The organism is Brevibacterium sp. Z349TD_9 (assembly GCF_056173565.1).
This window is the reverse complement of the sequence record NZ_CM149680.1, coordinates 114,569-169,673: the sequence shown is the minus strand read 5'-3', so window position 1 is coordinate 169,673 and position 55,105 is coordinate 114,569. Positions and strand designations below refer to the sequence as shown.

Annotated in this window: 57 protein-coding genes (2 of these 57 cut by a window edge); 24 read left to right on the top strand and 33 right to left on the bottom strand. The window is 68.2% G+C overall.

Features of this window, described 5'->3' with window-relative positions; genetic code table 11:
• Positions 1-798, bottom strand: partial view of an aromatic ring-hydroxylating oxygenase subunit alpha gene (locus AC0VYB_RS00755; protein WP_231882143.1) — the 5' portion only. The gene continues 453 nt to the left of window position 1, outside the view; 798 of the gene's 1,251 nt are visible here — the first part of the coding sequence; its start codon is at positions 796-798; its stop codon lies beyond the left edge, outside the window.
• 199 nt (positions 799-997) lie between these two features.
• Here AC0VYB_RS00755 and AC0VYB_RS00750 point away from each other — a divergent pair, with 199 nt between their 5' ends.
• Positions 998-1,930 carry a LysR family transcriptional regulator gene (locus AC0VYB_RS00750; protein WP_009380154.1) on the top strand — a complete coding sequence of 311 codons (933 nt, stop codon included), beginning with the start codon at positions 998-1,000 and terminating at the stop codon, positions 1,928-1,930.
• A gap of 553 nt (positions 1,931-2,483) precedes the next feature.
• Positions 2,484-3,698: a formaldehyde dehydrogenase, glutathione-independent gene (fdhA, locus tag AC0VYB_RS00745; protein WP_201671815.1), complete on the top strand. Its 1,215-nt coding sequence runs from the start codon at positions 2,484-2,486 to the stop codon at positions 3,696-3,698.
• 146 nt (positions 3,699-3,844) lie between these two features.
• Here fdhA and AC0VYB_RS00740 read toward each other — a convergent pair whose 3' ends face one another.
• From AC0VYB_RS00740 to AC0VYB_RS00710, 7 genes are read right to left on the bottom strand one after another with little or no spacing between them, the layout of a single operon-like run.
• A complete protein-coding gene (locus tag AC0VYB_RS00740) occupies positions 3,845-4,891 on the bottom strand; it encodes an LLM class flavin-dependent oxidoreductase (protein WP_201671816.1) in 1,047 nt (348 codons plus the stop codon).
• A gap of 42 nt (positions 4,892-4,933) precedes the next feature.
• The gene (locus tag AC0VYB_RS00735) at positions 4,934-5,143 is read right to left on the bottom strand and encodes a 4-oxalocrotonate tautomerase family protein (RefSeq protein WP_260984625.1); all 210 of its coding nucleotides are present in this window, start codon (positions 5,141-5,143) and stop codon (positions 4,934-4,936) included.
• Positions 5,140-6,621 carry an aldehyde dehydrogenase gene (locus AC0VYB_RS00730; protein ID WP_201671817.1) on the bottom strand — a complete coding sequence of 494 codons (1,482 nt, stop codon included), beginning with the start codon at positions 6,619-6,621 and terminating at the stop codon, positions 5,140-5,142. The genes AC0VYB_RS00735 and AC0VYB_RS00730 overlap by 4 nt, the downstream gene beginning before the upstream one ends.
• Positions 6,618-7,466, bottom strand: a complete 849-nt coding sequence (locus tag AC0VYB_RS00725; protein WP_201671818.1) for an alpha/beta fold hydrolase — start codon at positions 7,464-7,466, stop codon at positions 6,618-6,620. The genes AC0VYB_RS00730 and AC0VYB_RS00725 overlap by 4 nt, the downstream gene beginning before the upstream one ends.
• Before the next feature lie 12 nt (positions 7,467-7,478).
• Complete coding sequence (locus AC0VYB_RS00720; protein WP_201671819.1) at positions 7,479-8,030, bottom strand: amino acid synthesis family protein; 552 nt, start codon at positions 8,028-8,030, stop codon at positions 7,479-7,481.
• Entirely contained in the window at positions 8,027-8,707 is a 681-nt protein-coding gene (locus AC0VYB_RS00715; RefSeq protein ID WP_082834830.1) for an amino acid synthesis family protein, read from the bottom strand. Before AC0VYB_RS00715 ends, AC0VYB_RS00720 begins: the two co-directional genes overlap by 4 nt.
• Complete coding sequence (locus tag AC0VYB_RS00710; protein WP_063248716.1) at positions 8,704-9,396, bottom strand: GntR family transcriptional regulator; 693 nt, start codon at positions 9,394-9,396, stop codon at positions 8,704-8,706. The genes AC0VYB_RS00715 and AC0VYB_RS00710 overlap by 4 nt, the downstream gene beginning before the upstream one ends.
• Before the next feature lie 116 nt (positions 9,397-9,512).
• On the opposite strand from AC0VYB_RS00710, the gene AC0VYB_RS00705 reads away from it, so the two are divergent.
• Positions 9,513-10,487 (top strand): flavin reductase, encoded by a 975-nt coding sequence (locus AC0VYB_RS00705; protein WP_063248717.1) that lies wholly within the window; start codon positions 9,513-9,515, stop codon positions 10,485-10,487.
• Positions 10,488-10,564: 77 nt separating this feature from the next.
• Positions 10,565-12,250 carry a BCCT family transporter gene (locus AC0VYB_RS00700; protein WP_063248718.1) on the top strand — a complete coding sequence of 562 codons (1,686 nt, stop codon included), beginning with the start codon at positions 10,565-10,567 and terminating at the stop codon, positions 12,248-12,250.
• 84 nt (positions 12,251-12,334) lie between these two features.
• On the opposite strand, the gene AC0VYB_RS00695 is transcribed toward AC0VYB_RS00700, so the two are convergent.
• Entirely contained in the window at positions 12,335-13,543 is a 1,209-nt protein-coding gene (locus AC0VYB_RS00695) for a M20 metallopeptidase family protein (protein ID WP_063248719.1), read from the bottom strand.
• 166 nt (positions 13,544-13,709) lie between these two features.
• Between AC0VYB_RS00695 and AC0VYB_RS00690 the strand changes: the two genes are divergently transcribed.
• From AC0VYB_RS00690 to AC0VYB_RS00660, 7 genes are all read left to right on the top strand, one after another.
• Complete coding sequence (locus AC0VYB_RS00690) at positions 13,710-14,276, top strand: dihydrofolate reductase family protein (protein WP_082834831.1); 567 nt, start codon at positions 13,710-13,712, stop codon at positions 14,274-14,276.
• Between the two features lie 105 nt (positions 14,277-14,381).
• Positions 14,382-15,131 carry a SurA N-terminal domain-containing protein gene (locus AC0VYB_RS00685; RefSeq protein ID WP_063248720.1) on the top strand — a complete coding sequence of 250 codons (750 nt, stop codon included), beginning with the start codon at positions 14,382-14,384 and terminating at the stop codon, positions 15,129-15,131.
• A 272-nt stretch (positions 15,132-15,403) separates the two neighbouring features.
• Positions 15,404-16,777 (top strand): L-lactate MFS transporter, encoded by a 1,374-nt coding sequence (locus tag AC0VYB_RS00680; protein WP_063248721.1) that lies wholly within the window; start codon positions 15,404-15,406, stop codon positions 16,775-16,777.
• Positions 16,778-16,794: 17 nt separating this feature from the next.
• The gene (locus AC0VYB_RS00675; RefSeq protein ID WP_156491120.1) at positions 16,795-16,965 is read left to right on the top strand and encodes a hypothetical protein; all 171 of its coding nucleotides are present in this window, start codon (positions 16,795-16,797) and stop codon (positions 16,963-16,965) included.
• A 147-nt stretch (positions 16,966-17,112) separates the two neighbouring features.
• The gene (locus AC0VYB_RS00670) at positions 17,113-17,532 is read left to right on the top strand and encodes a MarR family winged helix-turn-helix transcriptional regulator (protein WP_063248722.1); all 420 of its coding nucleotides are present in this window, start codon (positions 17,113-17,115) and stop codon (positions 17,530-17,532) included.
• Between the two features lie 31 nt (positions 17,533-17,563).
• Positions 17,564-18,172 (top strand): DUF998 domain-containing protein, encoded by a 609-nt coding sequence (locus tag AC0VYB_RS00665; protein WP_063248723.1) that lies wholly within the window; start codon positions 17,564-17,566, stop codon positions 18,170-18,172.
• A 410-nt stretch (positions 18,173-18,582) separates the two neighbouring features.
• Positions 18,583-19,029, top strand: coding sequence for a TVP38/TMEM64 family protein (locus AC0VYB_RS00660; protein WP_227007151.1), 447 nt, complete (start codon positions 18,583-18,585; stop codon positions 19,027-19,029).
• A gap of 26 nt (positions 19,030-19,055) precedes the next feature.
• Here the strand turns inward: AC0VYB_RS00660 and AC0VYB_RS00655 are convergent, their stop codons facing one another.
• The 9 genes from AC0VYB_RS00655 to paaA form a co-directional block, all read right to left on the bottom strand.
• A complete protein-coding gene (locus tag AC0VYB_RS00655) occupies positions 19,056-19,835 on the bottom strand; it encodes an enoyl-CoA hydratase/isomerase family protein (RefSeq protein WP_162909134.1) in 780 nt (259 codons plus the stop codon).
• Positions 19,829-20,611 (bottom strand): 3-hydroxyacyl-CoA dehydrogenase family protein, encoded by a 783-nt coding sequence (locus tag AC0VYB_RS00650; protein WP_063248799.1) that lies wholly within the window; start codon positions 20,609-20,611, stop codon positions 19,829-19,831. The genes AC0VYB_RS00655 and AC0VYB_RS00650 overlap by 7 nt, the downstream gene beginning before the upstream one ends.
• Before the next feature lie 110 nt (positions 20,612-20,721).
• The gene (locus tag AC0VYB_RS00645; RefSeq protein ID WP_435382117.1) at positions 20,722-21,456 is read right to left on the bottom strand and encodes an enoyl-CoA hydratase/isomerase family protein; all 735 of its coding nucleotides are present in this window, start codon (positions 21,454-21,456) and stop codon (positions 20,722-20,724) included.
• 113 nt (positions 21,457-21,569) lie between these two features.
• Complete coding sequence (locus AC0VYB_RS00640) at positions 21,570-22,736, bottom strand: thiolase family protein (RefSeq protein WP_475384913.1); 1,167 nt, start codon at positions 22,734-22,736, stop codon at positions 21,570-21,572.
• Positions 22,737-22,834: 98 nt separating this feature from the next.
• Positions 22,835-23,965 carry a 1,2-phenylacetyl-CoA epoxidase subunit PaaE gene (gene paaE, locus AC0VYB_RS00635; protein ID WP_227007150.1) on the bottom strand — a complete coding sequence of 377 codons (1,131 nt, stop codon included), beginning with the start codon at positions 23,963-23,965 and terminating at the stop codon, positions 22,835-22,837.
• A complete protein-coding gene (gene paaD, locus AC0VYB_RS00630) occupies positions 23,889-24,488 on the bottom strand; it encodes a 1,2-phenylacetyl-CoA epoxidase subunit PaaD (RefSeq protein WP_475384912.1) in 600 nt (199 codons plus the stop codon). The genes paaE and paaD overlap by 77 nt, the downstream gene beginning before the upstream one ends.
• Positions 24,488-25,468 (bottom strand): 1,2-phenylacetyl-CoA epoxidase subunit PaaC, encoded by a 981-nt coding sequence (gene paaC / locus AC0VYB_RS00625; RefSeq protein WP_119297120.1) that lies wholly within the window; start codon positions 25,466-25,468, stop codon positions 24,488-24,490. Before paaC ends, paaD begins: the two co-directional genes overlap by 1 nt.
• A gap of 14 nt (positions 25,469-25,482) precedes the next feature.
• Positions 25,483-25,809, bottom strand: coding sequence for a 1,2-phenylacetyl-CoA epoxidase subunit PaaB (gene paaB / locus AC0VYB_RS00620; RefSeq protein ID WP_101624274.1), 327 nt, complete (start codon positions 25,807-25,809; stop codon positions 25,483-25,485).
• On the bottom strand, positions 25,806-26,804 hold the full coding sequence (paaA, locus tag AC0VYB_RS00615; RefSeq protein WP_475384911.1) for a 1,2-phenylacetyl-CoA epoxidase subunit PaaA: 999 nt from the start codon (positions 26,802-26,804) through the stop codon (positions 25,806-25,808). Before paaA ends, paaB begins: the two co-directional genes overlap by 4 nt.
• Before the next feature lie 825 nt (positions 26,805-27,629).
• On the opposite strand from paaA, the gene AC0VYB_RS00610 reads away from it, so the two are divergent.
• The 5 genes from AC0VYB_RS00610 (at position 27,630) to AC0VYB_RS00590 (ending at position 33,396) form a co-directional block, all read left to right on the top strand.
• Complete coding sequence (locus AC0VYB_RS00610; protein WP_162909133.1) at positions 27,630-29,111, top strand: stealth family protein; 1,482 nt, start codon at positions 27,630-27,632, stop codon at positions 29,109-29,111.
• 153 nt (positions 29,112-29,264) lie between these two features.
• Positions 29,265-29,795: a hydroxyphenylacetyl-CoA thioesterase PaaI gene (paaI, locus tag AC0VYB_RS00605; RefSeq protein ID WP_308443558.1), complete on the top strand. Its 531-nt coding sequence runs from the start codon at positions 29,265-29,267 to the stop codon at positions 29,793-29,795.
• 104 nt (positions 29,796-29,899) lie between these two features.
• Positions 29,900-31,195 carry a phenylacetate--CoA ligase PaaK gene (paaK, locus tag AC0VYB_RS00600; RefSeq protein ID WP_179952602.1) on the top strand — a complete coding sequence of 432 codons (1,296 nt, stop codon included), beginning with the start codon at positions 29,900-29,902 and terminating at the stop codon, positions 31,193-31,195.
• 56 nt (positions 31,196-31,251) lie between these two features.
• Positions 31,252-31,962 (top strand): TetR/AcrR family transcriptional regulator, encoded by a 711-nt coding sequence (locus AC0VYB_RS00595; protein WP_201671821.1) that lies wholly within the window; start codon positions 31,252-31,254, stop codon positions 31,960-31,962.
• Between the two features lie 75 nt (positions 31,963-32,037).
• On the top strand, positions 32,038-33,396 hold the full coding sequence (locus tag AC0VYB_RS00590; RefSeq protein ID WP_201671822.1) for an MFS transporter: 1,359 nt from the start codon (positions 32,038-32,040) through the stop codon (positions 33,394-33,396).
• Between the two features lie 100 nt (positions 33,397-33,496).
• On the opposite strand, the gene paaZ is transcribed toward AC0VYB_RS00590, so the two are convergent.
• Both paaZ and AC0VYB_RS00580 read right to left on the bottom strand, forming a co-directional pair.
• Complete coding sequence (gene paaZ, locus AC0VYB_RS00585; protein ID WP_475384910.1) at positions 33,497-35,530, bottom strand: phenylacetic acid degradation bifunctional protein PaaZ; 2,034 nt, start codon at positions 35,528-35,530, stop codon at positions 33,497-33,499.
• Positions 35,531-35,756: 226 nt separating this feature from the next.
• Entirely contained in the window at positions 35,757-36,287 is a 531-nt protein-coding gene (locus tag AC0VYB_RS00580; protein ID WP_201671824.1) for a P-loop nucleotide/nucleoside kinase family protein, read from the bottom strand.
• Positions 36,288-36,618: 331 nt separating this feature from the next.
• Here AC0VYB_RS00580 and AC0VYB_RS00575 point away from each other — a divergent pair, with 331 nt between their 5' ends.
• The 3 genes from AC0VYB_RS00575 (at position 36,619) to AC0VYB_RS00565 (ending at position 39,818) form a co-directional block, all read left to right on the top strand.
• Complete coding sequence (locus AC0VYB_RS00575) at positions 36,619-37,959, top strand: MFS transporter (protein ID WP_201671825.1); 1,341 nt, start codon at positions 36,619-36,621, stop codon at positions 37,957-37,959.
• Between the two features lie 123 nt (positions 37,960-38,082).
• Positions 38,083-38,808, top strand: coding sequence for a class I SAM-dependent DNA methyltransferase (locus tag AC0VYB_RS00570; RefSeq protein ID WP_063248733.1), 726 nt, complete (start codon positions 38,083-38,085; stop codon positions 38,806-38,808).
• On the top strand, positions 38,805-39,818 hold the full coding sequence (locus tag AC0VYB_RS00565; protein WP_063248734.1) for a serine/threonine dehydratase: 1,014 nt from the start codon (positions 38,805-38,807) through the stop codon (positions 39,816-39,818). Before AC0VYB_RS00570 ends, AC0VYB_RS00565 begins: the two co-directional genes overlap by 4 nt.
• Here the strand turns inward: AC0VYB_RS00565 and AC0VYB_RS00560 are convergent.
• The 5 genes from AC0VYB_RS00560 to AC0VYB_RS00540 form a co-directional block, all read right to left on the bottom strand.
• Positions 39,811-40,224: an NUDIX domain-containing protein gene (locus AC0VYB_RS00560; protein ID WP_201671826.1), complete on the bottom strand. Its 414-nt coding sequence runs from the start codon at positions 40,222-40,224 to the stop codon at positions 39,811-39,813. The two genes, AC0VYB_RS00565 and AC0VYB_RS00560, sit on opposite strands and share 8 nt — an antisense overlap.
• Positions 40,221-40,415 (bottom strand): hypothetical protein, encoded by a 195-nt coding sequence (locus AC0VYB_RS00555; RefSeq protein WP_172707635.1) that lies wholly within the window; start codon positions 40,413-40,415, stop codon positions 40,221-40,223. The genes AC0VYB_RS00560 and AC0VYB_RS00555 overlap by 4 nt, the downstream gene beginning before the upstream one ends.
• 101 nt (positions 40,416-40,516) lie before the next feature.
• Positions 40,517-40,699 carry a hypothetical protein gene (locus tag AC0VYB_RS00550; RefSeq protein ID WP_009379686.1) on the bottom strand — a complete coding sequence of 61 codons (183 nt, stop codon included), beginning with the start codon at positions 40,697-40,699 and terminating at the stop codon, positions 40,517-40,519.
• 182 nt (positions 40,700-40,881) lie between these two features.
• The gene (locus AC0VYB_RS00545; RefSeq protein WP_131248208.1) at positions 40,882-41,697 is read right to left on the bottom strand and encodes an ABC transporter ATP-binding protein; all 816 of its coding nucleotides are present in this window, start codon (positions 41,695-41,697) and stop codon (positions 40,882-40,884) included.
• A gap of 193 nt (positions 41,698-41,890) precedes the next feature.
• Complete coding sequence (locus tag AC0VYB_RS00540; protein ID WP_131248209.1) at positions 41,891-42,472, bottom strand: dihydrofolate reductase family protein; 582 nt, start codon at positions 42,470-42,472, stop codon at positions 41,891-41,893.
• 179 nt (positions 42,473-42,651) lie between these two features.
• On the opposite strand from AC0VYB_RS00540, the gene AC0VYB_RS00535 reads away from it, so the two are divergent.
• Positions 42,652-43,596 carry an IclR family transcriptional regulator gene (locus AC0VYB_RS00535; RefSeq protein WP_131248210.1) on the top strand — a complete coding sequence of 315 codons (945 nt, stop codon included), beginning with the start codon at positions 42,652-42,654 and terminating at the stop codon, positions 43,594-43,596.
• Between the two features lie 137 nt (positions 43,597-43,733).
• On the opposite strand, the gene AC0VYB_RS00530 is transcribed toward AC0VYB_RS00535, so the two are convergent.
• The gene (locus AC0VYB_RS00530) at positions 43,734-43,988 is read right to left on the bottom strand and encodes a glutaredoxin family protein (RefSeq protein ID WP_063248736.1); all 255 of its coding nucleotides are present in this window, start codon (positions 43,986-43,988) and stop codon (positions 43,734-43,736) included.
• Positions 43,989-44,203: 215 nt separating this feature from the next.
• Between AC0VYB_RS00530 and AC0VYB_RS00525 the strand changes: the two genes are divergently transcribed.
• Complete coding sequence (locus AC0VYB_RS00525; protein WP_231882139.1) at positions 44,204-44,776, top strand: TetR/AcrR family transcriptional regulator; 573 nt, start codon at positions 44,204-44,206, stop codon at positions 44,774-44,776.
• On the top strand, positions 44,773-46,155 hold the full coding sequence (locus AC0VYB_RS00520; RefSeq protein WP_063248738.1) for an MFS transporter: 1,383 nt from the start codon (positions 44,773-44,775) through the stop codon (positions 46,153-46,155). The genes AC0VYB_RS00525 and AC0VYB_RS00520 overlap by 4 nt, the downstream gene beginning before the upstream one ends.
• 153 nt (positions 46,156-46,308) lie before the next feature.
• Here the strand turns inward: AC0VYB_RS00520 and purU are convergent, their stop codons facing one another.
• From purU to AC0VYB_RS00495, 5 genes are read right to left on the bottom strand one after another with little or no spacing between them, the layout of a single operon-like run.
• The gene (gene purU / locus AC0VYB_RS00515) at positions 46,309-47,154 is read right to left on the bottom strand and encodes a formyltetrahydrofolate deformylase (RefSeq protein WP_009379701.1); all 846 of its coding nucleotides are present in this window, start codon (positions 47,152-47,154) and stop codon (positions 46,309-46,311) included.
• A gap of 2 nt (positions 47,155-47,156) precedes the next feature.
• Positions 47,157-47,894: a sarcosine oxidase subunit gamma gene (locus AC0VYB_RS00510; protein WP_313420311.1), complete on the bottom strand. Its 738-nt coding sequence runs from the start codon at positions 47,892-47,894 to the stop codon at positions 47,157-47,159.
• A 10-nt stretch (positions 47,895-47,904) separates the two neighbouring features.
• Positions 47,905-50,829 carry a glycine cleavage T C-terminal barrel domain-containing protein gene (locus AC0VYB_RS00505; protein ID WP_278372944.1) on the bottom strand — a complete coding sequence of 975 codons (2,925 nt, stop codon included), beginning with the start codon at positions 50,827-50,829 and terminating at the stop codon, positions 47,905-47,907.
• Positions 50,826-51,122 (bottom strand): sarcosine oxidase subunit delta, encoded by a 297-nt coding sequence (locus tag AC0VYB_RS00500; RefSeq protein ID WP_009379706.1) that lies wholly within the window; start codon positions 51,120-51,122, stop codon positions 50,826-50,828. The genes AC0VYB_RS00505 and AC0VYB_RS00500 overlap by 4 nt, the downstream gene beginning before the upstream one ends.
• 19 nt (positions 51,123-51,141) lie before the next feature.
• Entirely contained in the window at positions 51,142-52,359 is a 1,218-nt protein-coding gene (locus tag AC0VYB_RS00495) for a sarcosine oxidase subunit beta family protein (protein WP_063248741.1), read from the bottom strand.
• 163 nt (positions 52,360-52,522) lie between these two features.
• On the opposite strand from AC0VYB_RS00495, the gene AC0VYB_RS00490 reads away from it, so the two are divergent.
• Positions 52,523-53,185 (top strand): GntR family transcriptional regulator, encoded by a 663-nt coding sequence (locus AC0VYB_RS00490; protein WP_063248805.1) that lies wholly within the window; start codon positions 52,523-52,525, stop codon positions 53,183-53,185.
• 67 nt (positions 53,186-53,252) lie between these two features.
• Here the strand turns inward: AC0VYB_RS00490 and AC0VYB_RS00485 are convergent, their stop codons facing one another.
• Entirely contained in the window at positions 53,253-53,831 is a 579-nt protein-coding gene (locus AC0VYB_RS00485) for a TetR family transcriptional regulator (protein ID WP_131248212.1), read from the bottom strand.
• 84 nt (positions 53,832-53,915) lie between these two features.
• Between AC0VYB_RS00485 and AC0VYB_RS00480 the strand changes: the two genes are divergently transcribed.
• The gene (locus AC0VYB_RS00480) at positions 53,916-54,893 is read left to right on the top strand and encodes an alpha/beta hydrolase (protein ID WP_063248742.1); all 978 of its coding nucleotides are present in this window, start codon (positions 53,916-53,918) and stop codon (positions 54,891-54,893) included.
• A gap of 195 nt (positions 54,894-55,088) precedes the next feature.
• On the opposite strand, the gene AC0VYB_RS00475 is transcribed toward AC0VYB_RS00480, so the two are convergent.
• Positions 55,089-55,105 carry the 3' portion of a cytochrome b/b6 domain-containing protein gene (locus tag AC0VYB_RS00475; RefSeq protein ID WP_131248213.1) on the bottom strand. Its footprint extends 2,776 nt past the window's final position, so the window shows 17 of its 2,793 coding nt (coding positions 2,777-2,793); its start codon lies off the right edge, out of view; its stop codon occupies positions 55,089-55,091.

Genomic DNA, 55,105 nt, shown 5'->3' with positions numbered 1-55,105 from the left:
AGTGTCGAGCTCCTCGATGACCTCGTAGGGCAGACCGTAGCGGCGGCACCGGTACTCGAGGGAGGCCTGCGCCTGCTGGTTGCGCTCCCACACGTCGGCCAGGTGCGGGGGCACTGTCTCATCGGTGAGCCCCCACGTGGGAAAGAGCGAGCAGGCGAGTTCGGGGTGGCCGTCGCAGTGGTAGCACTCGCGGTTGTTCTCCATGACGAGCTTCCAGTTGCCCTCCTCGACGATGGTCTGCTGGTAGGCGACCTTCGTCTTCGCCAGCTCGTGCGGGGCGATGTAGGGGGCGAAGAGCTCTGCCACCTCGGCGAAGTCCGCAGGCGGTTCATCGGCGAGGCAGAGGAAGACGAGGCCGGCGACGACCGTTGCATGGGCGCGCTTGAGCGCGTAGCAGGCCTTGTCGAAGGTCATCTCCCCCGGCGCCGAGGCGTGGATGAGGTCCCCGTCGGGCGAATAGGTCCACGAATGGTAGCCGCACACGAGGTTGCCCGTCGTCCCCGACTCAGCGGTGAGCACGCGGGCGCCGCGGTGGCGGCAGACGTTGTGGAGGACGTTGACGCCGCCGTCGTCGGTGCGGAGCACGATGAGCGAGTAGGGACCGTAGTCGAGGGTGATGTAGTCCCCGGGTTCGGGGATCTCGGCGACGCTGCACGCGAAGACCCAGTGCCGGCCGAAGATCGCCTGCATGTCGAGGTTGAAGAGGTGGTCGTCGGTGTAGAACGGGGCCTCGAGTGAGAATCCCTGACGTCTGGTGTCGAGGAGGAGGCGGATCTCGTCGAGTCTCTCCTCGCTGATGCCGGCCGGAAAGCCCTTCTTCGTCGGTGCCAGATTGGTCGCGGTCAAATTCCCATCCCCCTCGATGCCGGTGAGTGTGCGATCAGCGGCGCCATCGCCCTGCAGCCGTGTCGCTGCTGTCACGATAGAACAGCTTGACACTGCACGAAAAGCGCGAGATCCTGCGGGACAATGTGCGGAATGAGTGCATAATGTCTCCATGATCGATCCGCGTCTCATCACGCTGCGGACCTTCGCCGAGACCGGCACGATCGCTGCCACCGCGGAGCTCACCGGATACTCCCCTTCGGCGGTGTCCGCGCAGCTGCGCGACCTCCAGAATTCGCTGGGGATGACGCTTCTGACCAAGGACGGACGCGGTCTGCGGCTGACGGCGACCGGCCGCTATCTCGTCCGCCGCTCCGACCGGCTCCTCTCCGTGTGGGAGGAGATCCGCGCCTCGTCGTTCACCGCCGGCGACCAGGCACCTTCCCATCTCGGCATCGGCGGGTTCTCCACCGCCTCGGCGAACCTCCTCGCTCCGCTCGCCGCGCATCTGCGCAGCACCCACCCCGACGTCCGCGTCCACATCGTCGAGGCGAGTCCGAGCCGGTGCTTCGACCTCCTCGTCGCCGAGCGCATCGACCTTGCCGTCGTCGTCTCCCCGCAAGGCGACTCCCGGGCCGAGAACGATGCGCGCTTCGAGAAGGTCGACCTCCTCGACGACCCGCTCGACGTCATGGTCCCCTCCGACCATCCTGTCGCCGGACGCGATTCGGTGACGCTGTCCGAACTCGCCGGCGAGGACTGGATCACGGCGATGCCCGGCTCGCCCTATCACGCGCTCTTCATCGCCGCGTTCACCGCCGCCGGCGTGACCCCGACGATCGCCCACGAGTCCGTCGAGTGGGAGACCTCGGCGGCACTCGTCGGCGCCGGCGTCGGGGTCAGCCTCGTGCCCCGGCTCGCGAGCCTCGCCGGCGAAGCCAATGTGCGACGGGTGAGGTTGGCCGGAACCGGGCGCCTGAGCAGGAAGATCATCGCCGCGGTGCGCACCGGCAGCCGCGGATCGCCGCTCATCCGGGAGTCCCTGCGCCACCTCAAGGCGACGTCGCAGCGGATTCTCGCCACCCGCCTCGGCGAGGCGGACTGAGACGCCGGGGGCGGGGCGGCGCGGGCGGCTCTGGCACTTCGACGCGGTGAACCGACAAATACGCGGTAAGCAGACCGCGTTTTTGTCGGTTGACCGCGTCGGTGGCTGTGGCGGCACGCTGAGGCGGCACGGCGGCAGCGCGGGCCGGCAGCATGGCGGGGAACCACCTCGACGCTTCGACTCGGTCAACCGCCTCGGCGCTTCGACTCGGTCAACCGACATATACGCGGTGAACCGACCCTCGGGCGACCGCCTCGGCGCTTCGACGCGGTGAACCGACATATACGTGGTTAGCAGACCGCGTTTTTGTCGGTTGACCGCGTCGGTGTCTGTGGCGGCACCGCGAGGCGGGCTGAGACGCCGGGTCTCCGCCCTCGGTATGCGCTTCCGGACCTCCACGGGTTCGATTAACGTGGCAAGCGATGGGGTGTTGACAAACTCTTCCCCGCACCACGAGACTGACACCACGTCTGATACAAGACTGATATTTCAGGAGGCCGATCGGCTCTCCCGCCGAACGTCTCAGCGATTCCGTCCGAACGGAGGCTCAAGGATGAGCAACAAGGCAGTCAGCTACGCAGGTCCCGGCAAGGTCGAGGTCATCGACACCGAATACCCCGAGTTCGTCCTCAAGGACGGTCCGGGCGTCAACCCCGCCAACGTCGGCCGGAAGGTCGATCACGGCGTCATCCTCAAGACGGTCGCGACGAACATCTGCGGCTCTGACCAGCACATGGTCCGCGGTCGCACGACCGCTCCCGAGGGGCTCGTCCTCGGGCACGAGATCACCGGCGAGGTCGTCGAGGTCGGCAGGGACGTCGAGTTCGTCAATGTCGGGGACCTCGTCTCGGTGCCGTTCAACATCTCGTGCGGTCGGTGCCGCAACTGCAAGGAGGGCAAGACGGGCATCTGCCTCAACGTCAATCCCGACCGCCCGGGCTCGGCGTACGGCTACGTCGACATGGGCGGCTGGGTCGGCGGCCAGGCCGAGTACGTGCTCGTGCCCTACGCCGACTGGAACGTCCTCAAGTTCCCCGACAAAGACCAGGCGATGGAGAAGATCCTCGACCTCACGATGCTCTCGGACATCTTCCCCACCGGGTTCCACGGTGCCGTCGGCGCCGGCGTGCAGGTGGGGTCGACGGTCTACGTCGCCGGTGCCGGTCCCGTCGGACTCGCCGCAGCCACCTCGGCGCTGCTCCTCGGTGCCGCCGTCGTCATCGTCGGCGACCTCAACGAGGACCGGCTCGCGCAGGCGCGCAGCTTCGGCTGCGAGACGGTCGACGTCTCGAAGGGCGACCCGAAGGATCAGATCGAGCAGATCCTCGGCACCCCGGAGGTCGACTGCGGCATCGACGCCGTCGGCTTCGAGGCCCGCGGGCACGGCAAGGACGCGAGCCATGAGGCTCCGGCGACCGTGCTCAACTCGCTCATGGAGATCACGCGGGCCGGCGGCAGCCTCGGCATCCCCGGGCTCTACGTCACCGGCGATCCGGGTGCCGTCGACGAGGCGGCGAAGGAAGGGTCGCTGTCGATGCGCTTCGGCCTCGGCTTCGCGAAGTCCCACGTCTTCGTCACCGGCCAGTGCCCGGTGATGAAGTACAACCGCGGCCTCATGCAGGCGATCCTCCACGACAAGGTCTCGATCGCGAAGAACGTCAACGCGACCGCGATCGGCCTCGACGAGGCGCCCCAGGGCTATGCGGACTTCGACTCCGGAGTGGCGAAGAAGTTCGTCCTCGACCCCCACGGGCTCATCCGCGCCTGAGCCCCCGACCATCGACACCGACACTTCGCGCCGAGACCGACACTTCCACCCGTCGGTCTCGATGCGAAGCGTCGGTCTCGGTGCAGCAGCGGCGAGCGCCTTGACCCCTCAGCGCCCGACGCGTCGACGGCGGAGGCGCAGTCGACTCACCGGAACTGCGGGACGACCTCGTCGATGAAGAGCTGCAGCGACGCCTTCTTCTCCTCGTGGGTGAGCGCATTGTCCGACCAGAAGCTGTACTCGTCGTAGCCGAGGTCTTCGTAGTGCCGGATGCGCTCGGTCACCTCGGCGGGAGTCCCGATCATCGCTGACTGGTGCAGCGACTCGAGGGAGAACTCCGGGCGGTCGGCGAACTTCTCCTCGGGCGTCGGGTCGAGGAACCCGTCGACCGGATCCTTCTTCCCGAACGCCCACGCGGAGAAGGTGCGGTAGTACTTGTTGATGCCCGCAGCTCCGACCTTCCAGCCCTCGGGGTCTTCGGGCGAATGGACGTAGGTGTGGCGGAGCACCATGATCTCCGGGCGCTTCTCGACTTCAGGGTGCGCGGCGAGCGCGGTCTCGAACTTGTTCATGAGGTCCTCGACCTCGCGATCGTCCTTCATCAGCGGTGTGACCTGGACGTTGCAGCCGTTGGCCACGGCGAAGTCGTGGGTCTCGGGACTGCGGGCGGCGAGCCAGATCGGCGGTGTCGGCGTCTGCACGGGCTTCGGCACGGCCGTCGAGACCGGGAACTGCCAGTGCTCGCCGTCATGGGCGTAATCGCCCTGGAGGAGCGCACGCATGGCCGGGACGAGCTCCCGCAGATACTCTCCTCCGTCGGCTGCGGGCATGCCCCCGGCCATCCGGTCGAACTCGAACTGATACGCGCCGCGGGCGATGCCGACCTCGGCCCGGCCGCCGCTGATGACGTCGAGGAGGGCGACCTCTCCTGCCGCGCGCAGCGGATGCCAGAACGGGGCGATGATCGTGCCCGATCCGAGCCTGATCGTCGACGTCTGCGCGGCGAGGGCGGCGAGCTGGGGCATCGGGCTCGGCGAGGAGACGTACTCCATCGAATGGTGCTCACCGATCCAGACGGTGCCGAATCCGCCGGCCTCGGCCATCTTGACGAGTTCGACGAGGTTCTGCCAGTGCTGTTCGGGGCTGATCGAATCGTCCCAGCGTTCCATGTGGAGGAAGAGCGAGAAGCGCATCGTTGGTCCTTTCCACCCGGAGCCTCGACTCCGGGACAGTGCTCAGTGGGTGGTGTCGTCGCGTTCGGCGATCGTGGTGTTCGTCCGCGACCAGAGTTCCTTCTCGACCTCGCGGACGATCACGGTGATGTTCTCGTCGGCGGCGCCGGTGGTCGTCGCCGCGACCTCATGGACTCCGGCGATGAGCGCGCGCAGCTGCTCGGGTGTGCGTCCCTTGGCGATGGAGATGTCGATGAGCGGCAATGTCCTCACCTCCCGAGGACGAACGGGTCGGCGACGGGCCCTTCGTCGGTGTTGATCCAGATGCTCTTGAGGCGGGTGTACTCGTGCATCGACTCGATTCCGTGCTCGATGCCGACACCGGAGTTCTTGAACCCCTGGCGCGGGGACATCGGCGACATCGCCCGATACATGTTGATCCAGATGGTGCCGGCCTCGAGCCGCTGGGACATGCGCATGCTGCGGGCGAGGTTCGTCGTCCACACGCCGGCCGCCAGTCCGTACTCGGTGTCGTTGGCGAGTTCGAGCACCTCCTCCTCGGTGTCGAAGGGCATGACGGCGGCCACCGGTCCGAAGATCTCCTCCTGGGTGATGCGCATGTCGTTCGTCGTGTCGGTGAGCACGGTGGGCTGGAAGAAGTAGCCGGGCAGGTCGACCTCGGGCCGGCCTCCCCCGTAGGCGATGCGACCGCCCTCTGCGACGCCGATGCCGACGTACTCGCTCACCTTGTCCAGCTGCGCTTGGAAGGCGAGCGGACCGAGTTCGGTCTCCTCGGCCATCGGGTCGCCGATGACGATGGAGGCGGCTCGGGCCGTGACCTTCTCGAGCAGCTCGTCGTAGATCCCCCGCTGGGCGAACACCCGGGAGCCCGCGATGCACGTCTGGCCGGCGGCGGCGAAGATTCCGGCGATGACGCCCATGGCCGCATTCGACACGTCTGCGTCGTCGAAGACGATGTTCGGGCTCTTGCCTCCCAGCTCGAGTGTCGATCCGATGAATCGTCCGGCCGCCGAGGCGGCGATCGCCGATCCCGTCCGCGTCGACCCCGTGAACGAGATCTTCGCGAGCTTCGGCGAGTCGACGAGGGCCTGTCCCGCCTCGGCGCCGAGACCGGTGACGACGTTGACGACTCCGGCGGGGAAGCCGGCCTCGTACGCGAGTTCGGCCAGCCGCAGGATCGTCCTCGACGTGTATTCGCTCGGCTTGATGACGGCGGTGTTGCCGGCGGCGAGGGCGGGCGCGAGCTTCGAGAGCGTCAGCGTCATCGGAGAGTTCCACGGCGTGATGAGGCCGACGACGCCGAGCGCCTCCCGCTGGGTGAAGTTGATGACCTCGGGCGAGTTCGTCGGGATCTGCGACCCCTGGACCTTGTCCGCGAGACCCCCGTAGTAGTAGAGGTACTCGGGCAGGCCCGCGAGCTGCCCGACCATCTCCCGCAGCAGCTTGCCGTTGTCCTGGCTCTCGAGCCGCGCGAGTTCGTCGGCGTTCTCGCCGATGAGGTCGCCGAACCTGCGCAGGAGGTGCCCGCGCTGGGTGGGCGTCGTCCGCTGCCATCCGCGGGAGGCGAACGCCGCGGCGGCGGCATCGACGGCCCTGGTCACGTCGGCTTCGGTGCCGCGTGCGAATTCGTAGAGCGTCTCCAGCGTGGCGGGGTTCGTGCTGGTGAGATAGCCTCCGTCGCTCGGGGCGCTGTGCTCCCCCGCGATGAAGTGGTCGAGTCTGGTCGTCATTCCGCGCTCCTCTCGGTCGGATCGGTCTCGGTCGGTGTGCTGCCGGGCTCGGCGGGAACAGCGTCCGTGTCGTCGTTGTCTGCGGTGATCCCGTCACCGGCGGTTCCGTGTCTCGCCTTGTCGATGAGGGCGCCGAGGCGGTCGACGAGTTCGTGAGGATTCGTCACCGGCAGCATGTGCCGGGCGCCGGGGACGATGTCGACCTCGGTGCCCGCGATCCTGTCCCTCAGTCGGAAGCTCATCTCCGGTGTCGACCCGGGATCGAGCTCACCGGTGATCGCAAGAGTGGGGACGGCGATGCCCGAGAGCTCCGGTTCGATGTCGCGGTCTCCGGTGGCGAAGACCGTGTAGGCATGGCCGTAGGACTCCGGATCGTTGCGCAGCAGCACCTCGCGGGTCTCCGCGCGCCACTGCTCGGAGTCGGCGTCTTCTCCGGTGGGAAACCACCGGTCGAGGGCGCGCTCCATGCTGCCGGCGAAGTCCTCACGCGCTCCGACCAGCCGCTGCCGGACCGCGTCCGACTCCTCCTCGGTGCGTGCGCACACGGAGCTCACGCACGTGAGGCTCCGGACCCGCCCGGGCTGGGTCACGGCCAGCTTCTGCGCGATGAGCGCGCCGAGCGAGAATCCGACGAGGTGGACCGGACCGGGCGGCAGACGGAGGGCGACGTCAGCGGCCATCTCCGCCAGCGTCGTCGGTGCCGTCAGCGGCGGCTGAGCGCCGTGGCCGGGCAGGTCGAGCGCCATGGTCCTCCGGCCGAGGAGAGCCTCGACGCGCGCCCACACGGTCCGGTCGAGCCCCACCCCGTGGAGCAGGACGACGGGGACGTCATCGTCTTCCCGCATGATCGCTGCGCCCTACTTGTCCGCCGACAGCGGCGCGAGCCTCTGCTGCGGACGACCACCGGTCGATCCGGCGAGGGCGACGACGATCTCATCGGCGTGCGGAGCGTCGGAGATCCGCCATTCGAAGGTCTGGTGATGCGAGCGGATCGTCGCATCGGTGAAGTGCTTGAGCGGGATGTCGAAGATCGCTCCCGCCTCCGCGCGCTTCTCGACGGCGGGCAGGAGGGTGCTCGCCGAGGCGGCATCCCGGAAGTGGTTGCCGAACTTGAGCGTGTGGATGAGCGCCGAGCCGTGTTCGATCTCGCCGCCGAGCCCGACGATCGCCGCCTTCCCGTAGGCTTCGAGCTCACCGCCGAGGGCCTCCATGACGCGCGGCGCAAGCGTGGCTCCGAGGTCGCTCGCCGTCGCGTCGATCCCGGGCCCGAGGTCGTCGACGAATCCCTGTCCGTACCAGGGGTTCTCGATCACCGCGGCGACCGCTGCGACGCGGATCGGCGGGTCGACCGGGCGGCCGCCTTCGGCGAGGATGTCTTCGGTGATCGTCGTGATCTTGCGGATCTTCATGCGATGAGTCCTTTCAGGATGTCGGTGGTCACGGCGCCGTCGGTGCGACGGTCGCCGATGCGCGCGAACGGCCGGGGGCCGCTCGACGCTGCGGCGATGATGCAGATCTCGTCCGCGTGGGGGGCGTCGGGGAGGCGGACCTCGATGGACTGGTAATGGTCACGCGACGTCGCGTGGGTCTTGTGCCACATGGGAACCCGGATGCTCGCCGAGGCGGCCGCCCGACCGTCGGCGAAGCAGAGCACCGAGGTGCCGTCGAGCATCTCCCGCATGATGTTGCCGAAGTACGGGGTGTGGATGAGGGCGCCGGCGTGTTCGAGTTCCCCTGCCGTGCCGACGACCGCGGCCTTGCCGAAGGCCTCGACCCGGTCGGGGGCGCCGAGTGCCAGGAGGAGGCGGTCGGTGAGGACCTTCGCCAGGACGGGGGCGAGCTTCTCGGTCGCCGGACCGAGGTCCTCGTCGGGACCGGTGCCCGTCCACGGATTGCTGACGACGGCGACCGCTGCGGCCTGGATGAGCGGGGCATCGAGCTCGGTGCCGGCCTCGGAGAGGATCTCATTGCGATGGAGGGTGAGCGAGCGGACGCCCAACCGGCGCGCCAGCTCCTCGAAGCTCTGCGGCAGACCCTCATCCGTCGCCGAGTCTGCGGCGACGCCGATCATGGACTCCGCGCTCATCGGCCCTCCTCCTGGTCGGCGAGCTCGTGCGTCTCGGTCAGGGAGAGCAGTGCGGCCCGACTCGAGGCGCTCACGTGCTCGCGCATCGCGATCTCGGCACCGAACCAGTCCTTGTTCTCGATCGCTTCGATCACCGCGTGGTGTTCGCCGACCGATTCGCGCAGACGTCCGGGACGCTGCACGGCGCTGATGACGATCCGGTGGTAGGCGAGCTGATGCATGAGACGCTCATAGGTTTCGACGAGTTTGAGGTTGTCGGCTCCGCGCACCAGCGTCCAGTGGAATTCGTGGACGAGCCGAGCGTAGGTGTCGGCGTCGCCGGCAAGCGCCGCGGCATCGGAGGCGTCGGCGTTGTCCTTGAGCATCGCCAGCTCCGGAATCGCCCCGCGCCGGGCGAAGAGATTCGCCGCCAGGCCCTCGAGTGACTCCTTGAGCTGGAACATCTCGATGATCTCCCTGCGCTGCGGACGTCGGAGGAAGGTCCCCACCCGCGGTCGGATCTCGACGAGGCCCTCGTACTCGAGCTGCTTGAACGCCTCTCTGATCGGCGTGCGGCTGACCCCGAAGGACTCCGCGAGGCTGGACTCGGGGATCATGTCGCCCGGTGCGTAGCCGTCGCTGAGGATGAGCGAGCGAACCCGGTCGAGGAACGACTCGCTGGACTGAGCGTCGCTGGAAATCTGTTGCATACAAGAAAATTACTTGCATACATGACGGGATGTCAACAGTGCCGCAAAAGCATTGATTTTATCGACTTCATTAAACCTGTTGACGAATGCATCCGCCTCATTCTATCGTCTCTGGTATGCAAGAAGCACAAGACCTCACCCACAGCAGTGTGAAGCAGACCATCATCGACGCCTGGCATGCCGTCTGGGACTCCGACGACATCGACGCCTTCGACGCCCTCGTCACCGATGACTACGTGCGCGTCTCGACGAACTCCGGTCACGAGAAGGACGCGGAGGCCATCAAGCAGGAGATCAGGGAGATCCGCTCGGCATTCCCGGATCTCACGACGACGATCGATCACCTCCTCATCGAAGGCAGCGAAGCGGCTGTCTACTGGCATTCGGTCGGCACCTTCACCGAGCCGCTCAACGACGTCCCCCCGACGGGACAGACTGTGACGACGCACGGATCGAACCTCATCACGCTCGACGGGTCGCGGATCAGCCGCGAGCAGGTCACGTGGGATGCCCACGAGCTGCTCGCCGACCTCGGGCTCAAATCGCTGTCCTCGGCATTCGAGGCCGCTCCGGACGACGTCGTCACCGACGACCTCTCGGGCCGCCCGTCCGCTGACTCGCTCAAAGCCTTCAACCGTCAGTTCATCACCGGCGTCACCGTGGTCACGACCACCGACGAGGACGGGAAGCCGCGCGGTCTGGCGGTGAATTCGTACAACTCGGTCTCCCTCGATCCCCCGCTCGTCCTCGTCTGTGTGCAGAAGACGTCCTCGACCTACCCCGCTCTCTTCCGCTCCACCCACATGGGCATCAACATCATGAGCAGGAACCAGCGGGAGACCATCGGGGTGTTCGCGTCGAAGGCGCCTGACAAGTTCGCCAGTCTCGACTGGCACCCTGCGGCGAACGGGTCACCGCTCATCGACGGCTCCGCGGCGTCGATCGAAGTCGAGATCAAGGAGCGCTTCCAGGCGCTCACCCACACGGTCTTCATCGGCAGGGTCCGCAGTGCCGAGGCCACCGACGATGCACCGATGATCTACAAGGCCGGAAAGTTCTTCGACAGCGAGGACCTCCGGTCGCTGGGATGACCGTGAGGGGAGGACCCCACCGAAGCACCTGCACCAGATTCATTCAGAACTGATTCACAAGGAAGTGGAGTTCTCCCATGAAACACGAATCCGACCGCAGCGACGGGGATGACCACGAGGCGCAGCGAGACCACCGGCATGCGCAGCTCCCCGGTCGCGGCATGGAATTCGGAGACGGCATCTCGCCGGCGATGGCCGAGGCGAATGCCCTGCGCAGTCGGCCGGGGGCGGTGTTCTGGATCTCGATCGCCGGTGTCGCAGCGTTCACGCTTTGGGGCGTCATCGCGCCTGAGGGCATGGCGTCGACGATGACGACGGCGATGGACGCGGTCGCCGCGAACGTCGGCTGGTCCTACCTCATCGTCACCCTCGGCTGCATCGGCCTGCTCATCTACCTCGGGTTCGGCCGCTATGGTCGGGTCCGCCTCGGCGCCGAGGACGACCGCCCCGAGTTCAGCACATGGGCCTGGCTGGCGATGATCCTCTCCGCCGTCATGGGCATCGGCCTCATCAGCTACGGCGTGGCGGAGCCGATCTCCCACTTCACCACCCCACCCCATGATCTCGCAGCACCCGGCAGCACCGAGGCGGCCGTCGTCGCCCTCCAGTACTCGTATTTCGACTGGGGACCGCACGCGTGGGCGGTGTTCGGGGTGTTCGGTCTCGCGATCGCCTATTCGACTCACAAGCGCGGCAACACCGGGCTCATCTCTCCGATGCTCCGGCCGATCTTCGGCAAGGCGATGGACGGATGGCTGGGCAAGCTCGTCGACATCATGGCCGTCGTCGCGACGCTCTTCGGAACCACGACGTCACTCGGTCTCGGCGCCTCGCAGATCGCCGAAGGGCTCAATCGTGTGCTCGGGATCCCGAACGAGCTCTTCGTCCAGATCGTCATCATCCTCGGCATCACGGTGATCTTCACTCTCTCCGCCCTCTCGGGCGTCAACCGGGGCATCAAGTTCCTCAGCCAGACGACTGCCGTGCTCTCGATCTTCCTCGGCCTCTTCGTCCTCATCGCGGGGCCCACCGGCTTCATCGGCAACCTCTTCTTCCGCGCCACCGGCCAGTACCTCGGCGAGTTCTTCACCACGAGCCTGCTCACCCCGCTGACCTCCGATGCAGTCGGCTGGTACCAGTACTGGACCTACTTCATGATGGCGTGGTGGCTGAGCTGGGGTGCGTTCGTCGGAGTCTTCCTCGCGAAGATCTCCAAGGGGCGGACCGTGCGCGAATTCGTCCTCGGCGTCATGGGCGTGCCCAGCCTCGTCTTCTTCGCCTGGTTCACGGTCTTCGGCGGGACGGCGATCAAGATCGACATGGACGGCACCGGTGCGATCGGCAAGGCCGCCGCCGAGGACGTCAACTCCGCATTCTTCGAGACCCTGGGCAACCTTCCGCTCACCGGTCTGACGTCGGTCATCGCGATCATCCTCGTCGTCCTCTACTTCGTCTCCGGCGCGGACGCGAACACGTTCGTCCTCAGCATGCTCACCTCGCGGGGCACCCTCGAACCGAGTCGCTGGGTGCTCACCGTGTGGGGTGTGCTCACCGGTACGACGGCGATGGTCCTCTTCTTCGCCGGCGGTCTCGCGGCACTCCAGCAGGCTGCGATGCTCTCGGCACTGCCCTTCGCCGTCATCGTCGCCCTCCTCGGGATCTGCATCGTCAAGACCCTGCACGAGGATCACGACATGGATGCGTTCCGCACGGTGCGGCGCAAGGACCTGCCGCCGAGCCTCACCACCGCCGACGACAGCTGAGTCCCCGGCCATCGACACCGACACTTCGCGCCGAGACCGACACTTCCACCCGTCGGTCTCGGTGCGAAGTGTCGGTCTCGGTGCTCAGTCGGTCGTCTCCCCCGCCTCGTCGAGAAGCCGCGCGTACGCAAGGTGGGCGAGCGCTGCCGCCTGATCGCCGAGGAGGTCGTCGTCGAACTGCACGCGCGGGGAATGGTTCGTCTCCGCGTCCGGGTCGATGCCTTCGGGTGTGGCACCGAGGAAGACGAAGGCACCGGGCACCCTCTCGAGCACGAAGGAGAAGTCCTCGGAACCCATCCGGGGATGCTCGAGGGTGGCGACGTTCTCCTCCCCGAAGAGTCCGCGCAGGCGCTGGGTGACCAGGGCCGCCTCGGCGGGGTCGTTGACCGTGACCGGGAACCCGACCTCGAAGTCCACCGAGGCGGTGCACCGGTGGGCCCGCGCGATTCCCTCGGCGATCTCTCCGACCCGCTCCTGAAGCAGGGCCAGCGATTCGGCGGAGAGGAAGCGGATCGACGCGGCGAGCGACGCATCGTCGGGGATGACGTTCGTCGCCTGCGCGCCCTGCAGCTGAGTGACGGTGACGACGACGGGGTCGAAGATGTCGAACGACCGGGTCGTCATCGTGTTGAGGGCGAGCGCGAGCTCAGCGACCGCGGGCACCGGGTCCCGCGTCGACTGCGGCTGCGAACTGTGCCCGCCGGCCCCGTGGATGGTGACGTGGAGGTCGGCGAACCCGGCCATGAGCGGACCGCCCCTCGTCGTGAACCGGCCGCGGACATCGGCCTCGACGTGGATGCCGTAGGCGGCGACGACCGGCACTCCCGCCGCCTCGAGGACGCCCTCGGCGATCATCGGCTCGGCGCCGCCGTCGCTCTCCTCCGCGGGCTGGAACATGAAGATCACCGAGCCGGGCAGCTCATCGCGGTGTACGGCGAGCAGTCGGGCCGCCCCGACGAGGCCGGCCGTGTGGAGGTCGTGCCCGCATGCGTGCATGTTCCCGTTCGTCGACGCGAAGTCGAGCCCGGTCTCCTCGGTCACCGGCAGCGCATCCATGTCCCCACGCAGCAGCACCGCGGGTCCCGGGCGTCCGCCCCGCAGGACCGCCACCACCGAGGTGAGCGAATCCCCCGTGCTCACGTCGAGTCCCAGCCCCGCGAGGGCCTCGAGCACCTGAGCCTGCGTGAAGGGCAGATCGGTGCCGAGTTCGGGGTTCGCGTGGAGGGTGCGGCGGAGGGTGACGAGGTCGGGGAGGATGGACTGCGCAGCGCTGCGGAGATCAGGGATCGACATGCCTCCGATCCTAGTTCGATGCGCCGGCATCCCCCGCCCGGTCCACCTCCCGAGCGATCGGCCTCTCGCGCTCGTCGGCGCTTGGGCGTAGCGTTGTCGGCAACCGGGCCTGTGGCGGGACCGACGACGCAGCGCCCACGGGCGGGCCCCGACGAAGGAGTCAGCAGTGCGCATCATCATCACGCAGAACGTCACCCTCGACGGCCGGGTCGAGATGCTCGACGACTGGTTCGACCCGCAGGCCCAGGACGATGAGCTCCTCGCCGAGGTGAGGAGCCAGACCGCCCGCGAACAGCTCCTCCTGCTCGGTCGGCAGACGTTCGAGGACTTCCGCAGCTACTGGCCGGGGAAGAACGATGACACGACGGGCATCTCCGCGCAGATGGACAAGGTCGACAAATGGGTGTTCTCCTCGACCATGACCGATCCCCAGTGGGAGAACTCGCGGGTGATGAGCACCGACCCCCGCCTCGTCGTCGCGGGACTGCGCGATCAGCCGGGCCTCGACGCGATCCTCACCGGCAGCATCACGCTCGCCCACGAGCTCATCACCGCCGGCCTCGTCGATGAGTACCGGATGTTCACCTATCCCGTCTGGCAGGGCCGAGGTCGCGGTTTCTTCCCCGACGGGCACCGGCAGCCTCCGCTCACCCTGCTCGATTCGAAGGCGTTCGGCAATGGCGTCGTCTACTCGGCGTACACTCCCGCCGGCGAGGTCCCGACGAGCCTGTGAGCGTCGCGCCCGGGCCGTCCACCCGCCGTCCACCCGCCGGGCGCACAGCTCGCAATGATCCGCGCCTGTTAGCCTGGCAGGCTGAATCGACACACAGGAGTGATTGTGCCAAAGACCAAATGGTGGGTCGGACTCGCCGTGTCCCTCTCCGTCGCAGCGCTTGCCGGGTGCGGATCCTCCGGCGAGGACTCCGGTCCGGCGGTGACTTCGCCGGCGGCCGAAGCGAGCCAGGACGGCGCGCCGAACACCGCCGACATCCCCGACGTCGTCGCCGAGGTCAACGGCGAGACGATCACGAAGGACGACTTCGTCCCCCTCTACGAGACCCAGTACCAGCAGATGATGATGCAGGCCCAGCAGGGTGGTCAGCCCGTCGACGAGGAGGGGCTGAAGAAGCAGACGGCCGAGAACCTCGTGAGCACGAAGCTGCTCAGCCAGGAAGCTGACAAGCGCGGGATCGAAGCCTCCGACGACGACGTCTCCACCGCCCTCGACGAGACCGCCCAGGCCTCCCAGATGAGCAAAGACGACTTCCTCGCGGCGATGGCGGATCAGGGCATGGACGAGAAGAAAGTCCATGAGGAGCTGCGCACCCAGCTGAAGATCGAGGACCTCATCGCCGATGAGTTCGGCGAGTTCGAGGTCACCGACGAGGAGATCGGTGCCGCCTATCAGCGGGCGAAGGATCAGCAGGAGCAGATGGCGTCCCAGTCCGGCCAGGAGGCGCAGGTCCCCTCGCTCGACGAGATGCGCCCGCAGCTCGAAGAGCAGGTCAAGGGTGAGAAGTCGACCGAGGCGACCCAGAAGTTCGCGGGCGAACTGCGTGACAAGGGAGACGTCACGATCAATCTCTGATCTGCGGATTCCGTGCCCACAAGCTCACCTGAAATCATTCAGGGCAGTGATGCCCACTCCCACGCGGATCTCACCTGTAGTGGATCATTCAACCACCCGCCTCGGCGGGGATGACACGCGCGATCCTGAGGAATTTCCCCATGGATCTCGCAATATCCATGTGAGGCCTCTAGTCTGTATGGGATGAACGCGGTTCCCACCGGACCGCATTGGCACACCGCTTCCCCTCGCCGTCGTCGACGACCCGGGAAGCACAGACGAAAAGGGTCCCCATGGCTTCCGTACTCTCTCGGTCAGCGATCGTCGCGCCGAAGGACTTCAACCGATGGCTGATGCCGCCGGCGGCATTGGCGATCCACCTGTGCATCGGCCAGGTCTACGCCTTCAGCGTCTTCAAGAATCCCTTCATGGCGCACTTCGATGCGGGTGAGATCTCGATCGGCTGGATCTTCTCGATCTCGATCCTCATGCTCGGCATCTCCTCGGCGATCTTCGGCACATGGGTCGAGAAGGCCGGGCCCCGCGCCTCGATGGTCGCCGCCGGCACCTGCTGGGTCGCAGGCTTCCTCATCTCCGCCCTCGGGATCATGACCGGGCAGCTGTGGCTCGTCTACTTCGGCTACGGCTTCATCGGCGGCATCGGACTCGGCATCGGCTACATCTCGCCGGTCTCGACCCTGATGAAGTGGTTCCCCGACCGTCCGGGCCTGGCCACGGGCCTGGCGATCATGGGCTTCGGCGGCGGAGCGCTCATCGCGAGCCCCCTGTCGAACCAGCTCATGTCCTTCTACGGCGGCGGCAGCGAACCGGAGAACCTCGTCGCCGGTCTCACCCCGACGTTCCTCACCCTCGGCATCATCTACGCCGTCGTCATCGCCGCCGGCGCCTACGTCATCCGCGTCCCGCACCCGGACTGGAAGCCCGAGGGCTTCGACCCGTCGACGATCAAGGCCAAGCCGATGCAGACGACCGGCAACGTCTCGGCGAAGAACGCCGTGCGCACCCGCCAGTTCTGGCTGCTGTGGATCGTCCTCTTCCTCAACGTCACCGCCGGCATCGGCATCCTCGAGAACGCCGCCCCGATGATCCAGGCCTACTTCGGCATCACGGCCGCAGCCGCCGCCGGATTCGTCGGCCTGCTCTCGATCGGCAACATGGCCGGCCGTTTCGTGTGGTCGACGACGTCGGACTACCTCGGCCGGAAGAACAACTACATGATCTACCTCGGCGGCGGAGCCATCCTCTACCTCGTCGTCGCACTCTTCGGCGGCGGGTCGATCGTCCTCTTCGTCGCAGCGACGCTCCTCATCATCTCGTTCTACGGCGGCGGCTTCGCGACGATCCCCGCCTACCTCAAGGACCTCTTCGGCGTCTTCCAGGTCGGCGCGATCCACGGCCGCCTGCTCACCGCATGGTCGGCAGCAGGTGTCGCCGGTCCGCTCATCGTCAACTCTGTCGTCGAGGCCGGGGAGAAGGCCGGCAAGACCGGACCCGAGCTCTACACTCCGGGCATGTTCATCATGGTCGGCGCCCTGGCCATCGGCTTCGTCGCGAACCTGCTCGTCACCCCGGTCAAGGACAAGTACCTCGAACCCACGACCGCCGAGGCGACCCCGAAGTCCGCATCGACGGCTGAGACCGACTGAAGGAAGGAGGAGAAGACATGAGCAGCTCCGAGACCTGGTCGTCGGTTCCCGCCACCGGCTCCCCGCAGTCGCCCGTCGGCGGCGCCTACAAAGTCATCGGCTCCGCACTCACCGTGGTCGTCGTCGGCGGCCTCGCGTGGGGCCTCACCCTGACCGTGATCAAAGCCGTGGCGATCTTCACCGGCTGAACGTCGCCGACCGGCCCCTCCCCCGCCGAGGCGGCCGGACGACGGCCCCGCCCCGGACCCTCCGTCCGGGCCGGGGCCGTCGGCATGTGCGCACCCCGTCCGGGCACCCTCTTGCCACCCATTAACTTAAGTGCTTAACTTAGTGTCATGGACCTCGCCTTCGAACTCCACGACCTCGTGCGCACCCTCGACCGGTGGGCCGAGCGGATCCTCGCGCCGGAGGGCCTGAGCTACAACCAGTACGTCGCCCTGGTCATCCTCGGCCAGCACCCGGGAATCACCGGACGCACCCTGGCCCGGTCCCTCGGCGTCACCGAGGCGGCCGGCAGCGGCATCGTCAAGGCCCTGCTCAGCGCGGGGTACGTCGACAACCGGGCCGCGGCCGGTTCGGGGAACCGACGCGAACTCCACCTCACCTCGGCGGGTGAGGAGAAGGCCGAGCAGTGCGGACGCCTCCTCGGGAGCTCACTCGACGACAACGCCCGCACGATCGGCCTCGACCCGCAGGCCCTCGCCCAGACGATCCGCGACCTCCACGACGAAGTCCGCACCGTCCGCAACCCGTAACCCCTCTCGCACCTCTCCTCCAGGAGCTCTCATGGCAGTGACCTTCGCCCTTCTCGCCCTCGTCCTCGGACTCGCCCGGCTCGGTGTCTTCGTCGCCCTCCACCTCGTGCCCAGCGACTACTCGATCGTCTCCCATGCCGTCAGCGACTACGCGGTCGGACCGACGCGGAGGCTGAGTTCGATCATGACCTGGCTGACCGCAGGATTCTGGGCACTCCTCGCCGGAGCGGTGATCACAGGCGTCCCCGACTGGTCGGATGCCACGGGCATCACGATCGCCCTGCTCGTCCTCGCGGGGATCTTCGTCGCCCTCCCCTTCGCGCCGACCGATCTCGAGGGTGCGAAGACGACGCTCGTCGGCCGCCTCCACTACCTCTTCGCGATCGCCTGGTTCGCCCTCACCTACGCGTGCATGGGCAACTTCACCCGTCTCTTCACCGCCGAGGGCCCCGCGTGGCTCGCCTCGACGCTGGCCGTCATCGGGTGGATCGCCGCGATCTCGCTGGCCGTGAGCGTCCTCGTCCTCGTCGTCTCGAGGCTGAGGCCGAAGGTCTTCGGCATCTCCGAGCGGATCTTCATCCTCTCGGTGAGCCTCTTCTACATCGGCGTCGCCGCCGGACTGATGATGCTCAGCGCCTGAGACAGCCAGCTCCGCCCCGCTCACCCCGGTCCACCTTCCGCCCCGAGCCCGCCCGGGCCCCTCCGACGTCCTTGAGGCGTACACTCGATCCGTGCCGACGACGAACCCCAAGACCCCTCCCCGCAGACGCGGACGTCTCGCGTGGGGGTCGATCGTGCGCAACGCGGCCCTCGCCGTCGTCGTCCTCGCCGGACTCTGGCTCGTGGTCAACGTCCACCTGCCAACTCCCCGCGTGCTCCAGGATGAGATCGCCGAGGCGGGCGCGTGGGGCTTCGCCGTCTTCGTCGCCCTCGCCACGGTGGTCGCGGCCACCCCGATCCCGGTGACGATCGTCGCCGTCGCCGGTGGGCTCGCGTTCGGTCTGCCGCTGGGAACCCTGCTCACGCTCATCGGCATCGTCCTCGGAGGGTATGCCGGGTACTGGATCGCCCGGCGGCCTCGGCCGTCCGACCGCGAGGAAGATGCTCGGCTCCCACGCCGAGGCGGTCGAAACCCAACTCCACGGCGGCGGCTTCTACGCGGTGTGCACACTCCGCCTCCTGCCGGGTCTGCCGTACTGGCCGGTCAACTACGGCAGCGGCGCCTTCGGGATCGACAATCGCACGTTTCTCACGGCCACGACGATCTCCTCGCTGCCCGGCCTTTTCGCCCTCGTCGGCATCGGGGCCTTCATCGGCGACCCGAGCATTGCCAACGCTATCGCCGTCGGCGTCGCCTGGGTCCTCGTCGGCACCCTGACGATCCTCGCATTCCGTCGCTGGCGAGCGACGACCCGGGAACCTGCGGCCCAGAACGGCATCGACGAGCGCGACAACCGAGGGAATCCGGGACCCGTCACCGAGGCGGCCGACGGCTGAGGGTATCAGAACGCCCGGCCAGCGCCCTACCCGAAGTTCGGCTTGCGCCGCTCTTGGAAGGCGCGGAAGCCCTCGGCGTAGTCGGGGGTGCGCCGCGCCGTCTCCTGGAGGTGCGCTTCGGCGTCGAGGACCTCGGCGAACGAGGGCCGCTCGTCGGCGAGCCTCTGGACGAAGCCCTTCTCCATCGCGTACGCCTCGGCGGGGCCGGTGACGATCCGGGCGAGCTTCGCCGCGACGAAGTCCTCGAGTTCGGCCGCGGGGACGGCGCGGGAGACGATTCCCGTCGCCGCCGCCTCGGCGCCGGACATGAAGTCACCGGTGACGATGAGGTCCATCGTCCGGTGGTAGCCGACCCGGTCGAGGAAGACGTGATGGGCGCCGGAGTCGAGCACCGCCCCGATCGCGGCGAACGGCGAGCCGAACTTCGCATCCTCGGCGGCGTAGATGATGTCGGCGGCCGCGGCGAGACCGAAGCCGAGCCCGAGCGCCGCCCCCTGGACCTGGGCGACGACGGGGATGGAGAGGCCCCGGATGGCCTGGACGATCGGGGTGAACACCTCGGCGAGGAACGCGTGGGCGTCGTCGGTCTCGACGTCGACGGCGGAGATGTCGCGACCGGAGCAGAACACCTTCCCCTCACCGCGGATGAGGAGGACGCGGACGTCCGGCACCGCCTCGGCGACCGTCGACACCGCCTCGGCGAGGGCGCGGAGGCTGCCGGCATCGAGGGCGTTGCGGGACTCGGGTCCGTCGAGGACGATCTCGGCGATCGGGCCGCGGGTGGCCAGGCGGATCTCGGTCACCATTCGTAGAACCCCTTGCCCGTCTTGCGGCCGAGTTCGCCGGCGGCGACCTTGTCGCGGAGCAGCTGGGGTGGGGCGAAGCGGGGACCGAGTTCGCGTTCGAGGTGCTCGGCGATGCCGAGGCGGACGTCGAGGCCGACGATATCGGTCGTCTTCAGCGGTCCGGCCGGGTGCCGGTAGCCGAGCGTCATCGCGGTGTCGATGTCCTCGGCGCTGGCCACACCCTCTTCGACCATGCGCATCGCCTCGAGGGCGAGCGCGACGCCGAGGCGCGAGGACGCGAACCCGGGCGAATCGGTGACCGTGATCGGGGTCTTGCCGAGACCGGCCACCCAGTTCGTCGCGGCAGTGACGAGGTCGGGCGAGGTGCGGGAGCCGACGACGATCTCGACGAGGTCGGAGACCGGGACGGGGTTGAAGAAGTGGAGGCCGATGAGAGCCTGGGGGCGGGGCAGGACGGAGGCGAGCTCGTCGATCGAGAGTGAACTCGTGTTCGTCCCGATGCTCGCCGCGGGGGCGAACTTCGCGATGTCGGCGAGGACCCGCTGCTTGAGGGCGACGTCCTCGGGGACGGCTTCGACGACGAGCAGCGCCTGGTCGAGCAGGGTCGGGTCGCGGACGACCTCGACCCGGCCGGGGACCTCAAGGCCCTTCGCGCGGGACTTCTCGATCGAGGCCTCGACCCGCTCCCGGGCCGCGGCCGCGGTCTCCTCGGTGTTCTCGATGACGATGACGCGGGCGCCGGCGCTTGCGAACGCGTGGGCGATGCCCGCCCCCATCCGGCCGCCGCCGTAGACGCCGACGGTGTCAGGCACGTAGGCCCTGTCTTCGGTCGCCGGACGCGCCTCGTCGGTCGCGCCGGGGGCCGCCTGTGACTGGTTCTGCTCGCTCACTCGACTCTCTCCTGCTGCTTCTTCTCGCGCCGCTTCTCCTCGCGCCGGGCGAGGAAGGCGTCCATCCGGGCGAACTTCTCGTCGGTCTCGAAGAGCACCGCCTGGGCGACGTTGTCGATGAGGGGGTGGGCCTCGCGGGGGGCATGGAACGCCGACTTCGTCAGCCGCACGGCCAGGGGCGCGAAGCTCGCGATCCGGTCGGCGAGCGCCTCACCCGCGGCTTCGAGCTCATCGGGGTCGACGACGTCGTTGAGGAGACCGATGCTGCGGGCCTCATCGGCCTGGAGCGTGCGTCCGGCCAGGAGGATCTCCTTGGCCCGGGGCTCGCCGACGAGTTCGCGCAGGCGCCATGCGGCACCGGCCGCGGCGAGGATGCCGAGACCGGGTTCGGGGTTGCCGATCTTCGTCGCCGGCGTCCCGATGCGGAAGTCGCACGCGAACGCGAGCTCCGCTCCCCCGCCGAGGGCGTAGCCGTCGATGAGGCCGATGACGGGCATCGGCAGGTCGAGGATGCGGCTGAAGATCTTCGAGTTGATGCCGGCGAGCGCGTCGTCGCGGCGGCGCTCGCGCAGCTGACCGATGTCGGCTCCGGCGGCGAAGGTCCCTCCCGTGCCGGTGAGGATCGCGACCTGCGGGTGCGCTTCGAGTTCGGCGCAGACCTCGTGGAGGGCCTCGACCATCGTCAGGTCGATCGCGTTGCGCACCTCGGGGCGGTTGAGCCGGATGACCATCCGGTCGTCCCGACGTTCGACGAGCAGTGGGGAGGCGTCGTCGGCCGCGGAGGCGTCACTCGCGGCGGTGCCCTCTCCGCTCACAGAACCGTCGCCCTGCGACGCAGCCGTGCTCACGGGCGTTCCAGGAGGACGGCCGAACCCTGACCCACGCCGACGCACATCGTCGCCAGACCTCGCTGGTCCTCGCCCTGCTCCATGCGGTTGAGCAGGGTGAGCGTGATGCGGGTGCCCGAGGCGCCGAGAGGGTGGCCGAGCGCGATCGCCCCGCCGAACTGGTTGACGATGTCCGGGTTGAGCCCGAGATCGCGGATGCAGGCGAGCGACTGCGAGGCGAAGGCCTCGTTGAGTTCGACGGCATCGAGGTCGTTCACGCTCCAGCCGACGCGGGCGAGCGCCTTCTCGGTCGCGGGGACCGGGCCGATGCCCATGATCTCCGGGGGCACGCCGGCGCTGGCTCCGGCGACGACGCGGGCGCGCGGGTCAATGCCGTGCTTCTCGGCGTAGCGGTCGGAGACGAGGATCGTCACGGCGGCGCCGTCGTTGAGCGACGACGAGTTGCCGGCGGTGATGACGCTGCCCTCGCCGTGGAGGGCGCGCAGCTTCGCGAGCTTCTCCGGGGTCGTGTCCGGGCGTGGACCTTCGTCCTTGCTCACATCGCCGATGGGAAGGATCTCGGGGTCGAACTTCCCCTCGTCCTGCGCGGCGAGCGCCCGCTGGTGGGAGGCGAAGGCGAAGTCGTCGAGCTCCTCGCGGGAGATGTTCCACCGCTTGGCGACGTTCTCGGCCGTCTCAGGCATCGAGTAGGTGACGTTCTCCCCGAACTGCGGGTTGGGGAAGCGCCAGCCGATCGACGTGTCGAAGGACTTCCCGGGCTTCGCCCAGGCCTTCGAGGGCTTCTCGACCACCCAGGGTGCGCGGGTCATCGACTCGACGCCGCCGGCGACGACGACGTCGGCGTCTCCGGCCGCGATCATCGCCCGGCCCTGGATGATCGAGGTCAGTCCCGAGGCGCACAGCCGGTTGACGGTGAAGCCGGGGATCAAGTCGGGCAGGCCGGCGAGGAGGACGGCCATGCGGGCGACGTTGCGGTTGTCCTCCCCGGCCTGGTTCGCCGCCCCCATGATCACCTCGTCGATGTCGGCGGGGTCGATGCCGGTGCGGTCGACGACGGCTTTCAGCGTCGTCGCGAGGAGGTCGTCGGGCCGCTGGTCGGCGAGTGCGCCTCCGTAGCGGCCGATGGGCGTGCGCAGTCCGTCAAGGATGAATGCCTCGGGCATGATGCTCCTTCAAGTCGGTTCAGACGAGTCGATCGTAACGCCTGCCACATCAGGCCGGGGCAGGGGGCCGGATGGCGGTATCGCCACCCGAACCGGGGTCAGGAGTCGAAGTCGATGGTGACTTCGTCGCTGACCGGGAAGGTCTGGCAGGTGAGGACGAAGTTCGCCTCCACCTCGGCGTCCTCGAGGGCGTAATTGCGGACCATGTCGACCTCGCCCGCGCACACCTTCGCCCGGCACGTCCCGCACACCCCGCCCTTGCACGCGAAGGGCAGGTCGGAGCGGGACTCCTGCGCGGAGTCGAGGATGGTCTTGCCCTGTGCCATCGCCGAGGTGGTCCGCCGTCCGTCGAGGATGACCGTGACCTCGCTCGTCGCCCCCTCGAGGACCTTGTCGGCGTGGGCGACCTCGGGTGGGGGCTCATCGACGTAGAAGAGCTCGAAGTGGACCTTCTCCTTCGGCACCCCGAGCTCGTCGAGCACGGTGCGGGCGTCGCCGAGCATCCCGAAAGGACCGCACAGCCACACATGGTCGACATCGTGCACGGGCACGAGGTAGGTGAGCAGCTGGCGCAGCTTCTCCTCGTCGAGGCGGCCGGAGAAGAGCTCGACCTCGCGGGGTTCGCGGGAGAGGACGTGGACGAGGTCGAGCTGCTGGTTGCGCGCGTCCTTGAGGTCGGCGAGTTCCTCGGCGAACATCACGGTGTTCGTCGAGCGGTTGCCGTAGAGGAGGGTGACGGACGCGTCGGGGTTGGTGAGCACCGTCGACGCGATCGAGAGCATCGGGGTGATGCCGGAACCGGCGGCGATGCACAGGTGCTTGCCGCCGAGGCTCGCGTCGGCCCGGAAGCTGCCGCTGGGCGGCTGGACCTCGATCGTCTCACCGGGGCGGACGTCGCGGACGAGCCAGCGGGAGAAGAGGCCGTCGGGGATCTCGCGCACGCCGATGCGCGGGGCAGCTCCCGCGGGCGCACAGATGGAGTAGGTGCGGCGGTGCTCGACGCCGTCGATCATCCGACGCAGGGTGAGCGACTGTCCGGCGGCGAAGTCGAAGAGCTCGGCCACCTCGGCGGGCACGTCGAAGGTCACGGCCGCGGAGTCCTCGGTGAGGTGCTCGACGGTGCGCACGGTGAGCGGGTGGAAGCCGGTGCGGTCAGCGGCCTGACCCGTGGACTCCGCGGGGGCGGTCTGGCCGACAGTCTCGGCGTCTCGGCCGATCGTCTCGGTCATCTCGAATCTCCTTCACGTGTTCGAACGGTTCGAGGCAGTCCCGGCACTGGTACATCGCCTTGCAGGCGGTGGGACCGAACTCCGAGGTGAGCGCCACGTTGCCCGATCCGCACAGGGTGCACACGATCGCGCGGCGGGTGGGCATGAGGGTGAGCGCGACGGGTCCCTGCCGGCGCGGCGCCTGGCCGGGCGGGGAGATGCCGGCCTCCGCGAGCGCCTCCCGGCCCTCGTCGGTGATCCAGTCGCTCGACCACGCCGGGGTGAGGGAGACGCGGATCTCCGCGTCGGGGAATCCTGCGTCCTCGAGTTCGCGCTGGAGGTCATCGCGCATCGTCGCCATCGCCGGGCAGCCCGAATACGTCGGGGTGATCGTCGCGACGACGTGGTCGTCCTCGAGCGTGACCTCCCGAAGCACGCCGAGGTCGACGAGCGTGAGCATCGGCATCTCCGGGTCGGTGACCCGGGCGGCGGCGGCACGGGCCCGGTCGACCGCCTCGGCGGGGGATTCCAGGGTCGCGTTCATCACCACTGGCCCTGCGGGTGGGCGCGGGCGACGACCTGCATCTCGGCGAGCATGCGGGACAGCGCCTCGGTGTGGAGCCCGTCACGGCCCTTCTTGCCGCGGACCCCGGCGAGTGCTCCCGCCTCCGGGCGGTCGACGCCGGCGGCGGCGAAGACCTGGTCGAGGATGACACCGGCCTCGTCGGCCACCTCGGCGGGGTCGACGCCGATGCCGGCTTCGGCCACGGAAGCCTCGATCGGGTGGGTCTCGAAGAGCTCGGACCACAGCGGCCACAGGCCGCTCAGTGCGGTGAGCAAGCGAGCACGGGACTCCTCGGTGCCCTGGGCGAGCGTGACGACCCAGCGGCCGGCGAAGTCGCGGTGGTAGGACATCTCCTTGACGCCCTTGGCGGCAATCGCGGAGAGCACGGAGTCGCGGCTGGCGGTGAGGCGTTCGAAGAGGGCGAGGCGCCAGGTCGAGTAGATGAGGATCTTCGCGACCGCCTCGGCGAAGTCGCCGTTGGGGACCTCGGCGAGGCGGACGTTGCGGAAGTCCATGTCCTCGCGGAAGAAGGCGAGCCGGTCCTCGTCGGGCACCGGTGATCCCTCCGGCAGCTGCGGGACGAGGGCGGGGTCGGCTGCGGCGGCGCGGGCGAGGAGGAGGCGGGCCTGGCCGAGGAGGTCGAGGGAGATGTTCGCGAGCGCGATGTCCTCTTCGAGGTCAGGGGCGTTGGAGCACCATTCGGAGATCCGCTGGGAGAAGACGAGCGCATCGTCGCCGAGCATGAGGCAGTACTGGGCGAGCTCAGACGGGTCGACGCCGTCGGGCACGGTCGTGTCGACCCCGGCGAGCGGGTCCTCGAAGTCCGTGCCGAAGGCCCAATGGGCGTCGTTGACGAGGAGGCCCGAGTAGGCGTTCTCGTGCTCGTCGTGTTCTGCCGTGGGCTCGTGGACCTCAGGGGCGTTGGATTCGTTCGCCGAGGCGGCGTTGGGAGTCGTCATGTGATGCTCTTCCCTCACATGTGCGGGACATCGTCGGGGATGTCGTAGAAGGTCGGGTGACGGTAGACCTTGTCGCCGCTCGGGGCGAACATCGGGTCCTTCTCGTCGGGGCTCGAGGCGGTGATGTCCGATGAGCGCACGACCCAGATGCTCACACCTTCGTTGCGGCGCGTGTAGACGTCGCGGGCGTGGCGGATCGCGAGCTGGTCGTCGGGGGCGTGGAGCGAGCCGACGTGGACGTGGTTGAGGCCGCGCTTGCCGCGGACGAAGACCTCGTAGAGGGGCCATTCGCCGCGCACGGTCGGGGTCGTCCCTCCGGTGGCCGGGGTGGACTCGGTCATTCTGCGGCCCCCTCGGCGGTGGTGTCGGCGGTTGCGGCGAACTGGGCGTCTGCCGCGGCCTGGGCGGACTTCTCGGCGAAGGCGAGCGCGGCATCGCGCACCCACGCACCCTCGTCCCACGCGCGCTTGCGGTGGGCGATGCGCTGTTCGTTGCAGGGGCCGTTGCCCTTGACGACGGCCCAGAACTCGTCCCAGTCGGGGGTCGAGAAGTCGTAGTGTCCGCGCTCCTCGTTCCACTTGAGGTTCTCGTCGGGGAACGTCACGCCGAGCGCCTCGGCCTGCGGGATCGACATGTCGACGAACTTCTGGCGCAGCTCGTTGTTCGTGTGGGTCTTGATGCCCCACTCCATCGACTGTGCGGTGTTCGGCGAATCGTCGTCGGGGGGTCCGAACATCATCAGGGCCGGCCACCAGAAGCGGTTGACCGATTCCTGGACCATCGCCCGCTGCTCGTCGGTGCCGCGCATCATCGTCATGAGCAGCTCGTAGCCCTGGCGCTGGTGGAAGGACTCCTCCTTGCAGATGCGGATCATCGCGCGCCCGTAGGGGCCGAAGGAGGTCCGGCACAGGGGCACCTGGTTGCAAATCGCCGCGCCGTCGACGAGCCAGCCGATCGTGCCGACATCGGTGTAGGACAGGGTCGGGTAGTTGAAGATCGAGGAGTACTTCTGCTTGCCGGCGATGAGCTTCTCGGTGAGTTCGTTGCGGCTGGCTCCGAGCGTCTCGGCTGCCGAGTAGAGGTAGAGGCCGTGACCCGCTTCGTCCTGGACCTTCGCGAGCAGGATCGCCTTGCGCCGCAGGGAGGGCGCGCGGGAGATCCAGTTGCCCTCGGGCTGCATGCCGATGATCTCCGAGTGCGCGTGCTGGGCGACCTGGCGGATGAGCGTCTTGCGGTAGGGCTCGGGCATCCAGTCGCGCGGTTCGATCCGGTCCTTGGCCTCGATCGTGTCGGCGAACTGCGCCTCGAGCTGCGTTTCGTTGACTTCCGTTGTCATGACCACTCCACCCCCTGGGTGCGCCCTTCCTCGTCACGCGCCCGACCCGTGATCCGGGTGCGGCACTGCTGGTGCGGCGGACGGGATGCGCTCCGTCATCACAGGCCGCCGGAACCGTTCGATCATTTACTGACCGTTTGTTCTGTAATGTTCTTCACCAGTGTGGCATACCCCACGCCGAGGTGCAATATCGGGACAGGGAGACCGACCTGAACTCCGGGCGGTCCCTGCGCGAGACCTCGCCCAAGCGGTGCCGCCGATCCCCCAGCCTGCCGCCGGCGATGCGGGCACCCGAAGCCACAACAGCACAGCCGACTCGACGAGTGGTCGACCGTCGCCAATGTCCGAACCCACCTCTCCCATCACGCGTTTCACCGCCGCCCCGGGGCGGGAAGACGGTCGTCGCCACCGAGGATGGGTTCGTGAGGCTCCTGAGAATCCGAGACTCCGCAAACGCCCGAGCCCGAAAATCCGCGCCCCATAAAAACCAAGACACCTTTCCCTAAATGGATCGGCCGACGCCTCGAATTCTCAATTCCGAAGACAATCTTCAACTACTTCTGGTTTTGACCGCGCCGATCCGCGGTGAAAAGATTGCTTCGCTCTAAAATGTGGGTGAATGAAGAATAACGTGCGGAGGTACGGACGGTGAACGGTCGTCGAGCAACGATGAAGGCGCGCGCCAGACAGTACCGCCGCAAAGCAGCGACCATGCTCACCGACCAGCAGAAGCTCTGGCTGTCAGAGGTGCGCCATGGTGAGACAGATCTGCAGCGCCGCATGCGAACCGTACTTCGACCGGGGTTGGCCAAGGAACCGAAAGTGGTGGCGACTCGAACGCACGATTCGATCGCAGCACAAGAAGACAATCTGCGCACAGTGCGCACCGTCCTCGCCGAGGCGGGCATCGATTTCGTCGAACTCCCCCGACGCGCCCGCGATCGCTCACGACTGGTCATTCCGCAGTCGCAGATTCGGCGCGCCCAGCAGGCATTGTCGGCTCTGGATCCTCAGGACGGATGGACACAGTTCCGGCGGTATCGGTCGTGGGCGAGTGGGAGTCGTCGCCGCCAGCGTGACGATCCGTTCTCCGTCGCGATGATCATCTGCCACCGTCGCGTGGTCGCCCCGAGCGGCCGCATCCTCAGCACCGGCTTCGAGGGCGTCATCATCGAAGCGTGGGCGGACCTGGGACCCCGACGGGCACGCGTGGACGGGTCGACGCACATCCCGGGAACCCTTCACCGCATCGCGAGACAGCCCCGCACACTGGTCGAGTACTTCACTCCCGAGACCTGGGAGGCGTCATTGGCAAATGACAATCGCACCGTGCTGCCCGATGCCCCTGACCTCTACGCCGTCGCGGGACCGGTCGACCTCGTCTACACGTGGGTCGACGGCTCGGACCCTCTGTGGCGGGCGAAGAAGTCACGCGCCGAAGCTGAGATGCGTGGCGAGCAGATCAACGACACCGCGGTTTCCGAGTCGCGCTTCGCCGACCGGCAGGAGCTTCGCTACTCTCTGCGATCGGTCGAAGCCTACGCCAGTTGGGTCAACCACATCTACCTCGTCACCGACGCTCAGGTCCCCGAGTGGCTCAACGTCGATCACCCCAAGATCACGGTCATCGACCACAGAGACATCTTCACCGACACCGACAATCTGCCTGTCTTCAACTCGCATGCGATCGAGTCTCAACTCCACCACATCCCCGGGCTGAGCGAGAACTACCTCTACATGAACGACGACCTGTTCTTCATGCGCCCGACCAGCCCCGAACTCTTCTTCACCGGAAGCGGACTCTCCCGTTTCTTCCCGTCGACGGCACCTCTCGACCTCGACGACCCGAGCGCCCGAGACATGCCAGTCCTCTCGGCTGCCAAACGAGGAAGACAGTTCATGCTCGACGAACACGGCCGACGGGTGGCCAACAAGTTCAAGCACACGCCTCACCCACAGGTGAGGTCAGTCATGGAAGATTTCGAGGCGACGCATCAGGACCTGTTCGACCACGTCGCACGCTCGAAGTTCCGTCATCCCGATGACTATTCGATCACCTCGGCGCTCTACCATTTCCACGCCTACGCGCAGGGCAAAGCCATCGACTCGTCCATTCGCTACGCCTACATGGACATCTCACGACCCGATGCCGAACTGTACATGCGGCGCCTTCTCCGCCGACGCAACCTCGACGTCCTCTGCCTCAACGACACCGATTCCTCACCGGAGGCGCAAGAGCACCTCGATGCGATGATGAGCTGGTTCCTCAACGAGAAGTTCCCGCTCCCGAGCAGTTTCGAGAAGTAGACCCGGCCTCCCCCCTCCCGGCCCTCCGACTTGACAGAGACGCCGATCACAACGATATTTATTGACCAGATGGTCGTTTATTCCGATCCCGTGTCGCACGTCGGATCGGGCGACGGAGGCAGTGCATCGCATCGGTGCGAGGAGGAACCTGACATGGGAGAGACGACCACAACGACGACGGACACCAGTTCCGGCGCGGCTCCCTCACAAAACACCCATGCCGATCCCACGGCGACTCCCTCCTCTGCCTCCGTCGCCCCCGGCATCGGGAACGAAGCACATACCGGCGCGGCCGCGATGTACGCGAACGACCGCGCCTCCCAGCACCTCGGCATCACCCTCGACGATCACGGCCCCGGCTGGGCGCAGTGCTCGATGACGGTCACCGACATCATGGCCAACGGCCACGAGATCACCCACGGCGGCTACATCTTCCTCTTCGCCGACACGACGTTCGCGATGGCGTGCAACTATCCGGGTTCGGTCACCGTCGCCTCGGGCGGGGACATCACCTTCCTCAAGCCGACCCGCGTCGGCGACGAACTCGTCGCCCACGGCCGCGAGATCGTCAAGCAGGGCCGCTCGGGCATCTACGACGTCGAGGTCAAGCGCGGCGACGAGATCGTCGCGGTCTACCGCGGACGCTCCCGCACCCTACCGGCACCGAAGCCGGCCACCTCCTGACCCTCACCGCGGACCACGCTCACCCGGCGTCTCCCGCGTCGCGCCCCCACCTCGGCGCTTCCTGACTCGACACCTCACCTGCACGGATTCCCAAGGAGACGATGATGACCACGACCGACAGCGACGCCGGTCCGACGATGTGCCTCGACGAGCTGCGCGCCGATCAGCTCGCCAACCTCAAGACCACGGTGGCCGCCGTGTACGAGAAGGTGCCGCACTACCGGAAGGCCTTCGACGACCTCGGCATCACCCCCGCCGACATCACCAGCCCCGACGACATCGCGAAGCTGCCGTTCACGAACAAGCAGGACCTGCGGGACAACTACCCGTTCGGACTCTTCGCCGTCCCGCGTGAGGACGTCGCGCGCATCCACGCCTCCTCCGGCACGACCGGCCTGCCCACCGTCGTCGGGTACACGCAGAACGACCTCGACGTGTGGAGCCGACTCATCAAACGCTCGATCCTCGGCGCCGGCGGAAAGCCGGGGCAGATGCTCCACAACGCCTACGGCTACGGCCTGTTCACCGGCGGTCTCGGCGTCCACGGCGCCGAACGCCACGGCTTCACCGTCGTCCCGATCTCCGGCGGCCAGACCGAGCGCCAGGTCCAGCTCATCCAGGACTTCAAGCCCGACATCATCACGGCCACCCCGACCTACCTGCTCACGATCCTCGACGAGTTCCACAAGCAGGGCATCGACCCGACCTCGACGAGCCTCAAGGTCGCCATCTGCGGCGCCGAACCGTGGACGGACGAGATGCGCCGGGAGATCGAGCGGTCCTTCGCGATCGACGCCGTCGACATCTACGGCCTCTCCGAGGTCATGGGCCCCGGCGTCGCATGCGAATCCGCCGAGACCAAGGACGGCCCGACGATCTGGGAGGACCACTTCTACCCCGAGATCGTCGACCCCTTCACCGGCGAGGTGCTCCCCGACGGCGAGGAGGGCGAACTCGTCTTCACCTCGCTGACGAAGGAGGCGCTGCCGATCATCCGCTACCGCACCCACGACCTCGCGAGCCTCCTGCCCGGCACCGCGCACCCGAACTTCCGCCGCATCTCGCGCATCACCGGCCGCTCCGACGACCTCATCATCATCCGCGGCGTCAACGTCTACCCCGCCAACGTCGAATCCGTCCTCTTCGAGTTCGAGCACTTGAGCCCCCACTTCCAGCTCGTCCTCACCCGCCCAGGGCGGATGGACGAGGTCACCGTCGAGGTCGAGTGCCGCGAGAACGTCGGCGCCGTCGAACGCGAGGGCCTCGACCGCCGCGTCGCCGCCCGGATCAAGGAGCGCCTCGGCGTCTCCTCGACCGTCGACATCAAGGACCCCGGTTCGCTGCCGCGCTCGGTCGGCAAGCTCAAGCGCATCATCGACCGTCGCGAGAACATCCGCTAGGTCCGCTGTGACTCGGATCGCGGCACCGCCGGCTTCCGCTGATTAGACTGATTCCCATGTCCAAGAGCCCGTCACCTGCACAGACTCCGTCGACCGCGACGGAGTCCGTCACCGGTGACCTCGCCGAGGCGGGAGCTGGGTCCGGATCCGCCGCCGAGGCGGGGGTCGGGTCGGAGCCGAAGCGGACCCGCCGCGGTCGGCCCGGCTACGACCGGGAGACGCTCATCAACAAGGCCACCGAGGTCTTCGTCTCCCGCGGCTACGACGGCACGTCGATGGACACAGTCGCCCGCGAGCTCGGGATCACGAAATCGGCGATCTACCACCATGTGAAGTCGAAGGAGGAGCTGCTGCGGCTGGCGATCAACCGCGGCACCGACGCTCTCGCCTCGGCGGTGGAGTCCGAGTCCCACCGGCAGGATCTCAGCGCCCTCGAACGCCTGCGCCACGCCGTCCACTCGAGCGTGCTCATCCTCATCGAATACCACCACTCGGTCACCCTGCTCCTGCGGGTGCGCGGGAACTCCGCGGTCGAACGCGATGCGCTCGAGCAGCGGCGGCAGATCGACATGAAGATCCGCGCCCTCGTCACCGCGGCGATCGAGGAGGGCGGCGTCCGCGCCGACTTCCCGCCGGGCCTCGTCACCCGCCTCCTCTTCGGCATGGTCAACTCGATCACCGAGTGGTACCGCCCGGGCTATCCCGTCGACCCCGAGACCATCGCCGAGGCGGTCACCGCGATGGCCTTCAACGGCCTCGCCGAATAGAGCGCGCACACGCGCCCGTGCGATCGGGGCCGCCGACAGTGCTGATCACGGTCGTTTCCGGCGTACTCTGACAGGGTGACTTCTCGGATCCTCTGGATTGCCGTGCTCGCCTCCTTCGTGGCGTTCCTCGACGGCACGATCGTCAACGTCGCCCTGCCCGCGATCGACCGCGAGCTCGGCGGCGGACTCGTCACCCAGCAGTGGGTCGTCGACGGCTACTTCATCACCCTCGGCGCCATCATGCTCGTCGCCGGCTCCATCAGCGACGCCTACGGCCGCAGCCTCGTCATGCGCATCGGCCTCATCGGATTCGGCATCGCCTCGGTGATCATCACCGTCGCCCCCGACCCGCTCACCCTCATCATCGCCCGCATGCTCCAGGGAGCCGCGGGAGCCTTCCTCGTGCCGAGCTCGCTCGCGCTCATCAGCGCCCACTACTCCGGAGCCGCCCGTAGCAAGGCCATCGGCACGTGGACCGCGCTGACGACGGGCGCGATGATCGTCGGTCCGCTCATCGGCGGCGTCCTCGTCGACTTCGCGAGCTGGCGGTTCGCGTTCCTCATCAACGTCGTCCCCATCGCCGTCACCCTGTGGCTGCTGCGCGCGGTGCCCGATCCTCCCCGGCAGACGGAGCGGCACATCGACATCCTCGGCGCGGTCCTCTCCATCCTCGGACTCGGCGGACTCGTCTTCGGCCTCATCGAACAGCCGCGGCTGGGATGGGGGCATCCGGCGATCCCCATCACCCTCCTCGGCGGGGCCGTCCTCTTCGTCCTCTTCCTGCTCCGGCAGAAGCGGGTGAGCGACCCGATCCTTCCGCTCGACCTGTTCCGCGCGCGGAACTTCTGGGTCGGCAACATCACGACGACGCTCATGTACGGGGCGCTCTCGCTCAACGGCTTCGTCCTCGCCATCTACCTGCAGGAGCAGGCGGGGCTGTCCGCGACGATCGCCGGTCTCGCGAGCCTGCCGACGACGATCATGATGATCCTCTTCAGCTCCACCGCCGGGCGCCTGGCCGGCAGCTGGGGCCCGCGGCTGTTCATGGGCGTCGGACCGATCCTCATGGGTCTCGGGTCGCTCATGCTCCTCCTCGTCAGGGAGGACTTCAACTACTGGTGGCAGGTGCTGCCGGCGATGATCGTCTTCGGCCTCGGGCTCGCCGCGACCGTCTCACCGCTGACGGCGACGATCCTCGGCGCGATCGAGGAGGAGCGCAGCGGGATCGCCAGCGCCGTGAACAATGCGATCTCCCGCGTCGCAGGGCTCATCGCCATCGCGCTCGTCGGCACGGTCGTCGGCGGCACCCTCGACCTCAGCGGCTTCTACCGCGCCGCCGTCTTCGTGTCCGTGCTCCTCATCGCCGGCGGGCTCGTCTCGCTGGTGGGAATCCGGAACCCGGCCGTGCCCGCCCCGGAGGGCTCGCGCCCCTGACTGGGCTGACCACCGACGCAGCGAGTCGAGGACGCTCAGTGTCGATAATGCTCAACAGAATCGACACCGCACGTCCTCGACTCGAGGAGTCAGCGCCCCCTCACTCCTTGGCGACGAGGGTGAGGACGTCGTAGTTCGCGACGGGTTCGCCGTCCTGGTTGACGACCTCGGCGTCCCAGCGGACCTCGCCGTACTCGTCGGTCTCGCGCGGGGTGATGCGCTTCGCGGTGAGCGTCACCTTGAGCTTGTCACCGGGCGAGACGGGCGTGACGAAGCGCAGCCCCTCGAGGCCGTAGTTCGCGAGCACCGGCCCGGGATCCGGCTGGACGAAGAGTCCTGCGGCGAAGGAGACGATGAGGTACCCGTGGGCGACGCGGCCGGGGAAGAACGGGTTCGCCGCAGCCGCCTCCTCGTCGGTGTGGGCGTAGAACGTGTCACCGGTGAACTCGGCGAAGTGCGCGATGTCCTCGAGGGTGACCTCGCGCCACTCCGACTCCAGGGCATCCCCGATCTTGAGATCGGCCAGAGACTTCGTGAACGGATGCTCGCCGAGGTGGCGCTCGGCTCCCGCGACCCACTCCCCGCCGATCGCGGTGAGCATGTCCGGAGAGGCCTGGATCGCGGTGCGCTGCATGAAGTGTGTGATGCCCCGCAGACCACCCATCTCCTCTCCGCCTCCGGCCCGGCCGGGTCCGCCGTGGACGAGGGTGGGCAGCGGGGAGCCGTGCCCCGTCGACTCGTCGGCGTCGTCGCGGTCGAGGACGAGGATGCGCCCGTGCCAGGGAGCGACAGCGCGGACGAACTCCGCGGCGAACGCCGGATCGTGGGTGACGACCGAACCGACGAGGGATCCGCGCCCGCGAGCGGCGAGGTCGACCGCCTCGGCGAGGGTCGAGTACGTGATGAGTGTGGTCACGGGACCGAAGGCCTCGACGTCGTGGACGGCGTCGACCCACGGATCGTCGGCCTGGAGGACGGTCGGGGCGACGAACGCCCCGCCGAGGGAGGACGCGAGATCGTCCGAGGCCTCGCGGCCGCCGGTGAGCAGGTGGGCGCCCCCGGCGATGATCTCGTCGACGGCGTCGAGGACGTCATCACGCTGCTTCGTCGAGATGACCGGGCCGAGTCGGGTCGACTTCTCCCGCGGGTCGCCAGCGGTCACGGTCGCGAGCTTCGCGGTCAGGGCCTCCCCGACGGCCTCGGCGTGCTCGGCGGGAACGAAGGTGCGCCGGATCGCGGTGCACTTCTGACCGGCCTTGACGGTCATCTCGGCGACGACGCCGTCGACGAAGAGGTCGAACTCGGGCGTGCCGGGGGCGGCATCGGGACCGAGGAGGGAGAAGTTGAGGGAGTCCGCCTCGGCGAAGAAGCGGGTGCCGCGTTCGGTCACGCAGTCAAGGGACGCGAGTCGGCGGGCGGTGCCGGCTGACCCGGTGAAGGCGATCGTGTCCTGCTCGGCGAGCAGATCGAAGAGCGGGGTGATGTCGCCGGTGACGAGCTGGATCGCGCCCTCGGGCAGGAGCCCGGAGGCGAGCATGTCGGCGACGACGGCGCGGGTGAGGTGCGCGGAGTCGGTGGCGGGCTTGACGACGACGGGGACGCCGGCTGTGAACATCGGGGCGAACTTCTCGAGCATGCCCCACACGGGGAAGTTGAAGGCGTTGATCTGCAGGGCGAGGCCCTGCCGGGAGGTGAGGATGTGACGGCCGACGAAGGTGCCGTTCTTCGACAGGCGCTCGACCCCGCCGTCGAGGAGGACGGTCGAGTTCGGCATCTGCCGCCTCGCGACGCCCGAGTACGTGAAGAGCGTGCCGATGCCGCCTTCGATGTCGACGAAGGCGTCGCGCTTCGTCGTGCCCGTGGTGAAGGAGATCTCGTGGTAGTCCTTCGCCCGTTCCATGAGGTACGCGCCGAGCTGCTTGAGGATGACCCCGCGCTGGTGGAACGTCAGCTTCCCCAGCTCCCGGCCCCCGACCTCACGGGCGAAGTCGGCAACCGCGGTGAAGTCGATGCCGTCCGAGGAGACCCGGTGGAGAAGGTCCCCGGTCGTCGAGTCGCGGACGTCGCGCGCGTCGGCGGCCTCGCTCGGGGTGTGCCAGGCACCGGCCGCGTAGGAACTGAGGGTCTCGGTCATGGGGGCCTCCCGTTGTCGGTTGGTCGCTCGAAGCCGCTCAGCCTCGTCGCCGCTGTCCTGCTGCGGCCCGGACGCATCCGGGCTCGCCGATCAGTCCATATACTAACCAATCGGTCGGTAATTGTCATCGGGTGCTGAGGGCGGTTGCACCCGCCTGCCACGACGCCATCACGACCCTGATCCGCGGAATGCCATCGCAGAGCTTCCAATGCGACGACAATGGGCCCTACGCCACGGGAAGCCCAAGCGCGTCTCGCACCTGCGCGAGCACCTCGGGACCCGACACTGCATCGGAAGTGCTGCTCGTGTCGACTCGCACGATCGGACCCAACGCGAGCGGAGCGCTGCGTCGCCACAGATCCACGTCGTTCGGATCGTCTTCGTGGATGCCGTGGCGGTCGCGGTTCTCGTACCGCTCGACGGCCTCGTCGACCGGAGCATCGCACCACACCTCGACCACCGTCTCAGCTCCGGCGACCCTCAGCCCGTCCCTGACGGTCTCGAGATCGCGCTCACGGGCCCAGAACGACTCGACCACCACCGTGTCGTCGACCAGGGCGGCCAGTCGCCATGTCACCGTGTTCGCCAGCTCATGGACCGGTCCCCTGGGGAAGCGGTAGTCAACGGAATCGACGAGGCGTTCGAGCACTTCGTCCACGGACAGGAACGGAACACCTGCCGCCTCGGCGAGTTCGGCACCAAGCGTTGACTTGCCCGATGCGGGGATCCCATTCACCAGGATCACTGCTGTTGCCATTGTCCATCCTCTCCACTGCCCGCGGTCACACTCTCGGTGACGGTACCGGTCACGACAACCCTACGGAGCGAACGCAGGGAAACTGTGCATTCGACCGCCTGCATTCGGCGCGCCCCGCCAGTGGCGCGGGTCACCCTCGTCGGCTATGATCAAGCGCATTAACTGACCAAACAGTCACCAAAGGTCGCCCTGAGGACACACGGCGGGCACAGCCGCCCGCCGGAGAGCACCCACGCAAGCTCGCCGGCGAGCACAGCCGCTCCCCGCACAGCACCCGCACTCGCCCCAGCGTCGACCTGACGGACTTCGGATTTCGATGGAGAGATCAGCCATGTCCACCGCCTCACCCGCGTCCTCGACGATCACGCGCGAGGAGCGCAAGGTCCTCGCGGGCACCCTCGTCGGCACCACGATCGAGTGGTATGACTTCTTCATCTACGCCCAGGCAGCGGGCCTCATCCTCTCGGTGCAGTACTTCGGCCCGCTCGCCGCGGACAACCCGGCGCTCGGCCAGATCATGGCGTGGGCGTCGCTGGGCATCTCGTTCCTCTTCCGGCCGCTCGGCGCGATCATTGCCGGCCACCTCGGCGATCGGATCGGACGCAAGCGGATGCTCGTCCTCACGCTCATCCTCATGGGGGCGGCGACCTCGCTCATCGGCCTCCTGCCGACGTACGCGGCGATCGGCGTGGCCGCACCGATCCTCCTCACCCTGCTGCGCATCCTCCAGGGCTTCTCGGCCGGCGGCGAATGGGGAGGCGCGGCACTGCTCTCCGTCGAACACGCCCCCGACGACAAGCGCGGCATCTTCGGGGCCTACCCGCAGATCGGCGTCCCCGTGGGCATGATCCTCGCGACCGGCGTCATCTGGATCCTCACCACCGTGCTCACTCCGGAGCAGTTCGCGAGCTTCGGCTGGAGGATCCCCTTCCTCTTCTCCGTCGTCCTCGTCGTCGTGGGCTACTACATCCGCAAGCAGGTCGAGGAGAGCCCCGTCTTCGCCGAGCTCGCCGAACGCCGCGCCGAGTCCTCGGCTCCGCTCGGCACCCTGTTCCGGAAGAACACGAAGGAGGTCGTGCTCGCCGCGGTCATCTTCATCGGCAACAACGCCGTCGGCTACATGATCATCGCGTTCTTCGCCGCGTACGCCTCCCGCCCCCTCGCCGAGGGCGGCATGGTCGGCCTCGACCGCGCCCCCGTGCTGCTCGCGACGACGCTCGCGAGCTTCGGCTGGCTGATCTTCACGATGTGGGGCGGGGCGCTCTCCGACCGACTCGGTCGCGTCCGCACCTTCCAGATCGGCTACATCCTCCTCATCCTCTGGCTCATCCCGACGTTCCTCATGATCGATTCCAAGAGCATCTGGATGTACGGCATCGGCATCTTCGTCCTCACCGTCGGCATGGGGCTCAGCTACGGCCCGATGTCGGCGATGTACGCGGAGATGTTCCCGCCGCAGGTCCGCTACTCCGGAGTGTCGATCGGGTATGCGCTCGGCGCGATCCTCGGCGGGGCGTTCGCCCCGACCATCGCCGAGACCCTGCTCGCGAAGACCGGCAACTCCCTGTCGATCGCGATCTACCTCATCATCGTCTGCGTCATCTCCCTCATCGGCGTCAGCCTCGTCAAGGAGACGAAGGGAAACCCCCTCGGCGTGCCCAAGCACCACTGAGTCTGCGGACCCATCCCCTCGCCGAGGCGGCCGACCGTAACCGCGCAGCCTCGGTGAGGGTGATCGCCCACCTCGCCGAGGTGAGCCGACGACGCTCGTGCACGTGTTTGCTAGCCTGAGCGCATGGTCGACAGCGATGTCTGGACACGCGAGCAGGCGCAGAACTACGACGATGCCGAGGATCCGATGTTCGCCCCGGCGCTCCTCACAGCGACGACGGCCTTCCTCGCCGAGGCGGCGGCCGGGGGAAGCGCCGTCGAGTTCGCGATCGGGACCGGGCGGGTCGCGATCCCCCTGCACGAGCGCGGAGTCCCGGTCTCGGGCATCGAGCTCTCGGAGCCGATGGCCGAGCGCCTCCGGCAGAAGGCCCCCGACATCCCGGTGACGATCGGCGACATGACGTCGACGCATGTAGCCGGAGGGCACTCGCTCGTCTACCTCGTCTACAACACGATCGGCAATCTCGTCACCCAGGACGCGCAGGTCGCCTGCTTCGCCAACGCTGCCTCCCATCTGCGTCCGGGCGGACGCTTCGTCATCGAGAACACCGTCCCACCCCTGCGACGGCTGCCGCCGGGCCAGACCGCTGTCCCCTTCGACGTCACCGACGAGCACGTCGGCTTCGACACCCTCGACCCCATCACGCAGCGGGCGACCTCGCACCATCTCACGAGGGACGGCGCGACCTTCCGCTATTCACCGCACCACTTCCGCTACGTGTGGCCCTCCGAACTCGACCTCATGGCCCGTCTCGCCGGGCTCGAGCCCGAAGGGCGCTTCGCCGACTGGGAGAGGACGCCGTTCACCGCCGAGAGCCCCTCACACGTTTCCGTCTGGAGGAAGCCGTGACGCACCCGGACCCGCTCACCTACCCCGACATCGAAGCGGCCGCCGAACGGATCACCGGTCGCGTCCGCCCCCTCGCGGTCGCCTCGGCGCAGCCAGGACGCCGCCCGCACGCGGAGACGGACACGGGCGCGACGTGGGTCGCTCCCCCGACGAGCGACCCCGAGGCCTCGGGTCTCTATTTCGCGCTCGAGTTCATGCAGTACACGGGGACGTTCAAGGCGCGCGGGGCGCAGAACTTCATCCGCCCCCACCTCGCCGAGGGGACGTTCCCCGATGCGGGCATGACGATCGCCTCCGGCGGGAACGCGGGACTCGCATGCGCGTGGGCCGCCGCGGAGGCCGGGGTCCCGGCGACGGTGTTCGTCCCCGCGAACGCCCCGACCGTCAAGGTCGATCGGCTGCGCTCGTACGGTGCCGAGGTCCGGCAGGTCGGAGCCGAGTACGCCGAGGCGGCGCTGGCGTGTGCGGAGTTCGCGGAGTCCTCGGGGGCTCTGTCCTCGCACGCGTACGACCACCCGCTCATCGCCGCAGGAGCGGGGACCGTGTTCACGGAGCTGCTCGCGCAGGTGCCCGATCTCGACACCGTCGTCGTCTCCGTCGGCGGGGGCGGACTCTTCGCGGGTGTCGCGACGGCGGCGACGTTCCACGGGGTGCGAACGGTCGCCGTCGAACCCGTCGGCAGCCGCGCCTTCAATGCCGGACTCGAGGCCGGCCAGCCCGTCGACGTCGCCGTCGACTCGGTGGCGGCGGATTCCCTCGGGGCGCGGCGGGCCACTCCCCTGGCGCTGGACGCCGCGCAGACCGATCTCGTCACCTCGGTGCTCGTACGCGACGAGGAGATCATCGCGGCACGCCGACATCTGTGGGCCGACCATCGTCTCGTCGTCGAACATGCCGCGGCAGCCGCGCTCGCAGGGATCCGCAGTGCGGAGGGCTACGTGCCCGAGCCCGGTGAGAAGGTCGGTGTCGTCCTCTGCGGGGCGAACACGGGCTTCGACGGGCTCACCTAGCCGCGGTGCCGGGCCCGAAGACCTCGGCTCGGCGGAGGCAGCCGGCAAGGTCGTGGGTGAGGTCGAGGGCATCGAGTTCGGCCTCGGCGAACCAGCGCGCCTCGGCGGCGTCGTCGCCGGCGGAGAGCTCACCGCCGATGACGGTGGCTGCGAAGTCGTGGACGTCGTACTCGACTCCGTCGCCGATCGGGATCGTCAGCGACCAGAGCTCGCGGCCGATCTCGACGCGCAGCCCGGTCTCTTCGTACGCTTCCCGGGCAGCCGCCTCGGCGAAGGACTCACCGGGTTCGCACTTGCCTCCGGGCACGGACCATCGTCCCTTGTCGGGGTTCCTGCCGCGCTGGACGAGGAGCACGCGCGACCGGTCGTCGACGATGACGACGCTGGCCGCGCGGATCGTCGTCACGGAGTCGGGCGCTGCCGATCCTGCGAACGGAAGGCGCCCTTGATGAAGCCGAAGACGATCGCGGCGACGGCGATGACGATGACCGCCTTGACGAGGAACCACGCGATCGAGAACACGGCGCTGACGATCCACCACGCGACGATGATCGCGAGGATCGCGCCGAGGGCGCTCCAGACTGTGCTCATCTTCATGGCTCCAGCCTAGGTCTCGGCTGCACCGATCTGCAACGAGGCCAACCGCAATGAGCCGACCCGCACTGCGGCGGTCGGGTCACCGCACTGAGGCGCTCGAGTCACTCCTCCTCGTCGGCGCGGGAGGCCGGGTCGAGCCCGTCCTTGCGCCGTTCGTCCTGCGAGCCCTGGTCGTCGACGTCGCCGTCGGTGTCGGCGAAGACCTCGTCGCGCATCTCCTGGCGGGCCTTGTCCTGCTCGAAGCGGTCCTCGCGCAGTTCGTCGTTGTCCTTGTGATGTCCCATCGGGTCCTCACTTCCCTCGACCGGCGGGCGACGCTCGCCCGTCCCCACAGTCTGCCCGTCTCTGGGCGTCCGCACCAGACCCTCTTGTCGGGGAATCACGACCCTGTGTCGGCGATCCCCGTGTCAGACAACGGCGGTGTCCCCGGCAGACCACGGCGGCGTCCGCTCGCCTGAAGGCGACTCTAGACCACGGCACTGCCCGCGGCCGGCATCGTCCGCACCGCTCGCGCCGACCAGCGACCGTCTGAATGGCCGACCGCGATCGGGTGCTCGAAGGCGGCGGAGACGGCCTCGGTGGTGAGCACCTCGGCGATCGGGCCGGCGGCGGTGAGCCGACCGCGGGAGATGAGCACGGCGTGCGAGGTCGTCTCGGGGATCTCCTCGAGGTGATGGGTGACGAGCAGCGTCGTCAGCTCCGGCGAGCTCACCGACAGGGCGTCGATGGTCTCGAGCAACTGCTCGCGGGCGGCGACGTCGAGGCCGGTCGTCGGTTCGTCGAAGAGGAGGAGTTCGGGCGCCGAGACGAGAGCGCGGGCGACGAGCGCGCGACCCCGCTCGCCCTGGGAGAGGATCCGCCACCCGGCGTCGGCCCGGGAGGCCAGACCCACCTCGGCGATCATCGCTTCGGCACGCGCGATCTCCTCGGGGTTCGCCTCCCACCGCAGAGGACGCTCGATCGTCCCGGTCACCCCGGTGAGGACGACGTCGCGGACGGTGAGGTTCGACCGCAGCGGATGCCGGGGATTGACGTGCCCGATGTGCCGTCGCAGGGCCGCGAGCTCGACCCTGCCCATCCGCCTGCCGAGGACGTCGACCGTGCCCGAGGTCGGGAACACCTGCGCCGAGGCGAAGCTGAGCAGCGTCGACTTCCCCGCTCCGTTCGGTCCGAGGAGGACCCAGTGTTCGCCGCGGTCGATCCGCAGGTCGATGCCGTGGAGGATCTGCGTCTGCCCGCGTCGGAACGTCACCTCGCTGAGGTCGAGGACCGCCTCACCCACGTCGTCTCCTTCGCATCGTCGGGATCGCCGCGACCCGGATGGGGCCGCGTTCGTCCGGGCAGTGGCACTCGGGACCGGACGATGCGAGTCTAGGACGGAACCGCGCCGAGGCGGCCGGACAGTGAGCAGGCAGAGTTCCACATCATGGATCGGACGGGGTCGGTCCCCCCGAGGTGGCCCCTGAGTCCCCGTGTCAGTGCAGGTGAGGACGGTAGATGAGTTCCTGTGTGCGCCCGTCGAGGGTGCGGGAGTAGAGGAGTTCGAGGTCGAAGTCCTCGGTCCCGTCAAAGATCGGTTCGGTGCCCGTGCGGCCGGTGAGCGCCGGGAAGATCGTCACCTGGAGGCGGTCGACGAGTCCGGCCGCCATGAGGGAGCGGTTCATCGACAGGCTCCCGTGCGAGCGCAGCGGGACATCGGACTGCTCTTTGAGCCGGGCGACGACGTCGACGGCATCGCCGCGCACGAGCGTGGCGTCCGGCCAGTCCAGGGGCTCCTCCAGCGTGTTCGAGATGACCGTCGTCGGCAGGTTCCGCATCTCCGTGACCCACGGGTCGAAGACGTCGTCGCCCTCGCCGGCTGACGCGACCATCGCCGCGAACGCCCGGTACGTGTTCGCGCCGAGAACGAGCCGCTGGTCGCCGGAGTACTCGCCGAGGCGCTCCTCGAGGAGTTCGGGTCCCTGCTTGCCCCAATAGCCGCCCCAGTCCGCGTCCTCGGTGACGCTCGCCCGCGAGTCGAGGCTGCTGAAGACATCGAACGTGTACGTGACGGTCATGGTTCCTCCCGAATCCGTCGTGCTTCGACAATAGTCCTCGAACCAGCGCAATGACAGGGAAACCTGAGACTGATCCGTCCCGGCTCGCCATGTGAACGACCTGTCACCGGGTCCGGACGAAAGGTTCCACATCATGGATTCCGCGCGGTGCGCTGAGGGCTGCGCGCGATAATCAGACCATGGGCAGCGGCGTGGACCCGGACGACCTGGGGCGGATGAGGATGCGCGGGAAGATCCTGCGCCGATCGGCGTCGTTCAACGTCGCCCACGCCGTCGATGATCTCGAGCCGGGCACCGGAGCGCAGAGCATCCAGCGGGCGCTGTCGCTGCTGGGCCTCGTCGGCCTCCTCGCCAGCGAACGCACGGGCGGCGCGGGCCTCTCCGAGATCGCGACGATCAGCGGGCGTCCGAAGGCGAGCGTCCACCGCATGCTCCAGGCTCTCATCGCGATGGGCTACGTCGAGCGCCTCGACGAGGGCGGGTACCGCCTCGGCGTGCAGTCGCAGATCCTCGGTCAGCTCGCGCAGAAGTCCGTCGACCCGCTCGTCATCGAATCGGAGTCGAGCCTGTTGCGCCTGGCCGAGATCACCCAGGACACGGCGTTCCTCACGCTGCGCACCGGCAGCTTTGCGATCTGCGCACGGCGCGAGGAGGGCTTCGGGGACATCTTCAACAACGCGCTCGCCGTCGGCGACCGGCATCCGCTGGGGATCGGAGCCGGCAGTCTCGCGATCATGGCGGAACTCTCCCCCGCCGAGGTGGACGCCCTGTTCGAGGCGAACGAGCAGATCCTCGCCGAGCGGTACCCGAAGGTCCGCATCGACCAGCTGCGCGACATCATCGACCAGGCCCGCATCGACGGCTTCGTCCACAATCCCGGGCTCTTCGCGCAGGGTTCGTGGGCAGTAGGCGTCGCGCTCAGGGTCCGTGGGGGCCGTCCCCGCGCGGCCCTGTCGATCGCGTCGATCGCCGACCGCGTCACCGGTCAGCGGGTCGAACACCTCGTCGCTTTGCTGCGCCGCGAGACGAAGATCATCGCCGAGGCGCTCGCCGCCGACGCGGAGCCTGCGAGCTCAGAAGCCTCCGCCGAGACAGACACTTCGCGCCGAGACCGACAGTTCTGAGTGTCGGTCTCGGCGCGAAGTGTCCGTCTCGATGCCTCTCCCGTGGTCGAAGGGACCACTGAGCGGCGAGCGCGCGCCTCCCAGCTTGCTCCCTCGCCATCAGGTGGTCCCCTCGGCGGGCGAGCGCAACGAGAGGGTCAGACGAAGGAAAGGTACCTGAGCTTAGCGAGCACCTCGGGGTTCGTCGGCTCGACCTGGTGGGAGCCATCAGGATAGACGACGACGGGGATGTTCGTCCGACCCGAGATCTCCTTGGCCTCGTCGGCCTTCTCCGGCTCGACGACGAGGTCGATGTAGTCGAAGTCGACGCCGAGTTCGATCAGCTGCTTCTTGGTGCGTCGGCAGTCGCCGCACCACTCTGCTCCGTACATCGTGATGGTCTTCTCGGACATGGTCGGCCTTTCGCTTGGGGCGCTCCAGCGCACGGTGTCGCCGAAGGATTCCGGCACTCATGCGAACCGTGCGCACGGGAGGACTATTCCGGCAGCGGGGCGCCTAGGGAGGAGGATCCGGTGCGAAACCGCGCCCGTTTTCGCACCGGATCCTCCTCCGGGAGCGCGCGGACGCAGCTCTTTGATAAGTAGTTACTAACTTCTAACTTAAAGACATGGCACAACGAATGAGCGGCGAGGAGCGCCGCAGACAGGTTCTCGGGATCGCCGCCGAGGAGTTCGCGGAGCACGGCCTGCACGGCGCGTCCACGGAGGCGATCGCGCGTTCGGCGGGCATCACCCAGGCCTACATCTTTCGTCTGTTCGGGACGAAGAAGGCGCTGTTCATCGAGCTCGTCACTTCGGCCTTCGAACGGACGAGCAGTGGGATGCTCACAGCGGGCTCAGGACGCACCGGGATCCGTTCGCTGGAGAGGATGGGAACCGAATATTACGACCTCCTTGCCGACCGGACCGCCCTGCTGCTGCAGCTGCAGGGACTGGCCGCATGCGGAGACGCCGAGGTGAAGGAAGCAGTGCGCGAACGGTTCGCCCGCATGTGGCAGGTCGTCTCGGAGACGACCTCGCTCGATCCGGTGACGGTCAAGACCTTCCTCGCATTCGGAATGCTCCTCAACGTCGGAGCAGCACTCGACCTGGAACAGATCGACGAGACGTGGGCTGGGGGAATGCGCACACGGATCCGTCCCGGCCTGTTCGCCCACATCAGCGACGAGACCAACCGGTGACAACGCGGGAATCCGACCTCAACGCCCGAGGTCTCGGCCGCGCCATCGTCGCCGTGGCACTGCTCGGCTCCGTGGTCGGAGGCGTCGGCGCCCCACTCATCACCGCAGTCGCACTCGATCTCGACATCGCACTCGACGAAGCACAGTGGACCCTGACCATCACTCTGTTCTCTGGGGCGGTCACAGCCCCGGTCCTCGGCCGACTGGGCGCCGGTTCGCAGCGACAGGAGACGATACTCGGCACCCTCGCCCTGGTCGCGCTCGGCGGCCTTCTCACCGCAGTGCCGGCGCCCTTCGGCGTGCTCGTTGCAGGACGGGGCCTGCAGGGACTCGGTCTCGGGGTGATTCCGCTGCTCATGAGCCTCGCCCGTGACACCTTGCCCGCCGACCGGGCGAGGAAGACCATCGCCACAGTATCGGTCGCGTCCACTGTCGGCATCGGAGTGGCCTATCCGCTGATGGGATTCATCAGCGAGGCCGCCGGACTCCGCGCGGCGTACGGCTGCGGCTTCCTGCTCTCGCTGACTGCGTTCATCGTCGCCTGGCGAGCGTTCCCCCGATCAGTCCCGACCGAAGGCACCCCTGTTGACGCCCTCGGCGCCGTTCTGCTCGGCCTCGGGGTCCTCGGCGTGCTGCTGACGGTGTCGCAACCCTCGGTCTGGAACCCTCTATGGGCCGGGGCCGCGATACTCCTCATCGCCTGCGCTGCGTTCGGCTGCTGGCTGCATGTTGAGCGTCGAAGCCAGGCGCCCTTGGTGGATCTCAGGCTCTTCTTCACCAGGAACATCCTGCTGGCAAATATTGCGATGTTCGGTTCAGCCATCGCCATGTACCTGCTGTTCTCTCTGCTCACCCGATTCGTGCAGACGCCCGTCCAAGCGGGATACGGCTTCGACCTGTCGAACACCGCTGCCGGTGCCGCTCTCATCCCGTTCTCAGTCCTCGGGTTCGCTGCCGGCAGACTGACACCGTGGCTGGTCGACAGACTCTCGGCAAAGCCGACGTTCATCGTCTACACCGCCTTCACCGCATCCACGGTCGTCGTCGTCCTGCTGCTCGATTCGCTCGCAGCCGTGCTTGCGGCGATGAGCGTGCTCGGTCTCGGCGTGGGCGGCATATCCGCCATCATGCCGCAGCTCGTCCTCACCGGCGTCCCGAAGTCAGAGACGGCAAGCGTCCTCTCGATCAACCAGATCGTCAGGGCCAGCGGTTTCAGCATCGGCAGCGCACTCGCGGGGCTCCTGCTCGTCGTGGCGACTGCCCCTGGGACACTCTTCCCAGCTCAGCTCGGGTATGTCACAGCCGCTCTCTGGGCCCTGCCGCTGCTCGCCCTCAGCGTCATCGCCGTCCTGCTCATCCCCAGAGAGGGGCGTGACTGAGCAGAATGCTCGCGCGTCGCGGCAGCACCTCAGCGATTCTCAGCCCCACGCGGACCGGCCGATCCCCAGCGAGGAGGATCCAGTGCGAAACCGAGCCCGATTTCGAACTGGATCCTCCTCCGGGAGCGCGAGCGCCGACGGCCGAACCCGCCCTCACCTCAGGACGACGGTCCGCTTCCCGTTGAGGAACACCCTGCCCTCGCAGTGCCACTTCACGGCGTTCGACAGCGCCTTGCATTCGGTGTCGCGGCCGGCGGCGACGAGGTCCTGCGGGCCGAAGGCGTGGTCGACCTCGGTGACGGCCTGCGCGATGATCGGCCCCTCGTCGAGCTCGCTGTTGACGAAGTGGGCGGTCGCCCCGACGGTCTTCACACCCCGCTCGTACGCCTGGTGGTAGGGCTTGGCGCCCTTGAACGAAGGGAGGAACGAGTGGTGGATGTTGATCGCCTTGCCCGTCAGCTCGCGTGCGAGGTCGTCGGAGAGCACCTGCATGTACCGGGCGAGGACGACGAGGTCGATCTCGAACCGGTCGACGAGGTCGAGGAGCTTGCCCTCGGCCTCGGGCTTCGTCTCCGGGGTGACCGGGATCCGGAAGAACGGCACGTGATGCCATTCGACGAGCTCCCGGTGGTCGGGATGGTTCGACACGACCGCGGCGATGTCGACGGGCAGCTCCCCGATGCGCGCCCGGAAGAGGAGGTCGTTGAGACAGTGCTCGAACTTCGAGACCATGACGAGCACGCGCCGCTTCTCCCCTTTCGGCCAGAGGTTCCACTTCGCGTCGAGGTCCGCGCCGAGCCTCTCGATCTCAGCCCGCAGGTCCTCGAGTGCCTCGGGTTCGAGCTCGAACTCGACCCGGAGGAAGAACCGCCTGCTCAGCGCGTCGTCGAACTGCTTGAGCTCCCTGATGTCGCCGCCGTGGTCGAGCAGCGCCCCCGTGAGCGAGTGGACGATGCCCCGACGTTCATCGCATTCGAGGGAGAGGACGTATTCCGGCATTGTCAGCCCTTCCGGTCGTTGTCTGCTGTGTGCGAGCCGCCGTCGCGCGCCGCGCCGCCGTGCCCCGCCGACCCGGCATCGTGCGCGTGCCCGACGACGTCGTCGAACGCGTCGATGCCCTCCCCGGTGAACTCGGCCATCCCGTCGATGAGCCAGCGGACCATGAAGTCCGCGAAGCTCGACCGCGGCAGGATCCGGAACTCCTCGCCGCCGGAGCGGTGGAGGATGACGGGGACGGGCCCGAGCTGCGTGACGATCGCCGTCCCCACCGGAAACGCTCGCGGGTGGAGGTCGGCCCGGCAGCTCTTCTCGAGCACCTCCCGGGCCTTCGACCCGGTGAGTTCGATAATCGTCCGGTTCGCCGAGAGTTCGACGACCTGCCCGGGCAGCCCCTCGAGCGCGGCCTCCGCCTCGTCGGTCTCCCCCGGCCGCTGCGGCCGGGAGACGTCGATGACGAGGAACTCGTCCGGACTCAGCCACACCGTGTGCCGGCCGTCGGCCTCCCCGGTCACCTCGCCGACGACCTCAGGCAGGGTGATCCCCAAGGCCGCTTCGATCGCCCTCGCCGAGGCGGTCCCCGGCTCCGCGCGCACCCCGATCTGCACGGCGAAGGGGCGCTCCCGCAGTCCCACGGCACCCCCGCCTCCCGCGCTGGCCTCAGCCATCGCCTCGGCGAGGTGGGCCGCCGGGGACACCCGCAGCTCCTCGAGCACGGTCGTGGACTCTTCCGTCTCAGCCATCGCGTCAGTCTCAGCCATCACGGCGCTTCCCTTCGGGATCGTAGAACACGGGTGAGGTGATCTCGACGTCGATCACCTGGTCACCGCACGGTGACTTGACGACCTCGCCGAGGCGGTTGCGGCCGTTCTCGACGAGCGCGAGCCCGAACGGCCGGTTCAGTGTCGGGGAGAGATAGGACGAGGTGACGTGCCCGATCATCGGCACCGGCCCGTCCTCCGGGGTGATCGGGGTGCCGGCCGCGACGAGCTGCGCCCCCTCGATGAGCCGGGTCTGCCCGTCGACGGGGAGGACCCCGACGAGGTGCTTGCGGTCCTCCCGGGCCGTGTCGAGGCGGGAGAACGAGCGCTTACCGATGAAGTCCTTGACCTTCGAGATGATCCATTCCATGCCCGCGTCGGCGGGAGTGACGGTGCCGTCGGTGTCCTGTCCGACGATGATGAACCCCTTCTCCGCGCGGAGCACGTGCATCGTCTCCGTCCCGTACGGGGTGATGTCGAACTCGGCTCCCGCCTCGGCGACCATCTCCCAGACGGCGAGTCCGTAGAAGGCTTCGACGTTGATCTCGAACGCGAGCTCCCCGGAGAACGAGATCCGGCAGATCCGCGCGGGGATTCCGTTCGCGAGCGTCGTGTGTCGGAACTCCATGAAGCCGAATGCCTCGGCGGACACATCAAGGTCGGGGGCGACCTTCGCGATGACCTCCCGCGACTTCGGGCCGGCGACGGCGACCGTCGCCCATTCCTCCGTCACCGAGGTGAAGACGACGTCGAGGTCGGGCCATTCCGTCTGGTGCCATTCCTCGAGCCATTCGAGGACCTTCGCGGCTCCGCCGGTCGTCGTCGTCATGTAGTAGCGATCCTCGGCGACCCGCAGGGTCACGCCGTCGTCGAAGATCATCCCGTCCGGGGTGCACATGAGACCGTAGCGGGCCTTGCCGACGCCGAGCTTGGAGAACCCGTTCGTGTAGATCCGTCCGAGGAACTTCCCGGCATCGGCACCGCGGATCTCGATCTTGCCGAGCGTCGACGCGTCCTGGAAGCCGACGGACTCCCGCACGGCTCGGCATTCGCGCAGCACCGCCGCATCCATGTCCTCCCCGGGCTGCGGGTAGTACCACGGCCGCTTCCACTGCCCGACGTCCTCGAACTCGGCGCCGTGGGCGACGTGCCACGGATGGATCGACGTCACCCGGGCGGGGTCGAAGAGCTCCCCTTTCCGCCGCCCGGCGAGTGCGGCGAAGGCGATCGGGGTGAACGGCGCCCGGAAGGTCGTGTGCCCGACCTCGCCGAGGTCGTCCTCCCCGAGGACGGCGGCGATCGTCCCGATCGTGTTGACCGCGCTCGTCTTGCCCTGGTCGGCGGCCGTCGAGATCGACGTGTAGCGCTTGATGTGCTCGACCGAGCGCATGCCCGCGTTCATCGCCCGGAGGATGTCGGCGACGGTCTGGTCGCGTTGGAGGTCGACGAAATGCGTGGTCAGGGCTCCGGGATCGTCGTTGACCGAGGTGACGACCCAGAGCGGGCGCTGGGCTGCGTCCGTGATCTCCTCGGGCGTCGTCGGCACCGTGAGCTCGGCGTCGAATCCGGCCCGCTCGGCTGCCTCACTCCCGGCTTCCGCTCCCTGCCGCAGCGCCGCGGCCAGCGCATACTCCCCGGTCATCGCGCCGACCGTGAACTGGTCGCGGACCGGTCCGGCAGGCACGAATGCGGCGATGTCCGCATCCCACTCGATGGGTCCGCGGCGCTGCCCGTGGAGGTGGATGACGGGCGAGAACCCGCCGGAGACGGCGAGGAGGTCGACGGCGATGTCCTCCCCCGCCGAGGCGGCCACCCCGTCCTCATCGAGGGAGGCGACCGTGATCCCGGAGACCCGTCCCCCCGGGCCCTCCCCGGCCGTGCCGGTGACGGCGGAGCCGAGGATGAGCCGCACCCCGGTATCGGAGGCGACTTGAGACGCCCTCGCCGAGGCGGTCGGGCGGGAGTCGACGACCGCGGCGACGTCGATGCCGGCAGCGACGAGATCAGCGACGAGCGCATAGGCGGAGTCATTCGTCGTCGCGATCGCGACCCGCTCACCGGCGAGAACGCCGTACCGGCCGAGGTAGGTCCGCACGGCGGAGGCGAGCATGATGCCGGGACGGTCGTTGTCGGCGAAGACGATGGGACGCTCATGCGCACCGGTGGCGAGGACGACCTGCCCGGCCCGGATGTGCCACACCCGCTGCCTCGGTCCCGCCTCGGCGCCGGTCCGGTCCTCTACGGCGACGAAGTAGTTCGAGTCGTAGCTGCCGAAGACGGTCGTGCGCGGGGCGTACGTGAACTCCTCGGCGGCGGCCGCCCCGGCGAGCGTCGTCTCGATCCACTCCGGGGCCAGGATCCCGTCGATGACGGCATGCGGATCGGAGAGCAGGGACCCGCCGGGGATGACGCCGTCGTCGAGGAGGAGGACGCGGGCCCCGGACTGTGCGGCCTGCCGGGCGGCGGCGAGCCCGGCGGGACCGGCGCCGACGACGAGGACGTCGGTGTGGGTGTGCCGGTGCTCGTAGGTGGCGTCGTCGCGGCCGGGGTCGAGGATGCCGAGGCCCGAGAGGTACTCGGCGGTCAGGCCCTCGCGGATGAGGACCCGGGTGGCCTGGAGCATCGACTCGGTCACCTCGGCGGCATCAGGGGCATGGACGCGGACGAGGGCGTTGGGCTCCTCGACTCCGGCGGCCAGAATCCCCCGTGGCCGGTCGAGGTAGGTCGACGGTCCGCAGTCGAGGCGTCCGGCGGCGATGAGGGCGCTCGCGATCGTGTCCCCGGCGAACCCCGAGTAGGCGACGCCGTCGACGGTGAAGCCGATCGGTCGGCTGCGGTCGATGCCGGTCGCGGTCTCGAGCCGATCTGCCTCAGGGCGCAGGGTCGCATCGGTCCGGTGCGAGTCGGTCGTCGTCATCGTCCTGTCGCTCCTTCGAAGGTCGCGGGCCGGGGCTGGCCCATCGGGTAGACCCCGGCGAAGTCGTAGGTCACGGTGTCGCGCACGGCGTTGAACCACTTCCGGCAGCCGAGGCTGTGGCACCAGCGTTCGGCGAAGAGCCCGCGGTCGTTGTCGCGATAGAAGAGGTACTCGGCCCATTCGCGGTCGGTGAGCGCGTACGGATCCTCGGGGTAGGGCACATGCGCCTGGCCTCCGTAGGTGAATTCGGATTCGTCGCGGGATCCGCAGTTCGGGCAGATGATGAGCAGCATGGCGGTCCTCTCTGGTCGGTCAGTGGGCGACGGCGGCCGCGCCGTGCTCGTCGATGAGGTGGCCGGTCTCGAAGCGTTCGAGCGCGAAGGGCGCGTTGAGCGGGTGCGGTTCGTCGGTGGCGATCGTGTGCGCGTACGTGAATCCCGCACCGGGGGTGCCCTTGAAGCCGCCGGTGCCCCACCCGCAGTTGACGTAGAGTCCCTGGACTTCCGTCTTCGACACGATCGGGGAGGCGTCGAGGGTGACGTCGACGATGCCGCCCCAGGTCCGCAGGACGTGGGCGCGGGCGAAGATCGGGAAGAGCTCGACCGCGGCGGCGAGCTGCTCCTCGATGATGTGGAAGCCCCCGCGCTGCCCGTAGCCGTTGTACGAGTCGACGCCGGCGCCCATGACGAGTTCGCCCTTGTGCGCCTGGGAGACGTAGACGTGGACGTGGTTGGACATGACGACGGTCGGGTGGACGGGTTCGAAGAGCTCGGAGACGAGCGCCTGGAGCGGGTGGGACTGGATGGGCACGCGGATGCCCGCCATGTCCGCCACCACCGAGGTGTGCCCGGCGACGGCGACCGCGACCTTCTCCGTGGCGATCCGTCCGAGGGTCGTCTCGACTCCGGTGACCTGGTCGCCGTCGCGGTGGATGTCGGTGACCTCGCAGTTCTGGATGATGTCGACGCCCATCTCGTCGGCCTTCCGGGCGAACGCCCATGCGACGTGGTCGTGCTTGGCGATGCCGGCCCGCGGCTGGAAGGTCGCGCCCATGACGGGGTAGCGGAGGTCGTCGCCGATGTTGATGATCGGGCAGACCTCCTTGACCTGCTGCGGATCGAGCCATTCGGCGTCGACGCCGTTGAGGACATTGGCGTTGACCCGCCTGCGCGATTCCCGGACGTCGCCGAGGGTGTGGGCTAAGTTGAGGACACCGCGCTGGGAGAAGAGGAAGTCGTAGTCGAGCTCCTCGGGCAGCTGCTCCCAGAGCTTCAGCGAATGCTCGTAGATCGCCGCCGACTCGTCCCAGAGGTAGTTCGAGCGGATGATCGTCGTGTTCCGGGCCATGTTGCCACCGGCCAGCCACCCGCGTTCGAGGATCGCGATGTCCGTCATCCCATGGTTCTTCGCCAGGTAGTAGGCGGTCGCGAGTCCGTGTCCGCCGCCGCCGATGATGACGGCTTCGTAGGACTTCTTCGGCTCCGGGTTGCGCCAGAGGAAGTCTGGATGTTCGGGAAGCTGCTCAGCCATGCGATCTCCCTCGATCGTTAATCGTCAACTAATATATCAGCTGTGTTCCTGTAGTCTAGGCCCAGATTCCCGGCGCTGGCAATGGGTTCGCGCGAAGCGATTTCCGAGCGGGCAGGAACGTCCCGGAATTCCGCTGGGACGCATGACGAGGACGGAGGGCGAGATGACATCGGTGACGGACACCTCGGCGAGCAGCACCTCGCTGGCCGACCGCGCGTACGAGGCGCTGCGGCACCGGCTCATCATGCTCGACATCGCCCCCGGCGACGTCATCAACGAGGCGGCGCTGAGCGCGGAGCTCGGGGTCGGGAGGACGCCGATCCGGGAGGCCCTCAAACGGCTCGAGGGTGCGCACCTCGTCGTCTCGTTCCCCAGGCGCGGGACGTTCGCCTCCAACGTCGACATCACCGACCTCGCGGCGATCACGGAGATGCGTGAGGCGCTCGAGCCGATCGCGGCCCGGCGCGCGGCGCGGAACATCGGCCCCGAGCTGCGGGAGGAGTTCACGGCGACGATCGCCGAGCTCAGCTCTCTCGAGGCGGGGATGGACGCCCGCCTGCTCATCGAACGCGACCTCGAGGTCCACCGGCTCATCTACGGCGCGGTCGACAACCTCCACCTGCAGGAGACGCTCGTGCGCCTCGACGACCTCGCGACGCGGATCTGGTGCCTCGTGCTCCCGAAGATCCCCGACCTCCTCGGCCACATCCGCGAACACATCGCTCTGCTCGAGGGCATCCTCGCCGGTGGCGAGGATGCGGTGGGCCGGGTGGCCGGTGAGCATGTCCGCGAGTTCGAGGCGACCGTCCGCATGGCACTGGCGTAGCCGCACCGCGTCACCGACACCGCCGCGCCACCTCGACCGGGGGGCGCCTGCCCCCTGCTCGCGCGGATCACAGCCCCGAGGCGAACTCCCTCATCGCACGGTCGAGATCCTCGCCGATGCCCTCGGCTCCCCGTGCGCGTGACTCGCGCATCGCGATCGTCAGCGCCGCCCCGCACGCCCTGCCGATGACCTGGGCACGGAAGGGCTCGACGCCGCGCTTGCCGAGGACGGCGGCGACCGCCTCGGCGAGGATGTCGACCTTCGCGATGAACGCCGCCCGCAGTGACGGGGTGGAGTCGATGACCTCGTCGAGGGCGAAGCTGTCGGCCCGCCGGTCGGGGTCGGCGTAGTGGTCGACGATCCCCGACATCGACGCGCGCACGGACGTCCACGGATCCTCGTCACCGGGGCGGGCGAGGAGCCGGGCGATCATGTCCTCCCCCATCCCCACCCACTTGCCCGAGATGACGTCCTCCTTGGACGGGAAGTAGCGGAAGAACGTCCGCCGCGACATCCCCGACGCCGCGGCGAGATCGTCGACGGTGGTCTCGGAATAGCCCCTCTCGCGGAACAGCCTCAGGGCGATCGCGGTGATCTCGGCCTGCATGAGGCGGCGCTTGCGCTCACGGAGGTTCGGGGTGCTCATCTGAGCATTGTAGGCGAAGGACAATGATGGCACTGAGTGTCATTCCTGACTTATAGTGTTCCTGTGACTGCGCGAGGAGGATCCATGACAGCACCGCTCTACCGCGACCAGCAGGCCTGGCAGGATCTCCAGGAGTTTCTGCCGGAACGACTGCGGCTCGACGAATCGACGGCTCCGCAGGAGGAGATCTGGCGCTGGCGCGGCCACCGCATCCATCTCGACCGCTATACGCAGCCGGAGGCTTCGGCACGTGTCGTCCTCCATCACGGGGTCGGGACGAACGGGCGCCAGATGTCGCTCATCCTCGGCGCTCCTCTCGCCCGCCGCGGGTATGACGTCGTCTCCCTCGACAATCTCGGCTTCGGAATGACCGAGATGAGGTCCGGGTTCACGCCGTCGTACTCCGACTGGGTCGAACTCGTCGTCGACTTCCTCAGCGCCGAGCAGGCGAGGGATCCGAAGCCGACCGTCCTCTACGGACTCTCCGCCGGGGGCATGCTCGCCTTTCACGTCGCGGCGACAGCCCTCGCGGGCGTCCTCCATGGAATCGTCGGCATGACCTTCCTCGACCAGCGCTGCCCGGAGGTCCTCGAGCGCACGGCGCGCAGCCGTGCCACCGCACGCGTCGGCGCACCGATCATGGCGGCGCTCGCGAGGACCCCGCTCGGGCGTCTGCGCTATCCGATGCGCCTGGCCTCGAAGATGTCGGCACTTGCCAACGACCGCGGGGCGATGGAGGTCCTCCTCGGCGACCCCACCTCGGCGGGGAATGCGATGCCGCTGAGATTCCTCGCGGACTATCTCGCCTACGCCCCTGCGATCGAACCGGCGCGCTTCCGCGCCTGCCCGGTCCTGCTCACCCAGCCGGCTGCAGACCGGTGGTCGCCGCGCGAGCTCTCCGACCCGGTCGTCTCCCGCCTCGACCCCGCACTGTTCGAGGAGGTGAGCCTGCAGGGAGCAGGCCACCTCCCGCTCGAGGACCCGGGCCTGCGTCAGCTCGAGCTCGCCGTCGCCGAGTTCGTCGACCGGGTGACGAACTGGACCAGGACGCCCGCGCGGTGAGCGCCGGGCATCGTCGCTGAGCGCGAGGGCACGCAACGCACGGCCGCAGCTGCAGCCTCCCGAGCCATCCGATCGCAGACGATCCCAGCCTGCGCGACTCAAGACTGGGCAACCTGCGCGAATCAAAACGGCCCGACCGCAGCCTGAGAGGGCTGCGATCGGGCCGTGTGCTGTCCGCTGCTGACGGAGCCGGGGCTACCTGCTCGAGACGC

Bases quoted from the DNA above. Each gene is read 5' to 3' on its own strand.
- AC0VYB_RS00750 (WP_009380154.1), top strand. From the start codon at position 998: ATGATCGATCCGCGTCTCATCACGCTGCGGACCTTCGCCGAGACCGGC.
- fdhA (WP_201671815.1), top strand. From the start codon at position 2,484: ATGAGCAACAAGGCAGTCAGCTACGCAGGTCCCGGCAAGGTCGAGGTC.
- AC0VYB_RS00740 (WP_201671816.1), bottom strand. From the start codon at position 4,891: ATGCGCTTCTCGCTCTTCCTCCACATGGAACGCTGGGACGATTCGATC.
- AC0VYB_RS00730 (WP_201671817.1), bottom strand. From the start codon at position 6,621: ATGACGACCAGACTCGACCACTTCATCGCGGGGGAGCACAGCGCCCCG.
- AC0VYB_RS00725 (WP_201671818.1), bottom strand. From the start codon at position 7,466: ATGCGGGAAGACGATGACGTCCCCGTCGTCCTGCTCCACGGGGTGGGG.
- AC0VYB_RS00720 (WP_201671819.1), bottom strand. From the start codon at position 8,030: ATGAAGATCCGCAAGATCACGACGATCACCGAAGACATCCTCGCCGAA.
- AC0VYB_RS00715 (WP_082834830.1), bottom strand. From the start codon at position 8,707: ATGAGCGCGGAGTCCATGATCGGCGTCGCCGCAGACTCGGCGACGGAT.
- AC0VYB_RS00710 (WP_063248716.1), bottom strand. From the start codon at position 9,396: ATGCAACAGATTTCCAGCGACGCTCAGTCCAGCGAGTCGTTCCTCGAC.
- AC0VYB_RS00705 (WP_063248717.1), top strand. From the start codon at position 9,513: ATGCAAGAAGCACAAGACCTCACCCACAGCAGTGTGAAGCAGACCATC.
- AC0VYB_RS00700 (WP_063248718.1), top strand. From the start codon at position 10,565: ATGAAACACGAATCCGACCGCAGCGACGGGGATGACCACGAGGCGCAG.
- AC0VYB_RS00695 (WP_063248719.1), bottom strand. From the start codon at position 13,543: ATGTCGATCCCTGATCTCCGCAGCGCTGCGCAGTCCATCCTCCCCGAC.
- AC0VYB_RS00680 (WP_063248721.1), top strand. From the start codon at position 15,404: ATGGCTTCCGTACTCTCTCGGTCAGCGATCGTCGCGCCGAAGGACTTC.
- AC0VYB_RS00675 (WP_156491120.1), top strand. From the start codon at position 16,795: ATGAGCAGCTCCGAGACCTGGTCGTCGGTTCCCGCCACCGGCTCCCCG.
- AC0VYB_RS00670 (WP_063248722.1), top strand. From the start codon at position 17,113: ATGGACCTCGCCTTCGAACTCCACGACCTCGTGCGCACCCTCGACCGG.
- AC0VYB_RS00665 (WP_063248723.1), top strand. From the start codon at position 17,564: ATGGCAGTGACCTTCGCCCTTCTCGCCCTCGTCCTCGGACTCGCCCGG.
- AC0VYB_RS00660 (WP_227007151.1), top strand. From the start codon at position 18,583: ATGCCGGGTACTGGATCGCCCGGCGGCCTCGGCCGTCCGACCGCGAGG.
- AC0VYB_RS00655 (WP_162909134.1), bottom strand. From the start codon at position 19,835: ATGGTGACCGAGATCCGCCTGGCCACCCGCGGCCCGATCGCCGAGATC.
- AC0VYB_RS00650 (WP_063248799.1), bottom strand. From the start codon at position 20,611: ATGGGGGCGGGCATCGCCCACGCGTTCGCAAGCGCCGGCGCCCGCGTC.
- AC0VYB_RS00645 (WP_435382117.1), bottom strand. From the start codon at position 21,456: ATGGTCATCCGGCTCAACCGCCCCGAGGTGCGCAACGCGATCGACCTG.
- AC0VYB_RS00640 (WP_475384913.1), bottom strand. From the start codon at position 22,736: ATGCCCGAGGCATTCATCCTTGACGGACTGCGCACGCCCATCGGCCGC.
- paaE (WP_227007150.1), bottom strand. From the start codon at position 23,965: ATGACCGAGACGATCGGCCGAGACGCCGAGACTGTCGGCCAGACCGCC.
- paaD (WP_475384912.1), bottom strand. From the start codon at position 24,488: ATGAACGCGACCCTGGAATCCCCCGCCGAGGCGGTCGACCGGGCCCGT.
- paaC (WP_119297120.1), bottom strand. From the start codon at position 25,468: ATGACGACTCCCAACGCCGCCTCGGCGAACGAATCCAACGCCCCTGAG.
- paaB (WP_101624274.1), bottom strand. From the start codon at position 25,809: ATGACCGAGTCCACCCCGGCCACCGGAGGGACGACCCCGACCGTGCGC.
- paaA (WP_475384911.1), bottom strand. From the start codon at position 26,804: ATGACAACGGAAGTCAACGAAACGCAGCTCGAGGCGCAGTTCGCCGAC.
- paaI (WP_308443558.1), top strand. From the start codon at position 29,265: ATGGGAGAGACGACCACAACGACGACGGACACCAGTTCCGGCGCGGCT.
- paaK (WP_179952602.1), top strand. From the start codon at position 29,900: ATGACCACGACCGACAGCGACGCCGGTCCGACGATGTGCCTCGACGAG.
- AC0VYB_RS00595 (WP_201671821.1), top strand. From the start codon at position 31,252: ATGTCCAAGAGCCCGTCACCTGCACAGACTCCGTCGACCGCGACGGAG.
- paaZ (WP_475384910.1), bottom strand. From the start codon at position 35,530: ATGACCGAGACCCTCAGTTCCTACGCGGCCGGTGCCTGGCACACCCCG.
- AC0VYB_RS00580 (WP_201671824.1), bottom strand. From the start codon at position 36,287: ATGGCAACAGCAGTGATCCTGGTGAATGGGATCCCCGCATCGGGCAAG.
- AC0VYB_RS00575 (WP_201671825.1), top strand. From the start codon at position 36,619: ATGTCCACCGCCTCACCCGCGTCCTCGACGATCACGCGCGAGGAGCGC.
- AC0VYB_RS00570 (WP_063248733.1), top strand. From the start codon at position 38,083: ATGGTCGACAGCGATGTCTGGACACGCGAGCAGGCGCAGAACTACGAC.
- AC0VYB_RS00555 (WP_172707635.1), bottom strand. From the start codon at position 40,415: ATGAAGATGAGCACAGTCTGGAGCGCCCTCGGCGCGATCCTCGCGATC.
- AC0VYB_RS00550 (WP_009379686.1), bottom strand. From the start codon at position 40,699: ATGGGACATCACAAGGACAACGACGAACTGCGCGAGGACCGCTTCGAG.
- AC0VYB_RS00540 (WP_131248209.1), bottom strand. From the start codon at position 42,472: ATGACCGTCACGTACACGTTCGATGTCTTCAGCAGCCTCGACTCGCGG.
- AC0VYB_RS00535 (WP_131248210.1), top strand. From the start codon at position 42,652: ATGGGCAGCGGCGTGGACCCGGACGACCTGGGGCGGATGAGGATGCGC.
- AC0VYB_RS00530 (WP_063248736.1), bottom strand. From the start codon at position 43,988: ATGTCCGAGAAGACCATCACGATGTACGGAGCAGAGTGGTGCGGCGAC.
- AC0VYB_RS00525 (WP_231882139.1), top strand. From the start codon at position 44,204: ATGGCACAACGAATGAGCGGCGAGGAGCGCCGCAGACAGGTTCTCGGG.
- purU (WP_009379701.1), bottom strand. From the start codon at position 47,154: ATGCCGGAATACGTCCTCTCCCTCGAATGCGATGAACGTCGGGGCATC.
- AC0VYB_RS00510 (WP_313420311.1), bottom strand. From the start codon at position 47,894: ATGGCTGAGACGGAAGAGTCCACGACCGTGCTCGAGGAGCTGCGGGTG.
- AC0VYB_RS00505 (WP_278372944.1), bottom strand. From the start codon at position 50,829: ATGACGACGACCGACTCGCACCGGACCGATGCGACCCTGCGCCCTGAG.
- AC0VYB_RS00500 (WP_009379706.1), bottom strand. From the start codon at position 51,122: ATGCTGCTCATCATCTGCCCGAACTGCGGATCCCGCGACGAATCCGAA.
- AC0VYB_RS00495 (WP_063248741.1), bottom strand. From the start codon at position 52,359: ATGGCTGAGCAGCTTCCCGAACATCCAGACTTCCTCTGGCGCAACCCG.
- AC0VYB_RS00490 (WP_063248805.1), top strand. From the start codon at position 52,523: ATGACATCGGTGACGGACACCTCGGCGAGCAGCACCTCGCTGGCCGAC.
- AC0VYB_RS00485 (WP_131248212.1), bottom strand. From the start codon at position 53,831: ATGAGCACCCCGAACCTCCGTGAGCGCAAGCGCCGCCTCATGCAGGCC.
- AC0VYB_RS00480 (WP_063248742.1), top strand. From the start codon at position 53,916: ATGACAGCACCGCTCTACCGCGACCAGCAGGCCTGGCAGGATCTCCAG.